Source organism: Deinococcus piscis (genome assembly GCF_014653275.1).
Lineage (GTDB): Bacteria > Deinococcota > Deinococci > Deinococcales > Deinococcaceae > Deinococcus > Deinococcus piscis.
The window spans coordinates 1-53,250 of the sequence record NZ_BNAL01000007.1 but is presented as its reverse complement, the minus strand read 5'-3'; the positions used below and the strand labels follow the sequence as shown (position 1 = coordinate 53,250).

65 protein-coding genes and 1 CRISPR repeat array (1 of these 66 only partly in view) are annotated in these 53,250 nt (G+C 61.7%); of the genes, 15 read left to right on the top strand and 50 right to left on the bottom strand.

Features of this window, described 5'->3' with window-relative positions; all coding sequences use genetic code 11:
• On the top strand, nt 1–1,362 hold the 3' portion of the coding sequence (ftsH, locus tag IE158_RS04325) for an ATP-dependent zinc metalloprotease FtsH (protein WP_229838889.1). It extends 591 nt beyond the left edge of the window; the window shows 1,362 of its 1,953 coding nt (coding positions 592–1,953); the start codon falls outside the window, past its left edge; its stop codon occupies nt 1,360–1,362.
• A 140-nt stretch (nt 1,363–1,502) separates the two neighbouring features.
• On the opposite strand, the gene plsX is transcribed toward ftsH, so the two are convergent.
• From plsX to IE158_RS04310, 3 genes are read right to left on the bottom strand one after another with little or no spacing between them, the layout of a single operon-like run.
• Nucleotides 1,503–2,534, bottom strand: a complete 1,032-nt coding sequence (plsX, locus tag IE158_RS04320) for a phosphate acyltransferase PlsX (RefSeq protein WP_189642438.1) — start codon at nt 2,532–2,534, stop codon at nt 1,503–1,505.
• The gene (locus IE158_RS04315) at nt 2,524–3,168 is read right to left on the bottom strand and encodes a LabA-like NYN domain-containing protein (protein WP_189642437.1); all 645 of its coding nucleotides are present in this window, start codon (nt 3,166–3,168) and stop codon (nt 2,524–2,526) included. Before IE158_RS04315 ends, plsX begins: the two co-directional genes overlap by 11 nt.
• 36 nt (nt 3,169–3,204) lie before the next feature.
• A complete protein-coding gene (locus IE158_RS04310; protein WP_189642436.1) occupies nt 3,205–3,600 on the bottom strand; it encodes a DUF309 domain-containing protein in 396 nt (131 codons plus the stop codon).
• 118 nt (nt 3,601–3,718) lie between these two features.
• Between IE158_RS04310 and trxA the strand changes: the two genes are divergently transcribed.
• Nucleotides 3,719–4,048, top strand: coding sequence for a thioredoxin (gene trxA, locus IE158_RS04305; protein ID WP_189642435.1), 330 nt, complete (start codon nt 3,719–3,721; stop codon nt 4,046–4,048).
• Between the two features lie 130 nt (nt 4,049–4,178).
• On the opposite strand, the gene rplQ is transcribed toward trxA, so the two are convergent.
• From rplQ to IE158_RS04145, 32 genes are all read right to left on the bottom strand, one after another.
• A complete protein-coding gene (rplQ, locus tag IE158_RS04300) occupies nt 4,179–4,529 on the bottom strand; it encodes a 50S ribosomal protein L17 (protein ID WP_013614202.1) in 351 nt (116 codons plus the stop codon).
• Nucleotides 4,530–4,600: 71 nt separating this feature from the next.
• A complete protein-coding gene (locus tag IE158_RS04295; protein ID WP_189642434.1) occupies nt 4,601–5,584 on the bottom strand; it encodes a DNA-directed RNA polymerase subunit alpha in 984 nt (327 codons plus the stop codon).
• A 13-nt stretch (nt 5,585–5,597) separates the two neighbouring features.
• Entirely contained in the window at nt 5,598–6,218 is a 621-nt protein-coding gene (gene rpsD, locus IE158_RS04290) for a 30S ribosomal protein S4 (protein WP_189642433.1), read from the bottom strand.
• A 174-nt stretch (nt 6,219–6,392) separates the two neighbouring features.
• On the bottom strand, nt 6,393–6,788 hold the full coding sequence (rpsK, locus tag IE158_RS04285) for a 30S ribosomal protein S11 (RefSeq protein WP_126353197.1): 396 nt from the start codon (nt 6,786–6,788) through the stop codon (nt 6,393–6,395).
• A gap of 3 nt (nt 6,789–6,791) precedes the next feature.
• Nucleotides 6,792–7,169, bottom strand: coding sequence for a 30S ribosomal protein S13 (gene rpsM, locus IE158_RS04280; protein ID WP_189642432.1), 378 nt, complete (start codon nt 7,167–7,169; stop codon nt 6,792–6,794).
• Nucleotides 7,170–7,171: 2 nt separating this feature from the next.
• Nucleotides 7,172–7,285 carry a 50S ribosomal protein L36 gene (gene rpmJ, locus IE158_RS04275; protein WP_013614197.1) on the bottom strand — a complete coding sequence of 38 codons (114 nt, stop codon included), beginning with the start codon at nt 7,283–7,285 and terminating at the stop codon, nt 7,172–7,174.
• Between the two features lie 163 nt (nt 7,286–7,448).
• Nucleotides 7,449–7,691, bottom strand: a complete 243-nt coding sequence (gene infA, locus IE158_RS04270) for a translation initiation factor IF-1 (RefSeq protein ID WP_041221897.1) — start codon at nt 7,689–7,691, stop codon at nt 7,449–7,451.
• A gap of 113 nt (nt 7,692–7,804) precedes the next feature.
• Entirely contained in the window at nt 7,805–8,407 is a 603-nt protein-coding gene (locus tag IE158_RS04265; RefSeq protein WP_189642431.1) for an adenylate kinase, read from the bottom strand.
• A gap of 265 nt (nt 8,408–8,672) precedes the next feature.
• Entirely contained in the window at nt 8,673–9,989 is a 1,317-nt protein-coding gene (gene secY / locus IE158_RS04260) for a preprotein translocase subunit SecY (RefSeq protein ID WP_189642430.1), read from the bottom strand.
• Between the two features lies 1 nt (nt 9,990).
• Nucleotides 9,991–10,455, bottom strand: coding sequence for a 50S ribosomal protein L15 (gene rplO / locus IE158_RS04255; protein ID WP_189642429.1), 465 nt, complete (start codon nt 10,453–10,455; stop codon nt 9,991–9,993).
• An 8-nt stretch (nt 10,456–10,463) separates the two neighbouring features.
• Nucleotides 10,464–10,631: a 50S ribosomal protein L30 gene (rpmD, locus tag IE158_RS04250; RefSeq protein ID WP_013614191.1), complete on the bottom strand. Its 168-nt coding sequence runs from the start codon at nt 10,629–10,631 to the stop codon at nt 10,464–10,466.
• Complete coding sequence (rpsE, locus tag IE158_RS04245; protein WP_308430670.1) at nt 10,628–11,149, bottom strand: 30S ribosomal protein S5; 522 nt, start codon at nt 11,147–11,149, stop codon at nt 10,628–10,630. Before rpsE ends, rpmD begins: the two co-directional genes overlap by 4 nt.
• Nucleotides 11,139–11,486, bottom strand: coding sequence for a 50S ribosomal protein L18 (gene rplR / locus IE158_RS04240; protein ID WP_189642427.1), 348 nt, complete (start codon nt 11,484–11,486; stop codon nt 11,139–11,141). Before rplR ends, rpsE begins: the two co-directional genes overlap by 11 nt.
• Complete coding sequence (gene rplF, locus IE158_RS04235) at nt 11,486–12,025, bottom strand: 50S ribosomal protein L6 (protein ID WP_189642426.1); 540 nt, start codon at nt 12,023–12,025, stop codon at nt 11,486–11,488. Before rplF ends, rplR begins: the two co-directional genes overlap by 1 nt.
• A gap of 44 nt (nt 12,026–12,069) precedes the next feature.
• A complete protein-coding gene (gene rpsH / locus IE158_RS04230) occupies nt 12,070–12,471 on the bottom strand; it encodes a 30S ribosomal protein S8 (RefSeq protein WP_189642425.1) in 402 nt (133 codons plus the stop codon).
• A gap of 182 nt (nt 12,472–12,653) precedes the next feature.
• A complete protein-coding gene (rpsN, locus tag IE158_RS04225; RefSeq protein ID WP_189642424.1) occupies nt 12,654–12,923 on the bottom strand; it encodes a 30S ribosomal protein S14 in 270 nt (89 codons plus the stop codon).
• A 168-nt stretch (nt 12,924–13,091) separates the two neighbouring features.
• Nucleotides 13,092–13,634 (bottom strand): 50S ribosomal protein L5, encoded by a 543-nt coding sequence (gene rplE, locus IE158_RS04220; protein ID WP_189642423.1) that lies wholly within the window; start codon nt 13,632–13,634, stop codon nt 13,092–13,094.
• Nucleotides 13,635–13,698: 64 nt separating this feature from the next.
• A complete protein-coding gene (gene rplX, locus IE158_RS04215; RefSeq protein ID WP_373295824.1) occupies nt 13,699–14,046 on the bottom strand; it encodes a 50S ribosomal protein L24 in 348 nt (115 codons plus the stop codon).
• Complete coding sequence (gene rplN / locus IE158_RS04210; RefSeq protein ID WP_013614183.1) at nt 14,046–14,450, bottom strand: 50S ribosomal protein L14; 405 nt, start codon at nt 14,448–14,450, stop codon at nt 14,046–14,048. The genes rplX and rplN overlap by 1 nt, the downstream gene beginning before the upstream one ends.
• Entirely contained in the window at nt 14,447–14,746 is a 300-nt protein-coding gene (gene rpsQ, locus IE158_RS04205; protein WP_308430671.1) for a 30S ribosomal protein S17, read from the bottom strand. Before rpsQ ends, rplN begins: the two co-directional genes overlap by 4 nt.
• 20 nt (nt 14,747–14,766) lie before the next feature.
• Complete coding sequence (gene rpmC, locus IE158_RS04200) at nt 14,767–14,970, bottom strand: 50S ribosomal protein L29 (protein ID WP_189642421.1); 204 nt, start codon at nt 14,968–14,970, stop codon at nt 14,767–14,769.
• Entirely contained in the window at nt 14,957–15,382 is a 426-nt protein-coding gene (gene rplP, locus IE158_RS04195) for a 50S ribosomal protein L16 (RefSeq protein ID WP_189642420.1), read from the bottom strand. Before rplP ends, rpmC begins: the two co-directional genes overlap by 14 nt.
• Entirely contained in the window at nt 15,369–16,148 is a 780-nt protein-coding gene (gene rpsC, locus IE158_RS04190) for a 30S ribosomal protein S3 (RefSeq protein ID WP_189642419.1), read from the bottom strand. The genes rplP and rpsC overlap by 14 nt, the downstream gene beginning before the upstream one ends.
• Nucleotides 16,148–16,555, bottom strand: a complete 408-nt coding sequence (gene rplV, locus IE158_RS04185) for a 50S ribosomal protein L22 (protein ID WP_013614178.1) — start codon at nt 16,553–16,555, stop codon at nt 16,148–16,150. Before rplV ends, rpsC begins: the two co-directional genes overlap by 1 nt.
• Entirely contained in the window at nt 16,552–16,839 is a 288-nt protein-coding gene (gene rpsS, locus IE158_RS04180) for a 30S ribosomal protein S19 (RefSeq protein ID WP_013614177.1), read from the bottom strand. Before rpsS ends, rplV begins: the two co-directional genes overlap by 4 nt.
• Before the next feature lie 13 nt (nt 16,840–16,852).
• Nucleotides 16,853–17,689, bottom strand: coding sequence for a 50S ribosomal protein L2 (gene rplB, locus IE158_RS04175; RefSeq protein ID WP_189642418.1), 837 nt, complete (start codon nt 17,687–17,689; stop codon nt 16,853–16,855).
• 11 nt (nt 17,690–17,700) lie between these two features.
• Nucleotides 17,701–17,988, bottom strand: coding sequence for a 50S ribosomal protein L23 (locus IE158_RS04170; protein ID WP_013614175.1), 288 nt, complete (start codon nt 17,986–17,988; stop codon nt 17,701–17,703).
• Nucleotides 17,985–18,599 carry a 50S ribosomal protein L4 gene (rplD, locus tag IE158_RS04165; protein ID WP_189642417.1) on the bottom strand — a complete coding sequence of 205 codons (615 nt, stop codon included), beginning with the start codon at nt 18,597–18,599 and terminating at the stop codon, nt 17,985–17,987. The genes IE158_RS04170 and rplD overlap by 4 nt, the downstream gene beginning before the upstream one ends.
• Nucleotides 18,599–19,219 carry a 50S ribosomal protein L3 gene (gene rplC, locus IE158_RS04160; RefSeq protein ID WP_189642416.1) on the bottom strand — a complete coding sequence of 207 codons (621 nt, stop codon included), beginning with the start codon at nt 19,217–19,219 and terminating at the stop codon, nt 18,599–18,601. The genes rplD and rplC overlap by 1 nt, the downstream gene beginning before the upstream one ends.
• A complete protein-coding gene (rpsJ, locus tag IE158_RS04155) occupies nt 19,216–19,539 on the bottom strand; it encodes a 30S ribosomal protein S10 (protein WP_189642415.1) in 324 nt (107 codons plus the stop codon). Before rpsJ ends, rplC begins: the two co-directional genes overlap by 4 nt.
• A gap of 16 nt (nt 19,540–19,555) precedes the next feature.
• A complete protein-coding gene (tuf, locus tag IE158_RS04150) occupies nt 19,556–20,773 on the bottom strand; it encodes an elongation factor Tu (RefSeq protein WP_189642168.1) in 1,218 nt (405 codons plus the stop codon).
• A 444-nt stretch (nt 20,774–21,217) separates the two neighbouring features.
• On the bottom strand, nt 21,218–21,484 hold the full coding sequence (locus IE158_RS04145) for a hypothetical protein (RefSeq protein WP_189642414.1): 267 nt from the start codon (nt 21,482–21,484) through the stop codon (nt 21,218–21,220).
• A gap of 40 nt (nt 21,485–21,524) precedes the next feature.
• Here IE158_RS04145 and IE158_RS04140 point away from each other — a divergent pair, with 40 nt between their 5' ends.
• Nucleotides 21,525–22,814, top strand: a complete 1,290-nt coding sequence (locus IE158_RS04140; protein WP_189642413.1) for a replication-associated recombination protein A — start codon at nt 21,525–21,527, stop codon at nt 22,812–22,814.
• 254 nt (nt 22,815–23,068) lie between these two features.
• Here the strand turns inward: IE158_RS04140 and IE158_RS04135 are convergent, their stop codons facing one another.
• Entirely contained in the window at nt 23,069–23,530 is a 462-nt protein-coding gene (locus IE158_RS04135) for a DIP1984 family protein (protein ID WP_189642412.1), read from the bottom strand.
• A 39-nt stretch (nt 23,531–23,569) separates the two neighbouring features.
• Entirely contained in the window at nt 23,570–26,131 is a 2,562-nt protein-coding gene (locus tag IE158_RS04130) for a phosphoenolpyruvate carboxylase (protein WP_189642411.1), read from the bottom strand.
• Nucleotides 26,132–26,314: 183 nt separating this feature from the next.
• On the opposite strand from IE158_RS04130, the gene IE158_RS04125 reads away from it, so the two are divergent.
• Both IE158_RS04125 and IE158_RS04120 read left to right on the top strand, forming a co-directional pair.
• Nucleotides 26,315–27,724 carry a TrkH family potassium uptake protein gene (locus tag IE158_RS04125; RefSeq protein ID WP_308430669.1) on the top strand — a complete coding sequence of 470 codons (1,410 nt, stop codon included), beginning with the start codon at nt 26,315–26,317 and terminating at the stop codon, nt 27,722–27,724.
• 343 nt (nt 27,725–28,067) lie between these two features.
• Nucleotides 28,068–28,982, top strand: a complete 915-nt coding sequence (locus IE158_RS04120) for a hypothetical protein (protein ID WP_189642410.1) — start codon at nt 28,068–28,070, stop codon at nt 28,980–28,982.
• 77 nt (nt 28,983–29,059) lie between these two features.
• On the opposite strand, the gene rplI is transcribed toward IE158_RS04120, so the two are convergent.
• The 4 genes from rplI to rpsF all read right to left on the bottom strand — a co-directional run bounded on the left by rplI (nt 29,060) and on the right by rpsF (nt 31,287).
• Complete coding sequence (rplI, locus tag IE158_RS04115) at nt 29,060–29,500, bottom strand: 50S ribosomal protein L9 (RefSeq protein ID WP_189642409.1); 441 nt, start codon at nt 29,498–29,500, stop codon at nt 29,060–29,062.
• 11 nt (nt 29,501–29,511) lie between these two features.
• Entirely contained in the window at nt 29,512–29,778 is a 267-nt protein-coding gene (gene rpsR, locus IE158_RS04110; RefSeq protein WP_013614161.1) for a 30S ribosomal protein S18, read from the bottom strand.
• A 121-nt stretch (nt 29,779–29,899) separates the two neighbouring features.
• Entirely contained in the window at nt 29,900–30,775 is an 876-nt protein-coding gene (ssb, locus tag IE158_RS04105) for a single-stranded DNA-binding protein (RefSeq protein WP_189642408.1), read from the bottom strand.
• Nucleotides 30,776–30,975: 200 nt separating this feature from the next.
• The gene (gene rpsF / locus IE158_RS04100) at nt 30,976–31,287 is read right to left on the bottom strand and encodes a 30S ribosomal protein S6 (RefSeq protein WP_189642407.1); all 312 of its coding nucleotides are present in this window, start codon (nt 31,285–31,287) and stop codon (nt 30,976–30,978) included.
• A 142-nt stretch (nt 31,288–31,429) separates the two neighbouring features.
• Between rpsF and IE158_RS04095 the strand changes: the two genes are divergently transcribed.
• Nucleotides 31,430–31,666: a hypothetical protein gene (locus IE158_RS04095; protein ID WP_189642406.1), complete on the top strand. Its 237-nt coding sequence runs from the start codon at nt 31,430–31,432 to the stop codon at nt 31,664–31,666.
• Between the two features lie 257 nt (nt 31,667–31,923).
• Here the strand turns inward: IE158_RS04095 and IE158_RS04090 are convergent, their stop codons facing one another.
• From IE158_RS04090 to IE158_RS04075, 4 genes are all read right to left on the bottom strand, one after another.
• Nucleotides 31,924–33,777: a menaquinone biosynthesis decarboxylase gene (locus tag IE158_RS04090; RefSeq protein ID WP_189642405.1), complete on the bottom strand. Its 1,854-nt coding sequence runs from the start codon at nt 33,775–33,777 to the stop codon at nt 31,924–31,926.
• Nucleotides 33,778–33,867: 90 nt separating this feature from the next.
• Nucleotides 33,868–34,332, bottom strand: coding sequence for a response regulator (locus IE158_RS04085; protein ID WP_229838888.1), 465 nt, complete (start codon nt 34,330–34,332; stop codon nt 33,868–33,870).
• Between the two features lie 168 nt (nt 34,333–34,500).
• Nucleotides 34,501–35,001 (bottom strand): pantetheine-phosphate adenylyltransferase, encoded by a 501-nt coding sequence (gene coaD, locus IE158_RS04080; RefSeq protein WP_189642404.1) that lies wholly within the window; start codon nt 34,999–35,001, stop codon nt 34,501–34,503.
• Complete coding sequence (locus tag IE158_RS04075) at nt 34,998–35,564, bottom strand: RsmD family RNA methyltransferase (protein ID WP_189642403.1); 567 nt, start codon at nt 35,562–35,564, stop codon at nt 34,998–35,000. Before IE158_RS04075 ends, coaD begins: the two co-directional genes overlap by 4 nt.
• A gap of 283 nt (nt 35,565–35,847) precedes the next feature.
• Here IE158_RS04075 and rpsB point away from each other — a divergent pair, with 283 nt between their 5' ends.
• The 5 genes from rpsB (at nt 35,848) to IE158_RS04050 (ending at nt 40,269) form a co-directional block, all read left to right on the top strand.
• The gene (rpsB, locus tag IE158_RS04070) at nt 35,848–36,660 is read left to right on the top strand and encodes a 30S ribosomal protein S2 (RefSeq protein ID WP_189642402.1); all 813 of its coding nucleotides are present in this window, start codon (nt 35,848–35,850) and stop codon (nt 36,658–36,660) included.
• A gap of 194 nt (nt 36,661–36,854) precedes the next feature.
• The gene (tsf, locus tag IE158_RS04065) at nt 36,855–37,655 is read left to right on the top strand and encodes a translation elongation factor Ts (protein WP_189642401.1); all 801 of its coding nucleotides are present in this window, start codon (nt 36,855–36,857) and stop codon (nt 37,653–37,655) included.
• Nucleotides 37,656–37,869: 214 nt separating this feature from the next.
• Nucleotides 37,870–38,589 (top strand): UMP kinase, encoded by a 720-nt coding sequence (pyrH, locus tag IE158_RS04060; RefSeq protein WP_189642400.1) that lies wholly within the window; start codon nt 37,870–37,872, stop codon nt 38,587–38,589.
• Between the two features lie 55 nt (nt 38,590–38,644).
• A complete protein-coding gene (frr, locus tag IE158_RS04055) occupies nt 38,645–39,196 on the top strand; it encodes a ribosome recycling factor (RefSeq protein ID WP_189642399.1) in 552 nt (183 codons plus the stop codon).
• Between the two features lie 239 nt (nt 39,197–39,435).
• The gene (locus tag IE158_RS04050; protein ID WP_189642482.1) at nt 39,436–40,269 is read left to right on the top strand and encodes a phosphatidate cytidylyltransferase; all 834 of its coding nucleotides are present in this window, start codon (nt 39,436–39,438) and stop codon (nt 40,267–40,269) included.
• A gap of 16 nt (nt 40,270–40,285) precedes the next feature.
• On the opposite strand, the gene ilvA is transcribed toward IE158_RS04050, so the two are convergent.
• The 4 genes from ilvA to ilvB form a co-directional block, all read right to left on the bottom strand.
• Nucleotides 40,286–41,827, bottom strand: coding sequence for a threonine ammonia-lyase, biosynthetic (ilvA, locus tag IE158_RS04045; RefSeq protein WP_189642398.1), 1,542 nt, complete (start codon nt 41,825–41,827; stop codon nt 40,286–40,288).
• Between the two features lie 99 nt (nt 41,828–41,926).
• Nucleotides 41,927–42,937, bottom strand: a complete 1,011-nt coding sequence (ilvC, locus tag IE158_RS04040; protein WP_189642397.1) for a ketol-acid reductoisomerase — start codon at nt 42,935–42,937, stop codon at nt 41,927–41,929.
• 67 nt (nt 42,938–43,004) lie between these two features.
• Nucleotides 43,005–43,607, bottom strand: coding sequence for an acetolactate synthase small subunit (gene ilvN, locus IE158_RS04035; protein WP_189642396.1), 603 nt, complete (start codon nt 43,605–43,607; stop codon nt 43,005–43,007).
• Nucleotides 43,604–45,418: a biosynthetic-type acetolactate synthase large subunit gene (gene ilvB, locus IE158_RS04030; RefSeq protein WP_189642395.1), complete on the bottom strand. Its 1,815-nt coding sequence runs from the start codon at nt 45,416–45,418 to the stop codon at nt 43,604–43,606. The genes ilvN and ilvB overlap by 4 nt, the downstream gene beginning before the upstream one ends.
• A gap of 247 nt (nt 45,419–45,665) precedes the next feature.
• Here ilvB and ilvD point away from each other — a divergent pair, with 247 nt between their 5' ends.
• The 4 genes from ilvD to IE158_RS04010 all read left to right on the top strand — a co-directional run bounded on the left by ilvD (nt 45,666) and on the right by IE158_RS04010 (nt 52,755).
• Nucleotides 45,666–47,405 carry a dihydroxy-acid dehydratase gene (gene ilvD / locus IE158_RS04025; RefSeq protein ID WP_229838887.1) on the top strand — a complete coding sequence of 580 codons (1,740 nt, stop codon included), beginning with the start codon at nt 45,666–45,668 and terminating at the stop codon, nt 47,403–47,405.
• 89 nt (nt 47,406–47,494) lie between these two features.
• Nucleotides 47,495–49,841: direct repeats of the CRISPR family, unit length 29 nt; unit sequence GTTTTCCCCGTGCAGGCGGGGATGTTCCG.
• A gap of 44 nt (nt 49,842–49,885) precedes the next feature.
• Nucleotides 49,886–51,067, top strand: coding sequence for a 1-deoxy-D-xylulose-5-phosphate reductoisomerase (gene dxr / locus IE158_RS04020; RefSeq protein WP_189642394.1), 1,182 nt, complete (start codon nt 49,886–49,888; stop codon nt 51,065–51,067).
• Nucleotides 51,064–52,194: a M50 family metallopeptidase gene (locus IE158_RS04015; protein ID WP_189642393.1), complete on the top strand. Its 1,131-nt coding sequence runs from the start codon at nt 51,064–51,066 to the stop codon at nt 52,192–52,194. Before dxr ends, IE158_RS04015 begins: the two co-directional genes overlap by 4 nt.
• Before the next feature lie 45 nt (nt 52,195–52,239).
• Complete coding sequence (locus IE158_RS04010; protein ID WP_189642392.1) at nt 52,240–52,755, top strand: ASCH domain-containing protein; 516 nt, start codon at nt 52,240–52,242, stop codon at nt 52,753–52,755.
• Here IE158_RS04010 and IE158_RS04005 read toward each other — a convergent pair.
• Complete coding sequence (locus IE158_RS04005; protein ID WP_189642391.1) at nt 52,718–53,098, bottom strand: hypothetical protein; 381 nt, start codon at nt 53,096–53,098, stop codon at nt 52,718–52,720. The genes IE158_RS04010 and IE158_RS04005 overlap by 38 nt on opposite strands.
• Between the last annotated feature and the right edge of the window lie 152 nt (nt 53,099–53,250).

Here is a 53,250-nt window from a genome sequence, read left to right as displayed (position 1 = left end):
AAAGCCGACCTGCAAGAAGTCGTGGATTTCCTCCGCCAGCCCGACAAATACCGCGCTCTGGGCGCACGCATCCCTCACGGTCTGCTGCTTGTCGGCCCGCCTGGCTCCGGCAAGACCCTGCTTGCCAAAGCCGTCGCCGGCGAAGCCGGCGTTCCCTACTTCGCCATCTCCGGCTCCGACTTTGTGGAGATGTTCGTCGGGGTCGGCGCGGCCCGTGTCCGTGACCTGTTCGAGCAGGCCCGCAAAGCAGCCCCCTGCATCATCTTCATGGACGAGATTGATGCCGTGGGCCGCAAGCGGGGCACCGGCATGCAGGGTGGCAACGACGAACGCGAGCAGACGCTCAACCAGCTGCTGGTGGAAATGGACGGCTTCCGGGGCGAGGCAGCGGCAGAAGGACAGGACATCATCATTCTGGCGGCAACCAACCGCCCGGATGTGCTGGACGCAGCGCTGCTGCGTCCGGGACGCTTTGACCGGCAAGTCGTAGTGGACGCGCCCGACGCGGCAGGGCGGGAGAGAATCCTGCGGATTCACTCCCGCACCAAACCGCTGGACCCCGGTGTGGACCTGGCGCTGATTGCCCGGCGCACCGCGGGGATGGTGGGGGCGGACCTGGAGAACCTGCTGAATGAAGCGGCCTTGCTGGCGGCGCGGTCAGAACGCCACCGGATTCTGATGTCGGATATTGATGAGGCGCGGGACCGGGTGCTGATGGGTCCAGAGCGGCGCAGCCTGGTGATTGCGGAAGCAGACCGCCGGATTACGGCCTACCATGAGGTGGGCCATGCCCTTGCCGCCCAGTTGCTGCCCCACGCGCACCGGGTCGCCAAACTGACCATCGTGCCACGTGGCCGCGCCGCTGGCTACATGCTGCCCGACAGCAAAGACACCCTCCACGTCACCCGCGCCGCCCTGCAGGACATGCTAACTGTGGCGCTGGCGGGCCGCGCCGCCGAAGAAGTGGTGATAGGCGAAGTCACAGCTGGAGCGCAGAACGACTTTCAGCAAGCCACCGGTCTGGCCCGGCGCATGGTCACCGAGTGGGGCATGGGCCAGAAAACCGGCAAAGTGGCCTGGGCCGGTGAAGCGTCCAGTTATCTGGGCGGCGGCTCTCAGCCGTTTTCCATGAGCCAGGCCACCGCCCGCACCATTGACGAGGAAGTGCGGGACTTGGTGACCCAGGCGCATGAGCAGGCCGTGCAGCTGGTCCGCGACCAGCTGCCGCAGGTTCACCGGGTGACCGAAGTGTTGCTGCGGCGCGAAACCCTAAGCGGCGAGGAATTCTCCTCCCTGCTGGCTGGTGGTTCACTGGATGACCTGCCCGCAGAGACATCGGCCCACCGCCCCTCCCCCGCCTAGAACCGTTCTCAGAATGGTGTGACCCCTAGGAAAGCAGGGGACACCACTCCATTCTTCATCCTATCCCCATTCTTACTGGCTCTGTTCACCAAAAAGACAGGACGGCTTGTGAGCCAACGTTTGAGCAATAGGGCCTGGGCTCAGTCCTGTCGGGCCGACATGGCCGCTGTGAGCAGGCCCATCAAGTCCGATTCGTGGGCACGGGCAGCCCGCAGGAGCGAGTTCTTGACTGCTTGCTCGTCCGACGACCCGTGACCGATAAAGGTCAGGCCGCCGACCCCCAGGAGCAAACTGGCTCCATAAGTGCTGGGGTTCAGCCGCTCGGCCAGTCCCTTCAGCGCGCCGCGAGCCAGCAGCCCGCCAGCTTTGGCTTTGAGGCTGCTGCCGAGCGCTTCTTTGACCCAGCCCAGCAACACCTTGGCTTCGCCCTCAGCCAGCTTGAGAACCACGTTGCCAGTAAAGCCATCGGTCACAACAATATCGGTGGTGCCCTGGAAGATATCCCGGCCTTCTACATTGCCGTAGAAGTTCACACCCTTGCCCTGAAGTTCCCGCAGCAGGGCGTGGGCGTCAAGCACCAACTGACTGCCCTTGTGGTCCTCTTCCCCAATACTCAGCAGACCCACAGTAGGGTCACGGCGGTCTTCGACCACTTGCAGATACACCGTCGCCAACAGCGCCCACTGGGCCAGATAGACCGGCTTCACATCGGCGTTGGCCCCGACATCCAACAACGTCACGAAGCCGTTCTTGGCTGGCAGGTGGGTCAACATGGCTGGCCGCTCGACCCCACCCAGCCGTCCCAGGGTCAGCAGCGCCGAGGCCATTGCCGCGCCACTGTGTCCCATCGTGACTGCCGCCGCTGCCCGGCCTTCTTTGACCAGGCGGGTGCAGACATTGATACTTGCCTCGCGGCGCGAGCGCACATCCCTTGCATGTTCGTCCATGCCGATCACGTCAGGCGTGTCCACCACACGCAGCGGCAGACTGCTGCTCCCAGCATGCTTGGCAAGCTCGGCGTGAATGTGTGGTTCCCGTCCAACCAGCAACACCGGCACGCCAGCGCGGGCCGCCGCCACAGCTCCAGCCACGTTGGGCTCTACGCCGTAGTCGCCGCCCATCGCATCCAGCGCCATCGGCAGGGGGTAAGGAGCCGGAGCCTCAGCGCTCATGGTCCACCCCTGCACTCGTGTAAGACAGCCGCTCCAGAGCGTCACCACTCCGGGAAGATGGCGAGCGCTGAGGCCAGCCCCCACGGTCTTCGGCTCCCGTGTCTGCACGCCCGTCACTGGGCAGGCGGTAACCAGGTCGCTCAAAGTTCTGGCGGAGGTCACGCAAGTCCAGATATTCGTCGGCCGCATTGCGCAGCTCGTAGCTGGTCATTTCGGGAATGCTGACCACCACAGTACGCTTGCCCCGGGCCCGCAGCACTTCCAGTGGGCGCTCGAAGCCGCCATCACCGCTGATCAGCACCGCCGTGTCAAAGTGCTTATCTCCGGTCAGCAAATCGGTAACCAGTTCTACATCCAGGCTGGTGCGCCGATAAAAAGCGCCGCTTTCATCGGTCACTTCACGCAGCGGCTGGGTCCGAACGGTATAGCCCATGTAGGTGAGTGCATCAGTAAAACGCTTTTGTTTGTCGTCGGTCTGCGCCGGAAGTGCCGTGTAATAAAAAGCATTGTGCAGGCTGCCACGCTCCCGGAAATACTCCAGTACCTTGCGGTGATCGAAGTTCCATCCCAGGCGCTTGGCCGCCGAATAAATACTAGCCCCGTCTACATACAGGGCAATTCGCTGTGAATTCATCTCTAAACCTCTTCTCTTCCCTATTGTACCGGGCACTCATTCATCTGAACGCGGCAGTGCTGAAGCGGACGGCCTCCCGTCTAGCCACACTGGCAACAGTGGAAGCCCGAAAGGCACAGGGGCATCGCTCCGCAAGCAGGCTGCCACCTCCTGCTCCAGCCGTGCCCAGTCCACGCCAAACACTCCGGGCGGCAACCCCCGCAAATAGACCTGCGCCTTGGCAAAATTACGCTCAGTCAGGCTCCCCATTCGCCAGCGCTTGTGCAGGGCCGCAGCAAGCAGAATTAGGGCTTGTAGGGCGCAGCGACGCTCTCCAGTCGCCGCCAACCACTCCGGTTCCCAAGCCTCGTGGGCTTCCCACCAGTGCCCAGCGGCAAACAGCTGCGCTCCAGCCTGCCAGCTCGCGGGAAAAGCAGCTTCACTCGGATTCATACTTCTGTCATATCAGATGCCCTGCCCCAGGCGACTGGCCATTAGCCAAGCTTTCAGGTTCGCTCAGAAGGCAAGCAGGCTCCCGGTCAGCAGGCACATAGGACCTATACTGACGGGCATGAAACCTGTTGAACTGACAGACGGCAACTTCAAGGATGAACTGGGCAGCGGGCTGACGCTGGTGGATTTCTGGGCCCCCTGGTGTGGCCCCTGCCGCATTATCGGACCTGTTCTCGAAGAACTGGCGGGCGACTATGACGGCAAGGTCAAAATTGGCAAGGTCAATGTGGACGAAAACCCCACCACGGCTGGCCAGTTCCGCGTGATGAGCATCCCCACCTTGATTCTGTTCAAGGACGGCGAGCCCATCGAGCAAATGGTCGGGGCTGCACCCAAGCGGGCTTTTGAAAACCTGCTGAACAAGCACCTTGAATCCGCTGCCAACTAAGCGACTTTTCCCTGGGCCTGCCATACCGCGCAGGCCTTTTTTTGTGCCTGATATAGAGGCAGGCGAGAGGAGTGGCGATAGCAACAAAAAAGCCGACCCGAAGGTCAGCTTCCTTGCTTGGGATTCAGGCTCAGACCAGTTCGATCAGGGCCATGGTGGTGGCGTCGCCGCGGCGAACGCCAGTCTTCAGGATGCGGGTGTAACCACCGCTGCGCTCAGCATAGCGAGGAGCGATTTCTTCCATGACCTTGCTCACGACTTCTTTGTCGTGAATGTCCTGGGCCACCAGACGGCGGGCGTGCAGATCGCCGCCCTTGGCAGTGGTAATCAGCTTCTCGACGTAAGGGCGCAGTTCTTTGGCCTTGGTCAGGGTGGTTTGAATGCGGCCTTCACGCAGCAGCGCAGTCGCCTGGGCACGGGCCAAGGCGGTGCGGGCGCTGCTGTTGCGGTTCAGCTTGCGGCCAGCTCTTCCGTGACGCATAGCAGTTCTCCTTTATAGGTGAGGGGTTTCGGGAAAAGGCGCAAGCACCTTATCTCCCAGGGAGCGGAATTTTAGTCACGCAGGGCTTTGCCGAACTGGGCCAGCTGCTGCTTGATTTCGTCTAGGCTGCGTTCACCGATACCGGGCACCTTTTTCAGGTCACGGTCACTCAGTGCACACAGGGCATCAACACTGTCAATGCCTTCTTCTTTCAGCGAGTGCAGCACGCGGGTGGTCAGACCCAGCCCTTCCAGGCTGACACTGGGCTCACCGCTGCTGGCACTTTCCTCGGCAGGAGCGGCACTGTCCAGCGCCACTTCAGCTTCAGGTTCCACTGACTCGGCGGTCATGTAGTCCACGGTGCCGCCTTCACTGTCTTCCAGTTCCTCGACAGAACCGAAGACCAGCAGCTCTTCACGCAGAATATCAATGGCCTGATCCAACACATCCTGGGGGCTAGCGCTGCCATCTGTCCAGATGCGCAGAATCAGCTTATCCAGGTCGGTCTGGCGACCTACACGGGTATTCTCCACATGGTAGGCCACGCGGCGAACCGGGTTGAACATCGCGTCCACCGGAATGGAGTTGATCCGGTCTTTGGTGGCGTGCTTGTCGGCAGGCACGTAGCCTTCGCCTTCTTCCACGCGCACTTCCATTACCAGCTGACCGCCATCGGCCAGGTTAGCAATTTCCAGATCGGGGTTGACGATTTCGGCGTCACTGGGCACTTCGAAATCCGAGGCCCGAATAACTCCTTGGCCCTGAGCACGGAGCGTCAGGGTTTTAGGGCCGGGGGCATGAAACTTCACCACCAGTTCCTTGAGGTTCAAAATCAGACGGATCACGTCTTCTTTGACGCCAGGAATGGTTGAGAACTCGTGCAGCACGTCCTCAATGTAAACACTGGTGACGGCTGTACCCTGAATCGAGGACATCAGAATGCGCCGAATAGGGTTGCCGATGGTGACCCCGTAACCACGCTTGAGTGGTTCGAGCACGAACTCGCCATAGTTTCCTTCGACGCGGGCTTTGAGTTGAGGGCGCTTCTGATCCATGGGACCTCCAGGGTTAGCGCGAGTAGTACTCGATGATGAAGTTTTCGTTGATCGGCAGGGCCAAGTCTTCGCGGGCGGGCAGACGGTTGAAGGTGCCCGTGAACGTCTCAGCGTTCACTTCCAGCCAGGGGCTGGGGCGGCGGCGCTTCATGGCTTCCATGTTCTCCTGAACAAAGCCCATCGAGCGGCTCTTGTCAGCCACGGTGATCTCGTCACCGATCTTGACGCGGTAGGAGGCAATGTCCACTTTTTTACCGTTGACCAGAATATGGCCGTGTCCCACGAACTGACGGGCTTGACGGCGGGTGCTGGCAAAGCCCATACGGAACACGACATTGTCCAAGCGGCGCTCCAGCAGTTGCAGAAACACGGTACCCAGCACGCCAGGTTGACGGGTGGCTTCCTCGAACAGGTTACGGAACTGCTTCTCGTTCATGCCGTACAGACGTGACAGCTTCTGCTTTTCACGCAGACGCACCGAGTAGTCGCTCGGACGGCCACGGCCACGGCGCTGACCGTGCTGGCCAGGCGCGTAAGGCCGGCGGTCCAGATACTTCTGAACCTTTTCGGTTTCCGCCAGGTTGATGCCTTCACGGCGGCTTTGTTTAACGATAGAACCACTAAAACGACCCATATTTCTCCTTGGTATCGGACACGTGCAGAGGCAGTGTCCTGGTCAATGCGACCCTCTGCTGCTGAAGGCTTTTTCTGAAGCCGCCAGCGCCGCTTCCTCAGCCTGTGGTGGGCCTAACTGCGCTACAAAGGCGTACGCAGCGGGAAGCGGAGCAGGTGGGTGCGCGCGTAGCGCTTAGGCGCGGAACTTCTTCTTGGGGCGGCAGCCGTTGTGAGGCACAGGAGTGTCGTCCATGATGGAGCGCACTTCGATGCCGCTGGCCTGAATGGCGCGGATGGCCTGCTCGCGGCCGGAGCCGGAGCCACGCACAATCACGTCAACCGAGTTCATGCCAAAAGACTGCTGGGCTTTTTTCACCGCGTCAGCAGCGGCCAGCTGAGCAGCGTAGGGCGTACCCTTCTTGCTGCCTTTATAGCCGATGGTGCCGCCACTTGACCAAGCCACGGAGTTGCCGTCTTGATCGGTGATGGTGACGATGGTGTTGTTGTAGCTGGCATGCACATAAGCGCGGCCAGCTGCAATGTTGCGGCGGCTGCGGCGGGGTGCTCTGCCTTTGGTGGTCTTCGCCATGGCTTACCTCGCTGCCTTTTTCTTGCCAGCAACGGTCTTCTTGGGACCTTTGCGGGTACGGGCGTTGGTCTTGGTCTTCTGACCACGGACAGGGAGGCCACGGCGGTGACGCAGACCGCGGTAAGCACCGATGTCCATCAGACGCTTGATGTTCTGGCCCACTTCGCTGCGCAGGTCACCTTCGACCTTATAGGTCTTTTCGATGGCTTCACGCAGGGTGGACTGTTCGGCTTCGCTCAGATCCTTGACGCGGGTATCGGCACTCACGCCGGTACGCTCCAGAATCTCGCGGCTGCGGGTCAGGCCAATACCGTAAATGTAGGTCAGGCCAATTTCAACACGCTTTTCGCGTGGCAGGTCTACACCAGCAATACGCGCCATACTCAGCCCTGCCTTTGCTTATGCTTGACGTTGGTGCAAATGACGAACACCCGGCCATGACGGCGGATGACTCGGCAGTTGTCACACATTTTTTTGACACTACTGCGCACTTTCATATACTTCCTCCTCGCGCCGCCTTTGCTTCATGCTGAGCAGCGCTCGACCCCCTGACCTGACCACTGCTGGCCCTGGTCTTCTGGGAATCTGCGGGTACTTCCCGTTGGTGTGGCTCACGTAGGAATGTGGAGACACAGCCCCACTACTTCCCAAGCTCCCCGGTTACTTGCGGTAGACGATGCGTCCGCGCGTCGTATCGTAGGGGCTGATTTCCAGAACAACCCGGTCGCCGGGCAAGATCCGAATATAGTGAATCCGCATCTTGCCACTGATGTAAGCCAGGATTTCATGGCCGGTGTCAAGCTTCACCTTGAACGTGGTGTTGGGCAGCGCCTCTTCAACCACGCCCTCGGCGCGCACGACATCCGAGTCTTCCTTCTTACGCTTCTCGTTTTGTTCCGGCATTTTTCGTCTCGCCACATAACCTCCAAGCTAAGTACAAGCCAAAGAATAAGGTATCACGCCCCCCTAAGCCCCGCAAGCCCTAGAATTGGCGACGAGGCGAGGGGGAATAAACTTCACTGGGCGCTGGAAATGGCCTGCTCAATGCGGGCGTAGACTTCGTCCATGGTGCCGGTGCCGTCGATCTCGGCCAAGCGGCCCGCACTCTGGTAATGCTCAATCAGAGGAGCCGTTTCCTGACGGTAGACCTCTTGGCGGCGGCGAGCCACTTCTTCGGTATCGTCACTGCGGACCGTCTGGCCAGCAGCTGCCGCCTGTCGCCCGCGCTCCACGATGCGGCCAATCAGTTCCTCATCGGGCACTTCCAGCAGGATCGCCGCGCTGACAGGGGCACCCAATTCCTCTAACAGCAGGTCTAGTGCATTGGCCTGAGCCTGGGTCCGGGGGAAGCCATCAAAAATGATGCGCAGGGGCTCCATACTGCAAATGCGGTCCCGGATCAGTGCCACCAGAATCTCATCGGGCACCAGTTGGCCCGCGGCCAGGATTGGAGCTACCTGCTGGCCCAACTCTGTCTCGCGGGCCACATGGTCACGCAGGATATCACCCGTGCTGATTTTGGTCAGTCTGTGTGCGGCGGCCAGACGCTCGGCCTGTGTGCCTTTACCCGCTCCAGGAGGGCCTAGAAAAATAACAACCTGATTCGTTGCTTGAGTCATTGCGTACACTCCTTCGTTTGGCTTGTTTGTGGCTGACCTTGAGGCAGCCGTCAAGTTCATCATAAGGCGCAAACGCCTGCGGCTGATCGGGCCGCCCCGACTTTGCGATCTACCCGCTGCCTTTCACTACGTCCCAGACAACTTCAAGCCTGAAGATGATGGGGTGCCACCGTCACAGGAACAACGGCAAGCAAATGCAGGAGGCCCATAAAAAAACCGTCCCCGAAAGGAACGGTCTTGTCAGACTGCCAGAGCAAGCGATGGCTCAAGTGGTGCGGTCACGCAGACGGCCCTTGCGGATAAATCCGTCATAGCGGCGCACCGTAAGTTGGGCTTCCAATTGTTTGAGGGTTTCGAGGGCTACACCAGCAATAATCAGCAGACCTGTGCCACTGAACATAAATGTGGTAATGCCCGTCAGGCTTTGGACCAACTGCGGCATCAAAGTAAGCACCACCAAGAAGGCCGCACCCCAAAGGCTGAGACGCGAGCTGATGCTGCCCAGGAACTGAGCTGTAGGAACCCCAGGACGAACGCCAGGGATAAAGGCTCCCGATTCGCGCAGCTGCTCACTGATCCGCTTGGGATCAAACTGCACGGAGTTGTACAGGAAGGTAAAGCCGAAAATCAGCAAGCCTTCTAGAAGCATGTACCAAGGGCTCCCAAAGGTCAGATAAGTCTGGATAAACTCATTGACCTGTGGTGCTCGCTCTACAGTAGCCGAGGCGATCAAGTTGGGAATGATCAGCATCGCAGAAGCGAAAATCACCGGAATGACACCCGCTTGGTTCACCTTGATAGGCAGCCAAGTGGCCTGTCCTGCACGGCGACCCGTCCCAGCGGCACCGCCACGCGCACGGGCGTAAGTGATGGGAACGCGGCGCTCTGCCTGGTATACATACACAATGCCGACGATGGTAAGGACAATGATACCGATGAAGGCCAGCAGGGGCAGTAGCGTGAGCTGACCACTACGGAACAACTCAACTGTCGCAGCGATTTCACTGGGGTAGACCCCAATGATCCCGCTCACGATGATCAAGCTGATTCCGTTGCCGATGCCCACATCAGTGATGCGTTCGCCAATCCACATGGTGAGTGCCACCCCAGCAATCTGGGTCAGCACCATAACCAGGACAGTAAACAGGCCCGGGTCCCAACCCACCGCCACAAAGGCAGGATTACTGGTGATAAACAGAGAAAAGAAAAGTGCCTGAAACGCCCCCAAGGCCACAGCCGCGTAGCGGGTGAGCTGGTTGATACGCTTGCGCCCTTCTTCGCCTTCCTTGCTGAGCTTTTCCAGCTGGGGAACCGTTTTGGTCAGCAGCTGAATCACGATGCTGGCCGTGATATAAGGCAGCACCCCCAACGCAAAAATCGAGAACTGCGTGAGGTTGCCGCCCGAAATAAAGCTCAGCAGGCCAAAGAGGTCATTGTTGGTGGCATTTTGCAGTGCCGCCACATTGACCCCCGGCGTAGGAATGGCGCTCCCCAGGCGGTAGACCGCCAGGAGGAGCAGCGTAAAGACAATCTTCCGCAGCAGCTCCGGAGTCTGGAAGGCTTCGCGGAAGGCCCGGAGCATGTTACTCGGCCTTCTCCGTCTCGCCGGCCTGGGCCTGGTTCAGTTCAACTCGGCCCCCAGCCGCTTCCACGGCGCGGATAGCTGAGGCGCTGGCAGCGTCCACACGGACGGTCACAGCACGGCTCAACTCACCGCTGCCCAGCAGCTTGACAGGGCGGTTCTTGCGGCGCACCAGACCAGCTTGCTCCAGTGCAGCGCGGTCAAAGCTGTCGCCTTCCAGAGCGCTCAACTGGCTGAGGTTCACCACTTCGTAGGTGGTGCCCACGTTGTTAAACCCGCGCTTGGGCAGACGGCTGATCAGGGTGCTGCGGCCACCTTCAAAGAACAGGCCCTTGCCAGCGCCACTGCGGCTCTTTTGACCTTTGTGACCACGGCCAGCAGTCTTGTCGGTGCCGCCGGGACCACGGCCCACGCGCTTGCGGTTGCGGCGTGAACCGGGAGCGGGCTGCAGGTCATGCAGTTTCATGACTTTGCTCATTGCTGAACCTCCAGCAGATGTTCGACCTTGCGAATCATGCCGCGAATGGCAGGGGTGTCCTGCACTTCACGGGACTGACCAATCTTGCTCAGGCCCAGCGCTTTGACCGTATCCCGCTGTTCTTGCGGGCGGCCAATCACGCTGCGCTTCAGGGTAATTTTCACAGCGAGCCTCCAGTCAGGGGCGACACGCCTTCACCTTCCAGCAATTCACGGACCTGCTGCGGCGTGCGGAGCTTCTTCAAACCATCGAACACGGCATAAGCCACGTTGATCTGGTTGCGGCTGCCCAGTTCTTTGCTCAGCATGTCGGTGATGCCAGCCAGTTCAGCGATTGAGCGGGGTACAGTGCCTGCAATAACGCCGGTACCAGGAGCGGCACGCTTGAGCAGCACGCGGCTGGTGGTTCCTTCGCCCACGATATCGTGAGGAATGGTACCGCCGTCCACAGGAACAGTGATCATGTTCTTGCGGGCCACGGTCTTGGCTTTTTCAATAGCCACAGGCACTTCTTTGGCTTTACCGATACCCATACCCACGCGACCATTGCGGTCACCCAGGATCACCAGTGCGGCGAAGCGAAAGCGGCGGCCACCCTGGTAGGTTTTCGAGGTCCGGTTAACGAACAGCATCTTCTCTTCGAATTCGCTGTCCTGACGGTCATTGCGACGATTAAAAGTCAAGGCCACCCTCCCGCGCGGCATCAGCCAGCGCTTTGACGCGTCCGTGGTAGCGGTACTGACCACGGTCAAATGCGACTTGTTTGACGCCCTTGGCAGCGGCAGCCTCGGCCAGTGCCTTGCCAACAGCAGCGGCACGGTCAGTCTTGCTGCCCGCTGCGCTTTCTTTCAGGGCACCAGTCGAAGCAGCAGCCAGCGTGGTGCCACTTTTGTCGTCGATGATCTGGGCGTAGATGTGCTTGCTTGAGCGGTAGATGCTCAGGCGGGGACGTTCGCCCATAGCGATGCGCACCTTGCGGCGTGCGCGCAGCTTGCGGCGGGTTGCAGAAGTGTTGCTCATTATTTCGCTCCAGCCTTACCAGGTTTGAGGGGAATGTGTTCACCGAGGAAACGCACACCCTTGCCGTGATAAGCATCGGGCTTGCGGACGCGGCGCACGTTGGCGGCCACCTGACCGACCAGCTGCTTGTCAATGCCACTCACGTCAATCTTGGTGGGCTCAGGGACGGTAAAGGTCACGCCTTCAGGGGGATCAATCACAACCGGGTGGCTGTAGCCGATGGTCAGCTCCAGAGCCTTACCAGCCAGCTTGGCGCGGAAACCTACACCACGCAGCTCCAGGTTAATGGTGTAGCCTTCGCTTACACCCTGCACTGCGTTGGCGATCAGGCTGCGTGCCAGACCATGCTGGGCACGCTGTTCAGGCTTGTCATTGCTGCGCTCAATCAGCAGCTGCTCGCCTTCTTGCTTGACGGTCAGGCCCTGATGATAGGGAACCGTCAGTTCGCCCTTGGGACCCTTGGCTTTAAATACGCCGTTCTCGGCGCTCACCGTGACGCCATTGGGCACGGTAATGGGTTGTTTACCAATACGGGACATGCTGTCTCCTTCTGTTCAGTCCGGGATAAATCGTGAAGCGCTGCTTACCAGATCACGCAGATGACTTCGCCACCCACGCCTGCTTTGCGGGCTTCGCGGTCAGGCAGCAGACCTTTGCTGGTCGAAACCACAGCCAGACCCATGCCGTTACGAACACGGGGCAGACGGTCTGCACTGAGGTAAGCACGGCGACCAGGACGGCTTACGCGCTCAATATGCTTAATGACTTGTTCGCGGCGCTCACCATACTTCAGGCGCAGGCGCAGCACATCAAACTGCTGGCCTTCGGGGCGCATACGCTCCACCGAGGCGATATAGCCTTCTTTGACCAGCAGTTTTGCCAGCTGTTCTTTGAACTTGGACGCCGGCACATCTACGCTCTCTTTGTATCCGCGGGTTGCGTTGCGGATGCGCGTCAGCATGTCAGCAATAGGATCACTAACCATTATTCCTCCAGGGGCACCTCGCCCCAGGACAGAGGGAGCCAGGGAAGGCTCCCAGATTTTCCCAGGAAAAACGGCTCAAGATATCTGGCCGAAGTTTCTCTTGTTAGGGACATTTCCCAGAATCGGACGATCACCAGGCAATGCGCCTTGGTTCGTATCCGCCGGGACGGACACCAGCAGGATTACCAGCTGGCTTTGCGCACGCCGGGCAGTTCGCCGCGGTGGGCCATTTCACGCATCACGATGCGGCTGACGCCGAAGTGACGGATGTAGCCACGGGGGCGGCCAGTAAACTCGCAGCGGTTATGCAGGCGGGTTGGGCTGGCGTCACGGGGCAGCTGGCTCAGACCATAGTAGTCACCAGCGGCTTTCAGTTCAGCGCGCTTGGCGGCGTACTTGGCCACTTTCTGCTCGCGCTGCTTCTGCTTGGCAATTTTGCTCTTTTTAGCCATGTTTCTCTCTTCCTTTCTTCGGGTCTCTCAGGGCGGTTCTGGGCGGTGGCGGCTTAAGCAAACAGCACAGCCTCGGAACGGCAATAAGGAGTGCAGCCACGGAAGCTGCAACTCCTCACTCTACCCTACTCAGCAGAACTTGAAAAGATGCGGCAGACTTCCCTGGCCTTAGCGGCGGAAAGGCAGGCCCAGACCCTGAAGCAGAGCGCGGGCTTCTTCGTCGGTCTTGGCCGTCGTCACGATGGTGATGTCCATACCACGAGTACGGTCCACCATGTCATACGTGATCTCGGGGAAGATCAGCTGCTCTTTGATGCCCAGGTTGTAGTTCCCGCGGCCGTCAAAGGCGTTGGGGTTAATTCCCCGGAAATCGCGGATACGGGGCAGACCCACGTTAATCAGCTTGTCCAGGAACACCCACATGCGGTCACCGCGCAGCGTCACCTTGACACCGATGGGCATGCCCTGGCGCAGCTTGAAGTTCGAGATGCTCTTCTTGGCCTTGGTGATCACAGGCTTTTGCAGAGTGATCAGGGCCAATTCTTTGGCCGCTTTGTCAATGGCCTTGGAGTCATCGCGCGCAGCCGAACCCAGACCCTCATTGATCACAATCTTCTCAATGCGGGGTGCAGCCATCACGCTGGAGTAGCTGAACTGCTCAACCAGTGCAGGACGCACCTGGCTCTGGTACTTTTCTTTGAGTTGCAACATAGTTCCTCGTTTCGGGCGGACGGGTCGCCCAGGCCGCTCCTTCTAGGAGAGCGGCCCCATAGGTTTAGTCGATCACTTTGCCGCTGGCAGCTGCGACGCGGACCTTGCGGCCATCAACAATCTGCTTGCGGACACGGGTGGCTTTGCCGGTCTCGGGATCAACCAGCGCCACCTTGGAAGCATGCAGCGCGATTTCTTTTTCGACGCGGCCACCTTCAGGGTTGGCGAAGCTGGGCTTGACATGCTTGATGACGGTGTTTACACCTTCAACCAGCACTTTGTGATCGCGGGGCGAGGTCTCCAGCACTTTGCCGGTTGCACCCTTATGCTTGCCGCTCAGCACCACCACAGTGTCGCCCTTACGGACGTGCAGTTTGTTGTTGTGGTGCTCACCTGCTGCTTTGCGGGCCATTACAGCACCTCCGGAGCCAGGGAAACAATCTTCATAAAGCGGCGGTCACGGAGTTCACGGGCCACCGGGCCAAAGACGCGGGTGCCACGGGGTTCGCCGTTTTGGTTGATCACCACAGCGGCATTGCGGTCAAAGCGAATGGTGCTGCCATCGGCACGCTTGATGGCGTGGCTGGTGCGCACAACCACAGCCTTGACCACATCGCCGGCTTTTACGGCACCACGGGGAGCAGCGTCTTTCACGCTGGCCACGATGATGTCGCCCACCTGAGCGTAACGCTTGTTGCCACCACCACCGGTGGTCAGACCTTTGCCGCCGATCCCGGAGTTCAGCACACGGATGCACATCAGCTCACGGGCACCACTGTTGTCGGCCACGTCAAGACGGGTTTGAACCTGAATCATGCTTCGCCTCCCTGCTCAGCGGCGACTTCGGTTTCGGCCACGGTGGTTTCCATGCCACGGGGACGCTCGATCAAGCGAGTGACCTTCCAGGTCTTGCTCTTGCTGATCGGACGCACCGCGATGATCTCCACGCGGTCACCAATACGGTATTCGTTTTGCTCGTCGTGGGCAGCGTACTTCTTGCTGCGGGTCACCACTTTGCCGTACAGAGGGTGAGCGAAGCGGCGCTCCACTTTCACGCTCACCGTCTTGTCAGCCTTGTCACTGACCACGGTGCCCTGGAAGGTCTTTCTCAGGGCGATTTTCTTCTGTTCACTCATTGCTGACCTTCCTTGCGCTGACGCTCACCACGAATGGTGTTCAGCTGGGCCACTTCACGGCGCAGCTGGCTCACACGGTGAGGCTGGGGCAGGTTGCCCATCGAAGCCTGGAAGCGCAGTTCCATCAGCTCCTTCTTGCGGTTCTCGATTTCCTGATCGAAGTCGGTCAGCGCCAATTCACGCATATCACTGGGCTTCATCGTATACCTCGCGCTTGACCATCTTGGTCTTGATGGGCAGCTTGTGACCAGCCAGGCGGAAAGCTTCCTTGGCCTGAACTTCGGTCACGCCAGCCACTTCAAACATCACGCGGCCAGGCTTGACCACAGCCACCCAGAATTCCACGGCACCCTTACCTTTACCCATTCGGACTTCCAGGGGCTTTTTGGTGACGGGCTTATCGGGGAAAATTCGGATGTAGATCTTACCGCCACGGCGGAAGTGACGGCTCATCACGATACGGCAGGCTTCAATGTGGTTGGAGCGGATCCAACCGGGTTCCATGGCCACCAAGCCATAGTCCCCGAAGGCCACATAATCGCCGCCTTTGGCTTCACCGCGCATGCGGCCACGGAACTGCTTACGGTACTTGGTGCGCTTAGGAAGCAGCATTGGGTCCTCCTTGACGGCGGCGGGCAGTGGGACGGCGGCGACCACCAGCGGGACGCTCACCACGGCTGCGGCGTTCGCCACCTTCTTCGGTGTTTGCTGGACGGGCAGAGCGGCTCTGAGTTCCCTCAGTGCGGCCACCAATCACTTCACCATTGAACACCAGAACCTTGATGCCCAGCTGTCCATACGTTGTGCTGGCGGTTGCGGTGCCATAGTCAATGTCGGCGCGGAGGGTGTGCAGGGGCACGCGGCCTTCCAGCACCTTCTCAGTACGGGCCTGCTCGGCACCGCCCAGACGGCCAGACAGAATCACTTTGCAGCCACGGGCACCCGACTCCATCACACGCTGAGCGGCCTGTTTCATAGCGCGGCGAAAGGCAAAGCGGCGTTCGATCTGCTCAGCGATACGCAGGGCCACCAGAGGAGCACTGGTGTTGGGATTGGGAATTTCAGCGACGTTTACAGCCACGGTTCCAGCTTCCACCATGTTTTCGATCTGCTGGCGGATGGCCTTGATGCTCTCGCCGCCCTTACCGATCACGATACCGGGCTTGGCCGCGCTAATGATCACATTGATCTGCTGACCAGCACGCTCAATTTCGATGCGGGCAATACCGGCAGCCTGCAACTCTTTGTGCACCAGCTGACGAATCTTTTCGTCTTCGCGCAGCATCTGGCTGTAGTTCTTTTTGCCGGCATACCAGCGGCTGTTCCAGCCACGGGTCACGCCGAGGCGGAAGCCGTTGGGGTTGATTTTATTACCCATTAGTTGGCTCCTTTTTCGCCGACCACGATGGTGATGTGGCTGGTGCGCTTGCGGATGATGTTGGCGGCGCCGCGGGCCCGGGGAATCAGACGCTTCAGGGTCGGGCCAGCGTCCACGTACGCTTCTTTGATGAACAGCTGGTCTTCCAGCATGTCGTCATTGTGCAGGGCGTTGGCCTTGGCCGAGTTCAGCACCTTGCTGATGGGCTCACTGGCGATATGGGGCAAGAAGCGCAGGATGTCTTCGGCGTCACGGACGGACTTGCCACGAATCAGGTCTACGACCAGGCGCACTTTGCGGGGGCTCATGCGCACATACTTGGCGCGGGCAAAGCCGGGCTTACGCAGCTTGTGCTCCTGCTTGCGCTGCTTCTTGTTGCGGAATTCTGCGGTCTGGGTAGCGGTCATTTCCTCTTGCTCCCTTTGGCATTCTTATCGGCACCGTGACCACGGTAGTTACGGGTCGGAGCGAACTCGCCCAGCTTGTGACCGATCATTTGCTCGTTCACAAACACCGGGGTGTGCTGTTTGCCGTTGTGTACCGCAATGGTGTGACCGATCATTTCGGGCACAATGGTCGAGCGGCGGCTCCAGGTCTTGATGACTTTCTTGTCCTTGCGCTCGTTCTGGGCGTCCACCTTTTTCAGGAGGTGATCATCCACGAACGGGCCTTTTTTGAGGCTACGGGGCATTCTCTACCCTCCTTTACTTGCGGCCCTTACGGCGGCTGATGATGAAACGGTCGCTGTTCTTGCGCTTGCGGCGGGTCTTCAGACCCTTGGCAGGCTGGCCCCAGGGGCTGACAGGCACGCGGCCTGCGCTGGTGCGGCCTTCACCACCACCGTGAGGGTGGTCCACCGGGTTCATGGCGCTACCGCGTTGGTGGGGCTTGCGGCCCAGCCAACGGCTGCGTCCAGCTTTACCCAGAACGATGTTCTTGTGCTCGGCATTGCCCACAGCACCGATGGTGGCGTAGCACTCCGAGTGAACGCGGCGCAGTTCGCCGCTAGGCAGACGCAGGATGACGTAATCGCCTTCCTTGCCCTGAACCTGCACGCTGGTACCAGCGCTGCGGGCCATCTGTGCACCTTTGCCAGGTACCAGTTCCACAGCGTGAACCACAGCACCCACAGGCACAAAGCGCAGGGGCAGGGCATTGCCCAGCTTGGGTTCGGCTTCGGGGCCAGCGTTGACCTTCTGGCCGACCTTCATGCCTTCGGGAGCCAGGATGTAACGCTTAACGCCATCGGCGTAGTGCAGCAGAGCAATACGGGCACTGCGGTTGGGATCGTACTCAATCGCAGCCACACTGGCGCTCACGCCTGCTTTGTCACGGCGCTTGAAGTCAATAATGCGGTACAGACGCTTGTGTCCACCACCGATAAAACGGCTGGTGATCCGGCCACGGTTGTTGCGGCCACCGGTCTTGTGCAGGGGCTCGGTCAGGGCCTTTTCGGGACGCTTCTTGGTCAGACCCGAAAAGTCAGCCGTGGTCATCTGACGGCGACTGGGGGTATAGGGACGGTACTTCTTAATAGCCATGCTAAATCTCCTTAGACCAGTCCTTCGAGGGCTTCGATCTTCTGGCCATCGGCGAGACGAACCACGGCCTTCTTACGGTCATTGCGCTGGCCCATAAAGCGGCCCACACGCTTGCGCTTGCCGCGCACGTTCATGGTGCTGATTCCAGTCACCTGCACACCGAACGCCTTTTGGATGGCGTCACGGATTTCGGGCTTGGTGGCCTTGGGGGACACCCAGAACGAATACACGCCCTTTTCCATGCCAGCAAAAGCCTTTTCACTGACCACAGGGGCCTGAATAATGTCGTAGTGGCTCACTGCTGGGCCTCCTCTTGCAGTTCCTGAGCAGGCTCCAGAGCGACAGCGTCAATCACCAGGCGGTCATGACGCAGGATGTCGTAGGTGTTCAGTCCAGCCACCGGCAGGGCAGTCACCCAGGACACGTTGCGGGCACTGCGCAGGACATTCTCGTCATCGGTGACGATCAGCACTTTTTCGGTGCCGTCCATGCCATTGTCCTTGGCCCACTTCACAAAGCTCTTGGTTTTGCCGTCCAGGTCATAGCCATCCACAGCGGTCAGCATGCCAGCGGCCTGACGGTCTGCCAGGGCCATAGCCAGACCCAGCTGACGCACCTTGCGGGGCAGGGTGTAGCTGTAGTCACGGGGCTTGGGTCCAAAGGCCACGCCACCACCTACGAAGGTCGGCACAGTCCGGTCACCGTGACGCGCGTTACCAGTACCCTTTTGGGAGTACATCTTGCGGCCAGTGCGGGCCACTTGGGCGCGGGTCTTGGTGCTGGCGGTGCCGCGGCGGCGGCCAGCCAGCTGCCAGGTCACGACTTCGTGCAGCACATGAGGGTTTACTTCTGGCAGTTCCAGCTCGATAGAGCGGCCACCATTTTTACCAACAACTTGAATCTGAGCCATTACTGGCCTCCCTTAACGGCACCGCGCAGGATCACCAGGCCGCCATTGGCTCCAGGCACTGCGCCCTTGACCAGGATCAGGTTCTCGTCGGGGCGCACTTCCACCACTTCCAGGTTCTGGACAGTGACGCGCTCGTCACCCATGTGGCCGGCCATCTTCTTGCCTTTATACACGCGGCCAGGGGTCTTACGCTGACCGATCGAACCGGGACGGCGGTGCCATTTCTTAGCACCGTGGCTGGCAGGACCACCGGCAAAGTTCCAGCGCTTCATCACGCCTTGGAAGCCTTTACCCTTGCTGGTGCCAGTCACGTCAATCTTCTCGCCTTCACCAAACACATCCACGCGCACTTCGTCGCCCTCGGGGCTGAAGTCACGGAACTCGCGCAGGTAACGCACGGGGCTGATGTCACCTTTTTTCAGGTGACCCAGCTGAGGCTTGTTCAGGCCTTTTTCCTTGCGGTCGCCGAAGCCGATCTGCACGGCTTCATAGCCGTCCACTTCGTTGGTCTTGCGCTGCACAACAGGGCAAGGACCAGCCAGAATCACAGTTACGGGCACAGCGCGGTCATCTTTCCAGATTTGCGTCATGCCAATCTTGGTGCCGAGGATGCCTTTCATGCGCCGCCTCCAACAGTCTTGATTTCAATGTCCACGCCGGTGGGCAGGTCCAAAGTCATCAGGCTATCAATGGTCTTTTTGGTGGGGTTCTTGATGTCCACCAGGCGGTTGTGGGTGCGGATTTCGAAGTGCTCGCGGGAGTCTTTGTACTTAAAAGGACTACGCAGCACAGTGAAACGGCGGATACGGGTGGGCAGGGGCACAGGGCCACTGACGTCTGCGCCGGTGCGGCGAACCGTGTCCACGATCTTGCTGGCGGACTGGTCCAGCGCACGGTGGTCAAAGCCGCGCAGTTTGATACGAATCTTGGGAGCTACCATTCTCTACACCGCTTCCTTACTTGATGACCTTGGTGACAACGCCAGCGCCGACGGTACGGCCACCTTCGCGGATCGCGAAGCGCAGGCCTTCTTCCATGGCGATGGGTTTGATCAGCTCCACGGTGAATTCGACGTTATCGCCGGGCATCACCATTTCCACGCCTTCTTTCAGTTCCACCACGCCGGTCACGTCCGTGGTCCGGAAGTAGAACTGGGGACGGTATCCACCGAAGAAAGCGCTGTGACGGCCACCTTCGTCCTTGCTCAGCACGTACACGCTGGCTTCGAACTGGGTGTGGGGGGTGATGCTACCGGGCTTGGCCAGCACCTGACCACGTTCCACGTCTTCACGGCTCACGCCACGCAGCAGCACGCCCACGTTGTCGCCGGCCATACCGCTGTCCAGCAGCTTGCGGTGCATTTCCACGCCGGTCACAGTGGTCTTCTTGGTATCGGTCAGACCCACGATTTCCACTTCGTCACCGACCTTCACGATGCCGCGTTCCACGCGGCCCGTCGCCACAGTGCCACGACCCGTGATGGTGAACACGTCTTCGACGGGCATCAGGAAGGCTTTGTCGGTGTCACGCTCAGGGGTGGGGATGTAGGAGTCAACGGCGTCCAGCAGTTCCCAGATACGGTCAACCCACTCGTCTTCGCCGCGGGCGGTCTTGGGGTTGGCCTGCAAGGCTTCGAGGGCCTTGAGGGCGCTGCCCTTGACGATGGGCAGATCGTCGCCGGGGAATTCGTAGTTGCTGAGCAGCTCGCGAACTTCCATTTCGACCAGCTCGAGCAGTTCTTCGTCGTCGACCATGTCCACTTTGTTCATGAAGACAACGATGTAGGGCACACCGACCTGACGGGCGAGCAGGATGTGCTCACGGGTCTGGGGCATGGGGCCGTCAGCGGAGCTGACGACCAGGATCGCGCCGTCCATCTGGGCAGCACCGGTGATCATGTTTTTGACGTAGTCAGCGTGACCGGGGCAGTCCACGTGGGAGTAGTGACGGCCTTCGGTGTTGTATTCAACGTGGCTGGTGTTGATGGTGATGCCACGGGCCTTTTCTTCGGGGGCCTTGTCGATCTGGTCGTAGGCCAGGGTTTCGACGGTGTCATCCATCGCAGCAGCGGTGAAAGTGATGGCCGCGGTCAGGGTGGTCTTGCCGTGGTCAACGTGTCCGATGGTGCCCACGTTCACGTGGGGCTTGGTGCGTTCAAACGTACCTTTTGCCATGATTACTCTCCTCCAAGCGGTGGCACACACAAAAATGACCCTTTGATCGGGTTTGCCAGAAAAGGCAGCTGCCTTCTAGGTTTTGTGGCCCACATTGGGTTGATTCTCGCCGAGCGGCAGTGTCCCGCCTGCTGGCAACGCTACGCAGCAATGTGCGTACCGACGTAAAAGTCTAGCCGATCTGCCTGCTTCCGGCAAGGCATGTCAGTGGTGGCAATGCCCCAGAGCTCGCTCAGGGCAAAACATTAAAGGTTCGGTTAAGAAAACGTGACTTTATCCGACGTAAGCAAACGGTACGCGGGAGACAGAGAGCTGTTTTCGGCAGCGCAGCTTTGCAAGGTCGGGGGTGAAACAGCCAGAAGCACCCAGCATCACGCCCTCCTCCAGGTGCTCACCGTGCCACATTCAGTGCGCCTGCGGAAAGGTAGGCATCTTTCAAATGTTCTAGAAGTCAGCCAGTTCTTCACGGTGCCAGCTGCCGCCTTCGCTGACTGGCAATCCTTCGCCGCTGATGAGCTGACGGAGGCGGTCTAGCGCCACGTTGATGCTGGGGCCTTCGCCGTACATCTTGCAAGCGGAAGGAGTAATAAGAATTTCCGCGCCACGCTCGCCCTGTGAGGCGCGAATCAGGATGCCGCTGGGCGTTTCCTCGCGTTCAACCGTGACTGACGCGGGCAGACCTTCACGCTGGGCCATTTCTTTCAGATTCATGCTTGCTACTATGCCGCGCCCCTTGCCGTAGCGTAAGAGGATGACGCTGTTTGACCCACCGGCTCCCCTGGCTGAACGCCTGCGCCCCCATACCGTGGCCGAGGTGGTCGGGCAAACCCACCTGCTGGGAGGCGGCAAACCGCTCACCCGCTTGCTGGCGTCGGGCCGCTTGCCGTCCCTGATCTTGTGGGGGCCACCAGGGGTGGGCAAAACGACGCTGGCCCGGCTGGTGGCCGGAGAGGTGGGCGCGCACTTTATTCAGCTCTCAGCAGTGAGCGCAGGTGTCAAGGACGTGCGTGAAGCAGTGGTCGAAGCCCAGGCCCGGCGCGCACGCGGTCAAAAGACCGTGCTGTTTCTGGATGAAATTCACCGCTTCAACAAAGCCCAGCAAGACGCGCTGCTGCCGCACGTGGAGTCGGGTCTGCTCACCCTGATCGGGGCAACCACCGAAAATCCCAGCTTTGAAGTGAACCCGGCGCTACGTTCACGGGCGCGGACACTGGTACTGGAGCCGCTCAGTCGGGATGACATCCAGGCGCTGATAACGCGGGCCCTAACCGACCCGCGTGGGCTGGAAGGCGTGAGTATAGAACCCGCAGCCCTGGAGCTGCTGGCCCGCTTGGCCGACGGGGACGGACGGCGGGCGCTGGGCACCCTGGAAGCGGCGGCAGTCCTCGCCAACCCTGTGACCGAAGAGGCCGTGACCGAGGCCTTCGGCAAACACCTGCCTGCCATGGACAAGGGCGGCGAGGACTTCTACAACCTGATTTCAGCGCTGCACAAATCGGTGCGGGGCAGCCATGTGGACGCTTCGCTGTACTGGCTGGCGCGGATGTTGGAAGGTGGAGCCGACCCGCTGTACGTGGCGCGGCGCATCGTGCGGATTGCGGCTGAGGACGTGGGTCTGGCCGATCCCCAGGCCCTGCGGCTGGCTGTCGCCGCCCGTGATACGGCCGAATTCCTGGGCCGCCCGGAAGGTGATCTGGCCCTGGCTCAGGCGGTGGTCTACCTGGCTCTGGCTCCCAAGAGCAACAGCGTCTATACCGCCTGGAAACGGGTTGTCCGCGCCGTGCAGGAGGGCGAAACGCTTCCCGTCCCGCTACATCTGCGTAACGCTCCCACCGAACTGATGAAAGGCCAGGGCTACGGCAAAGGCTACGCTTACTACTTCGACGACCCGGCAGGCTCATTTGCACAGGGTTATCTGCCAGAGGGCGCCAGCCTGGACCTGTACCGCCCCGGCAGCGAAGGCTGGGAAGGCCGCGTGCAGGAGCGCTGGCGCAAGCTGCGCGAAGCACACGGAGAAGGCGAAGAGGATATGGGGAACTGAGCGGCACTGGCCCCAGATGGAAGCGGCCCTGGGCACAGCAAAACCCCCACCGGATGGCAGGGGCTGTGGGCCAGCGTCAGCGTCAGGGCTATGGAAGTGAATGTGAGAGAAAAAGGTGCTGATGTGCGCCGTGCTGGGAAAAACGGTAAAAGGATGACTGTCCCCCCAGTCGCATGAGTGCGGCTTGACCTCCGCCAGGCTTAGCCCTCGCCCGCTGGGGCGCTGGCCCACAGGGGCAGTATAGGGCGCAGCCCCTAGCCTTCTTGCAGGTCGGTCAGCCAGTTGGCCTGCTGCAAGGCGGTGTCCAGCTCGCGGCGGACCTTGGCAAGAGCGTCAATCTGGCGCTGCAACTCGGGGATATTCACAGCAGACACCCAGCGGATTTCACTGCCGCCGAAACGCTGCTGCTGCACCGAAGCACTTTCGGCAGTCTGGCGCAGCAGGTTGAGGCGTCCATCCAGCAGGTCACGCTCGGTAAGTGCCTGGGTGAGCGTGCGGCCATCGGCCAGCCGGGTCGTGAGGTTGGTCAGGTGAATGGCGGGAATCAGTCGCCCCAGCTGCGCGGTCAGCTCGGCATGTTCGGCCAGCAGCGCTGACGGGTCTTCGGCGGGAGCGTCACCTTCTTGCACCAGCACATTCTGGCCCAGGCGGGCGGCCACCTGAGCCAGGCGCTTTTGCAAGTCTGTGCGGAGAATCAGGGCTTCGGCCAGTTTCATGGTGGGCAGTCTACCGCCTGACTCCTGCCCCGTAGGATGTCAGCCGGTGTTGCGCACTCCCGCCGAAATCCCCTGCAAGGTCAGCATCAGCGCATGCTCGTAGCGGTCCAGGCCACCTTCCTCGGTGCGGGCGCGGCGCAGCAGTTCAATCTGGATGCGGTGAATAGGGTCCACATAGGGGTTACGCAGCAGGATGCTCTGGGCCAGCCGGGGCTCCTGCGAGAGCAGCTCGCCGCCCACCACCTCACTGACCAGGGCAGCGGTATCGCAGTAAGCCTCCTCAATCACTGCGGCCAGCGCCTGTGCGCCAGCCAGGATTTCGGACGTATCGGTCCCGGCCAGCGCGGCATACTCGCGGAAGATGCTGGGGTCAGTCTTGGCGAGGCTCATCTGGGCGTTGTCTAGCACAGCGCGGAAAAAAGGCCACTCGGCGTACATCTGCCGCGCTTGCTCGGTCCCGATTTCACGTAGGCCAATGCTCAGTCCATACCAACCGGGCAAATTGGCGCGGGTTTGGGTCCAACTCATCACCCAGGGAATGGCCCGCAGATTGCTCAGGGTGGGGCTACCGGGCCGGCGCACCGGGCGGCTGGCGATGTTCAGGCGGCTGATCTCATGGATGGGCGTGACATGCTCAAAAAAGGGCAAAAAGGCCGGGTCGTGGACAAAGGCGCGGTAGGCCGTCGCTGCGGCGTGGGCTGCCCGGTCCAGGGCGTCCATCCAGGCGGCGGGCGGGTCCTGGGGCGGGCGAGCTGCGGCCACAATCATGCCGTACAGCGCTTGCTCCAGGTTGCGGTGGGCCAGCACCGGGTGGCTGTACTTGTCGGCCAGGGCTTCTCCCTGCTCAGTGATGCGTAGTCCGGCGTCAATGGTCCCTGCGGGCTGGCCCAGAATGGCGCGGCTGGCCGGACCGCCCCCACGCCCGATAGAGGTGCCGCGCCCGTGAAAAAAGCGCCAGCGCACGCCCGCTTCCCGGCACACCGCACTGATTCGGCGCTGGGCCTCGTGCAGCGCCCAGTTGGCCGCCAGGAACCCTGCGTCCTTGTTGGAATCCGAGTAGCCCAGCATGATCTCCTGCACATCCCCGCCCAGGTGGGTGCGGTACTCCGGCAGCGCCAGCAGCCGCGCCACGATGTCTGGGGCGCGCTCCAGGTCATCCAGCGTTTCAAACAGCGGGACCGGCAGGACGCGGAACCCCACCTCGCGGGCCAGCAGCAATGGCTCAAGCACGTCACTCACACTTTCGGACATGGAAATCACGTAATGGCCGAAGGATGCTGGGCCAACCTCACGTGCTGCCGCCTGCACCTCACGGATGGGCCCGATGGCCGTTTCGAGCGTCTCGGTCAGAGGCTCCCCTGCTGGCCACAGCGGGCGGCGCGAACGCAACTCGCTGCTGAGCAGCGTCAGCTTGGCGTCCTCGTCCAGGGCCAGATAATCATCCACCACTCCGGCTGCCTGGAGCAGCTCGGCCACAGCCTTGCCCGTCTGGCCGGAATGCTCACGGATGTCCAAGCTGACCAGGTGCTGCCCGAAAATGCGGGCCAGGGTCAGCGGGGGAAGCAGCAGTTGCTCGGCAGTGCGCCGCTGACCATCTCTTAGCAGCTGGCCGTACAGCTCACTGAGACGGGCGTAGAGGTCCACTGCCTCGCCGCGCTGCACCGCCTGGAACAGCGCCAGCACCTCACGGCGGTAAGTAGGCTGGTCTGCACCGGCCTTCAAATTCCCCTTGGCCTCCACATCGTCACTGATCTCCAAGTCCTCTTGGCTTACGTCTGCATAGGCGCGGCGTAGGGCCGCCGCCACCAACTCGCGCGCCCGATCACGGTGCAGCGTCAGCGCCGCGCGGGTGGCCTGCGGCGTCACGAAGGGGTTGCCGTCGCGGTCACCCCCCATCCACGAACTGAAGCGCAGGGGCAGCTGGGTCGAGACACCAGCGGCTCCATCACCGCCGTACACCGTCTCAAAAGCGCGGGCCAGATCACGCTCCAGCACCGGCAAGGCCAGAGCAATAGACGAGATATAGGTCAGGCCAGCTTTGACCTCATCGGCCACCGTGGGCTTGATCCGGCGCAGCTCTGGCGTGCCCCACAGGGCTTCAATATGGGCCAATACCCGCTCCTGAGCTTCCGTCTCTTCCAGCTGGGGTATCTGCGCCGCCACCTCTACCAGATGCTGGCGGACGGTGCGCCGGCGCATCTCGGTGGGGTGGGCGGTAAAGGTCAGTTCCAGCTGTAGAGAAAAGAGGAGGTCACGGGCTTCATCCGCACTGAGGCCCTGGCGGCGCAGCTCCTCAACCGCCTGCAACAAACTCTGCGGACGGACACCCTGACGCTCACGCAATGCGCGGACCCGCTCATACTCTTCGGCCAGATTGACCAGCTGAAAGTACCAGCTGAACGCCCGGGCCAGGTTGGAGGCGTCTGCTTGGCTCAGGCCGCGCAGCAGCTGATTCAGTTCGGCAGGGTCGCCTCCTGAACGCACGCCGCGCACCAGGGCGCGGGTCCGCTCAACCAGCTCAAAGAAAGCTTCGCCCTCCTGCTCACGCAGCACCTGGCCCAGCAAGCGGCCCAGCGTACTCACATCACGGTTCAGTGCCATGTCTTCTCCCCTTCGCTTCCGGTATTCCGGCTTTGGCCCCGGCAGCCCTTTCCAGCGGCTGACCGGCTGGCTTCCCTTCTTCTGTTATCACATCCGGCTTCTGTTATCACTGGCTGGGTACGGCAGCGTTACAAGCCCGCTGCGTTCAGCTAGAGGGTCCAGCACAGTACAATAGGCCAGCTTGTGCTGAGCCTGACCGGCGCTGGCCCTATCCTCCCTATGAACAGCGCCTTTTTTCTTCGCTTCCGCAAGCTGAGGCTTGGCCGCTTCAGCCCAGCCCAGTTGATTGCCCTGACCTTTGGTGGGGCAATTTTGGCCGGCACCTTGCTGCTGTGGTCACCCCTGAGTCATGAAGCGGGGCAGACTGTCAGCTTCTTGCAGGCGTTCTTTATGGCGACCAGTGCCGTGTGCGTGACTGGCCTGGCCGTGGTGGACCCCGGCAGCACCTTTTCGCCGTTCGGTGAAGCGGTCTTGCTGCTGCTGGTGCAGTTCGGTGGACTGGGGCTGATTACGGTGGGCACCATGACCGCGCTGCTGCTGCGCCGCCGGGTGGGGGTCCGCAGCCGCCTGAACGCCGCCCAGCAGGTCAACGCTTCCCGCCTGGGCGAAGCGCCCGCGCTGGTCCGCACGGTGGTGCTGAGTGCCCTGGCCATCGAGCTGGCCGGCGCTCTGTTGTTGGCTCCCGACTTCATCCCCCGTGAAGGACTGGAGCGGGGGCTGTATTTCGCGCTGTTTCACTCGGTCAGCGCCTTCAACAATGCCGGATTTAGCCTCTATCCCACTGGCCTGCTCGGCTTGGTAGGCGACCCCTGGATCAACCTGGTCATTCCGCTGCTGATCATCCTGGGGGGTATGGGCTTTTTGGTGCAGATGAATGTGATTGCCTGGCTGCGTGACCGCCGCAATCAGCTGAGCACCAACACCCGCATTTCACTCACGATGATGTTTTTCCTGCTGCTGAGCGCCCCGGTGCTGTTTGGGATGATGGAGTGGAACAATCCGGCCACACTGGGCAACCTCCCACTGCACGAAAAGCTGCTGGCGTCCTGGTTCCAGGGAGTCACGCCACGCACCGCCGGATTCAATACTCTGGATTACGCGCAAATGACCTTCGCTGGCCTTTTTTATTCCATGCTGCTGATGCTGATCGGGGGCAATTCCGGCTCGACTGCTGGGGGCATCAAGACCAACACCGTCTTTGTGATGGTGGTCAGCGCGTGGTCGCTGATTCGGGGGCGCAAGGACGCCGTGGTTTTTGACCGGCGGCTGGGCACCGATATTATTCTGCGGGCCATGAGCGTGGGCCTGCTCAGCCTGATGATGCTGGCCGCAGGTATTTTGCTGCTGCTGCTGTTCAACACGGGCAGCGAACTGAAATTTATTCAGCTGGTTTTTGAGGCGGTCAGTGCATTTGCAACCGTAGGTCTAAGCATGAATGCCACTGCTCTGCTGAACCCCGCTCAGGAAATGGTGATCATCGCCCTGATGTTCCTGGGACGCATCGGGCCGCTGACCCTGGCGGTGGCCTTTGCCCAGCGCGAATTGCCGCCACCTGTGCGCTACCCCGAAACCAGCGATGTGCTGATCGGCTAAGCCACTTGCTGTTCAGGGGTTGATGGCGAGGCGGTGCCGACCAGCCTCGCCTAATTTTTTTGCTTGATATGGGGAGAGTCCGAAACAGACGCTTCAGCGCTGCCCTGAAGCCACTCTCCTTATTTCCTGTCCTACCCAACATTTTGCCCTCTCTCCAAGCATGACGGCCCACTTTACTCGCCCTTGTCAAGCGCGCGAGAAGCAACCTACTCTCAGCATTCTTTTAACGGTGCGTGTCCCCTGAACCCGCTAGAGTGGCACACTGGTCTGGAGACCATCTGGAAGGTGAGAGGCGAGACTTAGCAACGTCACTCTCTACCTCAGCGGGAAGAAAGAGAACACCTTGAACGAACTGGCACAGCGGGCTGAAAAGACAGCCGAAAAACTCATTGCTGACCGCCGCGTGCGGGCAGTGGCGGCGGCTGGCAGCTTTGATACTGACGATGCCTGGGCCGGAAGCGTGCCGACGTATCTGGTCTTTGAGCGCGGTGTGCAGACCACGCAGGATGATCTGCGGAGCGGTATCCGGGTGGTGCGCTTTCCGTACGAGCAACTGGAGCGCTGGCGCGAATGGGAAGCTGCTCGCGCCGAGGCCCCGCTCGGTTTGCTCGCTGCGGGCCGGGCTCTGTACGACCCCACCGGCCATTTTGCCCGGATTCAGCGCCAACTGTGGACCCTCAGCGAGGAGCGGCGAGCCGACTGGCGCGAAGAAACCCTGCGCACTGTCAGCGAGGAGCTGGCCGCCGTCAAGCAGACTTTCCGCACAGCCGGAGCTGGGCCCGCCGAGCAGATCACAGCGCTGGGCGAGGCCCGCCGTTGGGCCACCGAAGCCCTCTATCCAGCGTTGCTGACCCACGCTGGGCTCTGGCCCGAGTTTGAGCTGCGGCTGCCTCACGCCTGGCGCGCCGCTGCCGGGCTGAAGTTTCCCAAATCGGTGTATTTGCTTGAGCAGTTGTACGGCTTTGGCGGACGCGACGAAGCCCGCGCCGCGCTGCTCGCCACCCGTGGCCTCAAGATGCTGCCACAGGAAAAACTGGCCCACGCCGCCTTCAATGCAGGGTATTACGACGGGGCCGTACGCTACCTGCGTGACGAGACCTACGCCCTGCACCGCACCGATATTGCCCGCTGGTCTCACCTGTCAGGCATGCGGCAAAACAAGCTCAGCACCCTGCTGGGCATCACCCGCTCACCGCTGGGGCCAGCTGCCCTCAAAGTGGCCGAGGAACTGCTGAGCACTGTGCGCGAAGGCGAGTAGGCCAGGTTGTAGACCACAAAGTTGCAAGTCACAAAAAAGCCGCCCCGAAGGGCGGTTTTCTTATTCAATGCTAGAGCTTACTTCTCAGCGTGAACGACCAGCTTCAGGGGAATGCTCACTTCAGGGTGAGCCTTGTAGCTGATGTCGTACTCGCCAATTTCCTTGACGGCCTTGGGCATTTCGATCTTGCGGCGGTCCACATCGAAGCCCAGACGGTCCAGGGCGTCGGCCACGTCACCGGAAGTCACAGCACCGTACACTTTGCCTTCGCCGGCGCGTACGCTCAGCTCAATGGCAACGTTTTCCAGGCGGCTGGCGAGGTCTTCGGCAGTGGCCTTCTCCTCGGCCAGGACTTTCTGGCGGCTGCGGATACGGGCTTCCAGCGACTTCATGTTGGCCGTGTTGGCCGGAACAGCCATACCACGGGGAATCAGGAAGTTGCGGGCATAGCCGGGCTTCACGGTCACGATCTCGCCGGTCTGTCCCAGCTTGCCGGGTTCAAGAAGAATCACTTGCATAGCAGGGCTCCTTACTTCCGGACCAGCTTCTCGGTGTAAGGCAGCAGGGCCATCTGACGCGCGACCTTGATGGTCTGCGAGATACGGCGCTGGTGCTTGGCCGAGAGGCCCGTGCGGCGGCGGGGAAGGATTTTGCCAGTGTCGCTCACGAAGCGGCGCAGCATCTTCACGTCTTTATAGTCGGTAATTTCCAGTTCGCCGATGGAGAACGGATCCACCTTCGGCTTGCGGGGGCGCTTGGGGCCCTTGCCGCGCGGTTTACGGTCAGGCTTGGTCATGTTGGTCCTTTAAATGTGTCCGGTCTAACGGCAGCAGAGCGTAAAGAGGCTCAGGGACGGCCCTTCGCCAGAGCGGATACTCGCTCTCGCTCGTGCCTGGGTTTAAGGCCCAGGCTTACCGTTAAAACGGCATATCGTCTTCTTCTGGCGGAATGTCATTGAGGCCTTGATCAATATCTAAGCCCCCCGAACGGTTCCCCGTGCCGGCTCCACCTGCAAAGGGGGCCGAGTACGCTGCACTGCCCGTGGCCTGACGGGGTGCTGCGGGGGTGGCTGCGGCGCTGCCAGTGGCCGCACCTCGGGAAAGGGCTTCGACTCGCGTCGCCTCTACTTTGGTACTGCTGCGCTTGTTGCCATCTTTGTCGGTCCACGACTCGTTCATCAGGCGGCCTTTGACCAGTACAGGATCACCTTTTTTGAGGTTCTGCATGGCTTCGGCCAGTTCGCGCCACAGGGTCACGTCAATCCAGTGCACCTTCTCCTGCTTTTCGCCGGAGCGGTCGGTCCAGTTTTCGTTCACGGCCAGACCTAGGCTGAGCACAGCGTCGCCGCCAGGGGTGTAACGCAGTTCGGGTTCGCGGGTCAGGTTACCCACCACCAGCACTTCGTTCATACCGCCGGCCATTCGCACGCCACCGCCCGCATCTTCGCTCAGTGGGGCCTGGGCCGCCAGCTGCTCGATTCGTAGCGCCTTGACGCGCACGATACTGCGTTTGCCGCCTTCGGGAGAATCCCAGGCGTTGTATTCCAAGCTGCCTTCGACCAGCACCGGGTCACCGGCGCGGTAGCCGCGCTCGCCTTGCCACTCGGCAGGCTTGCCCAGCATGGAAATGCGGTGGTAATACGGCAGTCGCCGCTCTTTGCCGTCGTTGCCCACGATGTGGTCTTCACCGGCCACGGTGGCTTCAAAGACAGCCAGTCCGCTTTGGGTGTAGCGCAGTTCGGGGTCACGGGCCAGCGCACCAATCAGAAAAACGTGATTCATTCCTCGGGCCATAATCATCTCTCCTTATACGTCGCTAGCGATCTTTCAAGTACTCGTCTGTTGTAGGCTAGCGGCCCTGAATTTGCCCCTGTGTCTTTCGCCTGCGCGCCCGGAACCGGGCTGCGGCGAGGGGGTGAATGAAGCATAGTGTGGACAAGCAATTATGTCAATGACATAACGATGTCAACCTGCTGAATGGACCTTGAAGGGGCTCAGGCGCTCTTCTTGGTCTTCCACTCGGGACGGTCCTTGACCACCAACACGCGGTACACGTTGTCGCGTAGACGCAAGTTGCTGGCGATGTCCTTTTCAGGGTTGCCGGCCATCGTGATGGTGTACATCAGGTAGTAGCCTTCGCGGGTCTTGTTGATCGCGTAGGCCAGGCGGCGGTTGCCGAGTTCGTCCAGGTTGGTGATCTCGCCACCCGCGTTGGTCACGGCGCGCTGGATGAATTCCTTTTCGGTTTCCACCTGCTCAGCGCTGATGTTGGGGTTCAGGATTAGGTTCAGGTCGTACTGTGCCATTGTTCATTCACCTCACTTTCAGCCGGCGGTCGGGCAGGTCAGAACAGATGTCAGCCTCGCCCACGCGGCGCAAGTGGGGATTATAGCAGAATCTAAGTGCCGCCTCAGCCAAACCCTGGCGCGACCCGCTATCACTAGAAGCATGGCCCGATTCAAGAATGTTTCCCGTACCAGCCGCTCCAGCAAACTCCGCGCCCTGATGGTGATCGCTCCTATTGCCCTGGAACTGCTGAGTCAGTACCGCAACAGCCAGAAAGCCAAGCGCGGACGCCTGTACCGCCCCAGCAAACGCGAACAGATGTTCGACTCCATCTTGGACCAGGCCAACCGCCGCTTTGGCCGCCAGAGCAAGAGTGGCAAGCGGGGCGGCTTCTTCTAAGCTCAACTTCTTTTCTCTCAGCGTATTCACAACCCCCAGCACCACCAAAGGCTCCGCACCATAAAGGCCCTGTGCCCTGTGGTGCTTCTTTCTGTCTTGTCGTGACGCTTTACCTCTCCTCTCTCCTTGCAGCCTGCCTATGTTTTGGGGCTATGGACTCATCTGAACGCCAGGGCATATTGTCTGTCCTCACGTGGCTTATCACCTGGGAGCCATTCAGCAAATGATCAAACAGCTGTGAGTGCTGTGCCCTGGCCCTAGCGCCAGCGTTCCGGCAGGCCGTATACATTCCACAGGCGCTCTACCCGCGCCTGCACTTTAGGGTCCATCACGATTTTGGGCGGCCACTCACGCACGAAACCTTCTTCGGGCAATTTACGGGCCCCGTCCCAGGCGAGCACCTTGCCGCCGCCAAGCGTATCCAGCACCCAGACATCCCGCTCGGCGTCAATGTTGTTGAGCACCGTCCACCACGCGTCGCCGGGGTCCCGCACGTCCGTCTGTTCGTCACAAATCAGCAGGTGACGTATGCCGGACACTGCGGGATGAGCGGCGAACGCTTCGGCCAGGGCGCGGGCCTGCCCAGCCTGGGTCTTGTCGAGGGCCACGTACCAGTAGCCGTCCGTGGTTTGCCACTGCCCCCTCACGCCTGGAAAGCTGGGCAAATCGGCGGCGGCGTGGGGCTGGAAGGTTTCGGCCACCACATCGTCCGCCTGATCCTCGCGGCTGCTGACGCCAGAGCCGATTTCTTCGGGACGCTTGGTGGTCGCGTCGATAATCAGCTTGCCGCCGTAGCCCCAGCCCCGGCTGGAGTGGTCCAGCACGTCAATCGGGCCACGGGTGGTCAGGGTGTCGCGGCCCGGCTGTGCCTTTTGGGCCACCTCGCGCCACACGGCGTCCATATCGTTGACCTGCACGCCCGCGTCAACCACCACGATCACCTTGGCATTCATCATCTGCCCCAGGCCAAACAGGCCGTTGGCGACCTTGTACGCCTGACCGGGGAACTCCTTATGAATGCTGACCACGACCAGGTTGTGCGCTACACCCGCCGGGGGCATGTGATAATCGGCAATCTCAGGAATAATCAGCTGCGCGGCGGGGAGGAACAGCCGCTCGGAGGCCTCAATCAGATAAGCGTCTTCCATCGGCGGGCGGCCCACGATGGTGGCCGGATACACCGGTTGACGGCGCATGGTCACGGCGGTCACATGGAACAGCGGGTATAGGTCAGGCAGCGTATAAAAGCCGGTGTGGTCGCCAAACGGTCCTTCGACCACCCACTCCTCCTGTGGGTCCACGTAGCCCTCAAGAATAAATTCAGCGTTGGCGGGCACGTCCAGGTCCACCGTGACGCCCCTGACCACTGGATAGCGCTGGCCGCGCAGATAACCCGCCAGCGCAAACTCGTCCAGGCCAGGAATCGGCGGCAGTGGAGCCGTCGCGGCATAGATCAGGGCAGGGTCGCCGCCCAGCGCCACAGCGACAGGCAGCCGCTCCCCGCGTGCCTTGGCTTTCTCAAGGTGGCGGGTGCCGGTCTTGTGGCGCTGCCAGTGCATCCCCGTCGTGTTGCAGCTCATCACCTGCATGCGGTACATGCCCATATTGCGCTCGCCGGTTTCCGGGTCGCGGGTGATCACCAGCGGCAGGGTGACAAAAGGGCCGCCGTCCTCGGGCCAGCACTTCAGCACCGGGATGCGCGAAAGGTCCACCTCATCGCCGCGCCAGACCACTTCCTGCGCCGGGGCCGAGCGCACGCGCCGGGGCGGCAGGTTCATGGCGTCGCCCAGCTTGGGAATGTTGCCCAGCAGCCCCCGCACTCCGCCTTGCCCCTTGAGGTCAATCAGGTGATTGACTTTGGCGGCTAGGTCATCCAGGTCAGCTACCCCCAACGCCAGCGCCACCCGCTCACGCGTACCCAGTGCGCCAATCAACAGCGGGAAATCACTGCCGATGACGTTCTCGAACAGCACTGCGGGGCCACCTTTTTTGACCAGGCGGTCGGCAATCTCGGTAATTTCCAGGTCACGCGATACCGGAGCAGACACCCGCAGCAGCTCGCCGCGGCTATCCAGCAGCCTCATAAAAGTCTGAAGGTCAGGGAAGGCCATACGCTACAGAATACGGGCCAGGGCCGGGCCTTTCTGGCAACAGCGGCCCCAAAGCAACCCCTACGTCACAGCTCAGCGCACAGGTGCGCGTCAGCTGCTGCGGGGCAAGCGCATGACCTGTCCCCAGTAGGAGGTCATCAGGCGCAGCATTTCGGTGTACTCCTGAAACGAAGTCGGCTTGACGAGGTAGCCGCTGGCATGGGCCTGATAAGCACGCTGCACATCATCAGCGTGGTCGGACGTACTCAGCACCAGCACCGGAATATCACTCAGGCGCTCATCCTTTTTGGCATGCTCAAGAAAGGCGTGGCCGTTCATGACAGGCATATTCAGGTCCAGCACAATCAGGTTGGGGCGCAGGCGAGGCTGCTCACCAGGCAGTTCTTCGCCCAGCTGCTGGAGGTAATCCAGCGCCTCTTGCCCATTGGCCATATGAATCACTTTGGTATGCGCCGCCACCTCACCGAGCAGTTCTTGAAACAGCTCAGCGTCGGCTTGCTCGTCTTCCACCAGCAGCAGAAAAAAGGGCTTGGTGGTGGCGTCTGACATCGACATGAAGAGAAGTATAATGGAAAGATCGGCCTGAAGGATCCAGTGTCCTCAACAGGCCTGATTCACCTTTCACTTCCTGCCTCTTTTGGTGCGCTCTGCTGTCACAGTGAACCGCAGCAGCTGGGCACCATTTACCAATGCAGCCACAACCTAGCCGCCTAGACCCGCTGGTTAGGACGCAGGCTGCCGGCCCTGCTCGGCAAACTTCGCTTTCAGGGCACGGGCACTGGCTGGGGGGACCATGGCGTCAATCGGTCCGCCGTAGCTGGCAACTTCCTTGACCATGCTGGAACTGACATAGCTCCAGTGGGTTGCCGCCATGATAAACACGGTTTCCACACCACCGATTTCACGGTTGAGGTGGGCAATCTGCAGCTCATACTCATAGTCGCTGACCGCCCGCAGCCCACGCACGATAATGCCGTGGTCGCTCTTTTTCATGTAGTCCACCAGCAGGCCGTCAAAGCTGTCCACACTGACATTGGGAAGGTGCGCCGTCGCCTCACGCAGAATCGCCAAGCGCTCCTGCAGATCAAACAGATGCCGGCCACTTTTGCGGGCGTTGTGCATCACCGTCACGGTGACTTGGTCAAAAATACGGCTGGCCCTTTCCAGTACGTCCAAATGGCCGTTGGTGATGGGATCAAAGGAACCGGAAAAGACGGCGTTCATTCGGAGTCCAGACTATCAGCGGATGCCCGCCAGTAGATGCTGAGGCTGTTGCTGCCGTAGTGCCGCGTTTCACGCTCAAAGCCGGACACGTCGGGCGGCGTCACCACTTTGTCATGCTGCGCGATCAACAGGCCCTCAGGAGCCAGAATGCTGCTGGCCAGAATCTGCTGGATCAGCAGCGGAATGTCCTGCTTGTAGGGTGGATCGCTGAACACGATGTCGGCCTGTTCTAAGCGGCCCAGCAGGGCCACGGCGTCCCCTTTGAGAATGCGGACCTCGCGCCACAGGTCCAGGTCACGGGCGTTTTGCTCCAGCGCCTTGACACTGCGTCCGTCCTTTTCGACCAGCGTGACGCGGTAGCCACGGCTGGCTGCTTCCAGTCCCACCGCACCGCTGCCCCCGTGCAGGTCCACGAACACCACCGGACGGCTGCCCTCCGGGGGGCGGCGACTTTGCAGCAGATCAAACAGGCTTTTACGAATGCGGGCCCCGCTGGGCCGGGCCGACTCAGGAACTCTCAGTGGACGGCCCTTGGCGCTGCCGCCCAGAATACGCAGGCTCATGCGCAGCAGCGTAGCAGAGGGACAATGGGGCTGGGCGCGGCGCTGGCCCTAGCAAGGGAGCAGCTGGAAGGACACACAGAGCGAAAGCTTCCAGCGTTCCGTCTTCTGCTCCCCCGGGCTGCTATACTTCTCGGCTGGGTGCCTCCCGTGACCCCTGCTTCACGCTGCTCAAGCGTCAGCTGAAGAACTGGCCCCTAAATCACTGCGTCCCCAGGCGGGCCCCGCAGTGGGAGCTGGCACGGGCAACGGCAAAATTTTTCCCATGAACGCTTAAGGAGACTCCATGTCCTACATCAGCATGAAGCAACTGCTGGAAGCCGGCGTGCACTTCGGCCACGAAACCAAGCGCTGGAACCCCAAATTTGGCCGGTTCATCTTTGGTGAGCGCAACGGCATCTTTATCATTGACCTGCAAAAGACCCTCAAGCAGGTGGACCGCTCCTTTGACTACATCAAGGACCTGGCTGAAAAGGGCGGCACCATCCTGTTCGTGGGCACCAAGAAGCAGGCCCAGGAAATCGTGGAACTGGAAGCTCGCCGCACCGGCATGCCCTTCGTGACCAGCCGCTGGCTGGGCGGCATGCTCACCAACTACCGCACCATCCGCACCCGTGTGGAGCGCCTGGATGAGCTGGACGAGCTGTTCGAGTCGGGCCGTATCAATGACCGTCCCAAGGCTGAGCGCGTGCAGCTGGGCGCTGAGCGCGACCGCCTCCAACGCTTTGTGGGCGGCATCCGCAAGATGAACCGTCTGCCCGACGCCATCTTCGTGATTGACCCCACCAAAGAAGTCATCGCAGTCAAGGAAGCCAACAAGCTGGGCATCCCTGTGATTGCCCTGGCCGACACCGACTCCGACCCCGATGTCATTGACTACATCGTGCCTGGCAACGACGACGCCATCCGCTCGATTCAGCTGATCACCCACCGCGTGGGCGACCTGCTGGTGGAAGCCCGTGGCGCTGATGAAGACGTGGAGCAGGGCGAAGGCGAAGAAGGCGAGCGCGTGGAAGACAGCAACGCCGACATTGAAGCCGCTGAAGCCGGTGAGAGCGTGGAGAACGCTCAGGTCACCAGCACCCAGGGCCGTTCCTAAACAGCCCGCTTGGGAGGGGAGTGGCCGCTGGACGCGCCTCTCCCCTTTTTTGGGAGCCGCTGCCTTTGAGTGCCCCTCAGAGCAGCGCCTCTAAGAGCAAGGCAAACCTTTGGCCTAAGGCCCACAGCAGCCGCAGCGGCTAAACTTGTGCAGGTCCTTTTGGCCTTTACTTCAGACCTCAGGAGGTCACGACTATGATGGAATCAATCAAGAAACTGCGTGAAATGACCGGCGCTGGCATGATGGATGTCAAAAAGGCGCTGAGCGACGCCGAAGGCAACGAAGAAAAAGCCGTCGCGCTGCTGCGTGAACGCGGCATCGTGAAAGCAGCCAAGAAAGCTGACCGTGAAGCCAAAGAGGGCCTGGTCCGCTTTGTGGTAGACGGTGGCAAGGCCGCCATGGTCGAAGTGAACAGCGAAACCGACTTCGTGGCCCGCAACGCTGACTTCCAAGCCACTGTGGAGGGACTGGCTCAGGCGGCCCTCAAGGCTGGCACCAGCGACCTGGACACCTTCCGCGAGTTCCAGATGGACAGCGGCGAGAAGGTGGGCGACGCTGTGGCGGCCCTGTCCGGCAAGATCGGCGAGAACATTGTGCTGAACCGTGTGGCCTACATGGAAGGCGACAACCTGGCCGGTTATGTCCACTCCAACGGCAAAATCGGCGTGCTGGCCGATGTTCAGGGCGGCACTCCCGAGCAGGCCAAGGACGTGGCGCTGCACATCGCCGCTGAGAAGCCCGAGTACCTGACCCGCGAAGAAGTCAACGCCGAAGACATCGAAAAAGAGCGTGAAGTGCTGACCAACAAGGCCATTGCCGAAGGCAAGCCTGAGAACATGGTCGAGAAAATCGTGGGCGGCCAGATCGGCAAGTTCTACGAAGAGCGCGTGCTGCCTGAGCAGAAGTTCGTCAAGGACAACTCGCTGACCGTGGCGAAGTACCTGGGTGAAGCCAGCGTTTCCAAGTTCGTCCGCTTCGAGGTCGGCAGCAAGTAAGCCTGGAAGGGGGCTGGCATCCCGCCACCCCTGACCTGTACGGCAGGCGAGCATCCGACGCCCCACCCGGTCAGCCTGCGCTGCCGGGCCTTTTTTTTGACGGCCATAGGTTGTTGATGGGCTACCGCAGCGGTGTGCCTACTCACTTGTCCGGGTTCTTCGGTCCTCACCACTTCACGCCCCCTTCTCCTACGTTTTTACGCGAGGTACACCCATGTTCAAACGAGTTTTGCTGAAACTCTCCGGCGAGTTCCTGTCGGATGACAGCGGCTTTGGCATCAACCCTGACACCACCCGGCAGCTGGCCCAGCTGATTATCAGCGCCCTGGAAGGCACACAGGTCGAGCTGGCTGTGGTAATTGGCGGCGGCAACCTATGGCGCGGTGCCCGCAACGGCAAAGGCATGGACCCGGCCACCGCCGACTACATCGGCATGCTGGGCACCGTGATGAACGCGATGGCCCTGCAAGACGCAATGGAAGCCGCTGGCAAGCCCACCCGTGTGATGAGCGCCATCCAGATGCAGGCGGTGGCCGAGCCGTATATTCGCCGCCGGGCCATTCGCCACCTCGAGAAAGACCGCGTGGTTATTTTTGGCGGGGGCAACGGGGCACCCTTTTTCACCACCGATACCACCTCTACCCTGCGCGCCCTGGAAGTCGGCGCAGATGTGGTGCTGATGGCCAAAAACAAAGTGGACGGCGTATACGACAAAGACCCGCAGAAGTTCACGGACGCCGTGCGCTTTGACACGCTCACCCACATGGACGTGGTGGAGCAGCGCCTGGCCGTGATGGACGCCACCGCCCTGACCCTGTGCATGGACAAGGGGCTGCCCATCGTGGTGTTCGACATTTTCCAGGAAGGCAATCTGCGCCGCCTGTTTGAAGGCGAGCGGGTCGGCACGCTGATCCGTACGCCCGCTGGGAACTGAGACTGGGAGTCACCGCGCTACACTGAAGCCTACTTCGATCCGAGGAGGAGCACTTATGAGCGACATCAACAGCATTTATAAGGACGCCCGCGAACGCATGGGCAAGAGCATTGAAGCGCTGGAAAGCAACCTGAGCGTGCTGCGGACTGGCCGCGCCAACCCCGGCATCCTGAAAAAAGTCATGGTGGAATATTTCGGCTCCACCATGCCGATTGACCAGGTGGCCAGCATCAACGCGCCCGACGCCCGCACCCTGACTGTGACCCCCTGGGACCGGGGCGCGCTGAACCCCATCGAGAAAGCCATCCGCGACTCGGACCTGGGCCTGAACCCCAACAACAAGGGGGACATGATCTTCATTTCGATTCCTGCCCTGACCGAAGAGCGCCGCAAGGAAATGGTCAAGAACGCCAAGGGCTACGCCGAAGAAGCCCGCATCAGCATCCGCAACGTGCGCAAATCCGCGCTGGATGAGGTCAAAAAGCTCGACGACATGGGCGAGGATGAGGTCAAGCGCGCCGAAGCCGAAGTGCAGAAAATCACCGACGAGTACGTAAAAAAGGTGGATGAGGTCTTTGACCGCAAGGAAGCTGAGATTCTGGGCTGAGTCTGACGCTACGGCCTTGCCGCAAGCCAACCTGCTGCCAACCAAAAGGAGCGCTTCCCGGTCACGCTGGGGCGCTCCTTTTGACTGGTGGTCCCTTTCAATTGGCGCTCCGTTTAAGGCGGTGCGCCTTGCGTGCTCGGTGCAGCCCGGTGACCACCTCCTGGGACCGACCCGCTATAGTGACCAAGATTGCCAGCTTGCCCCGCGCCGCCGGCAGAATTTCTCCCCGGAGGCCCCTGTTGGAAACCCTAAGCAGCCGCGTCAGCACCGCCGTCATCGGCTTTTTGGTGGTCAGCGCCGTCGTGTACCTGGGATGGTGGGCCATGCTGCCCGCCCTGCTGCTGGTGTCAGTGATGGGCTTGTTCGAGTACGTGCGAATGCTCGACTACAACGATATTGACGTGCGGCGCGGCACCCTGGCCGTGTTCGGCAGCGCCCTCCTGATCGCCAGCTTGCCGATGCTGCCGGGTCCACCCTGGGAAGGCGGCTCGTGGCGCGAAGTCGTGCTGACCATGGCGGTGGGCTCCCTGCTGGTGCTTGAGGTCATCAAACCTGGCGAGCGGCCACTGGAGCGCATCGTCTACTCGCTGTTCGGGCTGCTGTATATCCCCTGGCTGCTGGGCTACTTCCTGATGCTGCGCTACACCCCCGACGCCGAGCTGGGCCTGCTGTACTTCGCGCTGCCGCTGCTGGCCACCTTCGCGGCAGACATCGGCGGCTTTTTTGGGGGGTACGCGTTTGGGCGGCGCAAGCTGGCTCCTGAAATCAGCCCTGCCAAGACAGTAGAAGGTGCCATCAGCGGGCTGCTGTTTAGCTTTGTGGTGATTGCCGTGCTGACCGAGTTCATTTACCCCATCTGGACCCCGGCAGAAGCCTTTTTGTATGCCGTACTGGTGGCCAGTGCCTCGCAGCTGGGCGACCTGGCCGAAAGCCTGCTCAAGCGTGCCCTCAAGACCAAGGACAGCGGCACCAGCCTGCCCGGCCACGGCGGCTTTTTGGACCGCCTGGACAGCCTGCTGTTTGCGGTGCCGGCCACCTACCTTTATCTGCATATCAGCTTGCTGGGCGGCTAAAGGCGGGACCAAAACACTACTGCAAAAAGGTCTGGTAGGCCGGGTTGGCGGTCTGCTCGGTGAAATCGTAGCCCACTTGCACCAGCGACTCATGGAAGCGCGGCAGGTCCTGGGGCGGCACCTGAATCCCGGCCAGCACACGCCCGTAGTCCGAGCCGTGGTTGCGGTAGTGAAACAGGCTGATGTTCCACTCCTGTCCCAGCCGCAGCAGAAAGTCCAGCAGGGCACCGGGCCGCTCGGGAAAGTTGAAGGAATAAAGCCGCTCGTGAAGGGCTTCGGGGGCGCGGCCACCCACCATATGACGCACATGCACTTTGGCGACCTCATCGTCGGTGAGGTCCAGGACCGGATACCCTGCCTCCTCTAGCTGCTGCACAATGGCGGCGCGGTCTGTGGGCTGCCGCAGCTGCACCCCCACAAAGATGCGGGCATGCTGGCGCGGCGCGTAGCGGTAATTGAACTCGGTCACGGCCAGCGGCCCCAGCACCTCGCAAAACCGTACAAACGCGCCGGGCTGCTCAGGAATGGTCACGGCCAGCACAGCTTCTTTTTGTTCGCCGACCTCGGCCCGCTCGGCCACATGGCGCAGACGGTCAAAGTTCATGTTGGCTCCGCAGGTGAGCGCCACCAGCGTCTGGCCTTTGCCCTCCAGCTGCCGGGCGTAACGCTTGAGGCCAGCCACCGCCAGCGCGCCCGCCGGTTCCATGATGGAGCGGGTGTCGTCGAACACGTCTTTGATGGCCGCGCACACCTCATCGGTGGTTACGGTCAGCCACTCGTCCACATATTCACGGCACAGGGCAAAGGTATGTTCGCCCACCTGCTTGACGGCCACACCGTCCACGAAGAGGCCCACCTGTTCCAGCCAGACCCGCTCGCCAGCGCAGACGCTTAGGCCCATCGCGGCGCTGTCTTCAGGCTCCACACCTACGATGCGCACCGCCGGGTTGAGCGTCTTGAGAAAGGCGGCCACGCCTGCAATCAGGCCGCCGCCGCCCACCGGGACAAAGACCGTGTAAGCCCCGTCCTGCACCTGTGAGAGCAGTTCCAACCCCACCGTGCCCTGACCCGCAATCACCGCAGGATCATCAAAGGGGTGAATGAAGGTCAGTCCGCGCTGCACCTGCACCTCAAAGGCGTGGGCAGCGGCGTCACTAAACGAGTCGCCATAGAGAATCACTTCGGCTCCCCGGTCACGGCAGGCCCGCACCTTGATGTCGGGGGTGGTCACCGGCATCACAATGACCGCCCGCACACCGAGCTGCTGCGCGGAGTAGGCCACGCCCTGCGCGTGGTTGCCTGCCGAAGCGCAAATGACGCCTGCAGCCCGCTCGGCCTCGGAAAGCTGCGACATGCGGTTGTAAGCACCGCGCAGCTTGAACGAAAAGACCGGCTGCTGGTCTTCGCGCTTGAAGTACACCTGATGGCCCAGGCGCTCGGAGAGACGGGGGGCATGTTGCAGCGGCGTCCGCACGGCCACGTCGTACACACGGCTGTTGAGCACGTCACGGACCAGGTCCATGCCAAAAGGGGTGGGAGTTGAAGGTAGAACAGTCATAGGCGTCCTTAGAGAGCTAGGGATGGTGGGCAAAGTAAAAGACACAGAAAAGCGGAAGGCTGCGCCAGCTGCGCGGCGCCTTCCGCCCGGAAGAATCGCTCAGACTTCCAGCTCTTCTTGATTGATAAACGGCATCTTGCGGCGCAGCTCTTTGCCCACCGTCTCCAGCTGGTGCTCGCGCATTTTGCCGCGCTGCTCGTTCATGTGGCTAAAGCCGCCCTGATAGTCGGCGGTAAAGCGGTCCGCGAACGCTCCGCTCTGAATGTCGGCCAGAACTTGCTTCATTTCCTCTTTGGTGCGGGCATTCACGATGCGGGGGCCAGTCACGTAATCACCGAATTCAGCCGTGTTGGAAATGGAGTGGCGCATGCCTTCAAAGCCTTTTTCGTAGATCAGGTCCACAATCAGCTTGACCTCGTGCAGCGTCTCGAAATAGGCGATTTCAGGCTGATACCCGGCTTCCACCAATGTTTCAAAGCCGCTTTGAATCAGGCCGGTCACGCCGCCACACAGCACGGCCTGCTCACCGAACAGGTCCGTTTCGGTCTCTTCCTTGAACGTGGTTTCAAGCACTCCGGCGCGGGTGCAGCCGATGGCGCGGGCGTAGGCCAGCGCCGTGGCCTGGGCGTGGCCCGAAGCGTCCTGACCCACCGCGAAGATGCCGGGCATGCCCGCGCCTTCCTTGTACACCCGGCGCAGCATGTGGCCGGGGCCCTTGGGGGCCACCAGAATCACATCCACATCGGCAGGCGGGGTGATGCGGCTAAAGTGGACATTGAAGCCGTGACCGAATAGCAGGGTCTTGCCCGCGCTCAGGTGCGGGGCAATCTGCTCCTCGTACACTTTGGCCTGCTCCTCATCGGGAATCAGCAGGGCAATCACGTCGGCGGCTTTGGTGGCCTCCGCAATAGACATGACGCTGAGGCCCGCCTGCTCGGCTTTGGCGCGGCTACCGGAACCTTCGCGCAGGCCAATCACCACGTTCACACCACTGCTGTGCATGTTCTGGGCGTGGGCATGGGCCTGGCTGCCGTAGCCGATGACGGCCACCGTTTTGCCTTCGAGGGGCTGCATGGAAACGTCGGCGTCGTAGTACATTTTTGCGGTCATGGTGGGTCTCCTTAAAGGGAACGAAGGGTGAAAACGGGGGCAGAAAGGGGCAAGTGGGACTCTGGGGCTACTGCTCACCCCCATCCCGGCTGCTGGCCTCACGGGGCTGCGGCACTGGGCTCAGGCCCGAAGCCAACGCCGCCAGCGCCTGCGACTCACCGCCATAGACGTGGCTGGCGATATCGGCATTGGAACCACGAATCAGCGCGGCCCGGCCAGTGCGCATGGTTTCCAGAATCCCGAAGGGCCGCATCTGCTCAATAAAAGCCGTGATTTTGCCTTCGTCGCCAGTGACCTCAAACATCAGCGCCTGACGCCCAGCGTCCACAATGCGGGCGCGGAAATCTTCGGCCATCTGGCGGACCTCCAGCCGGGTGTCCTTGTCCACACGCACTTTGAGCAGTACCAGCTCGCGATCCACGTACTTTTCCTGGCTGTGGTCAATGATTTGCAGGACATCGTGCAGCTTTTGCAGCTGGCGCATGGCCTGCTCCACCACGCCGCGCTCCCCGCCCACCACAAACGTCATGCGTGAGATACCGGGAGTTTCGGTGGCCCCCACGCTGAGGCTCTTGATGTTGTAGCCACGCCGCCCAAACAGCGCCGTGATGCGGGTCAGCACGCGGGGTTCATCGCGCACCAGGGCCGAAACAAGATGTTCGCCGCTCACCGCTCACCTCCACGTTGGGCGTCCAGCGCCATGATGGGCACGGCTTCCATGTCATCGCCGGGGGCTTCCACACCATCCGGGCTGTCCTGTACCGTTCCAGTCTGCATCACCCCAGCCCGCACCGGCTCCGTTTCCAGCATCTCGGAGAGCGAGGCCCCAGCAGGCACCATCGGAAACACATGGTGCTGACTGGGCACCACCACTTCCAGCAGCGCCGACCCCGGATGGTTCAGCCAGCCCTCCAGAGCTTCATCCAAACTGGCGCTGTCCTCGGCCCGCCAGCCCGGCACCCCGTAGGCGTCGGCCAGCTTGAGAAAATCAGGGTTGGAGTGGCCCAGCTCCACTTCTGAGTAGCGCTCACCGTGAAACAGCTCCTGCCACTGGCGCACCATTCCCAGATACGAGTTGTTGATGATACAGATTTTGACGTTGCGGATGTCCGCGTGCTTCAGGGTTGCCAGCTCCTGCGCGGTCATCTGAAAGCCGCCGTCACCGGCAATCACCATGCTCACCACATCCGGCTCGGCCAGCGCGGCCCCGATGGCTGCCGGAAAGCCAAAGCCCATCGTGCCCAGGCCGCCGGAGTTCAGCCAGCGGCGCGGACGCTCAAAGCGGGCCAGCTGCGCGGCCAGCATCTGGTGCTGCCCCACATCCGAGCTAAGAATGTCATCCGGGCCGAGCCGGGCCACGACCTGCCGCACCGCCTGCGCGGCTCCCCAGACTTCGGGGTGGTGGCCCCGGCCCTTCCACTCTTCCAGCTGAGCCAGCCAGTCGGGACGCTCCGGAATCTGTGACGGTGCCTGCTCTTTCAGGGCGCGGGCCACCTGCGCGGCGTCTGCACGGACCGGGCAGTGGGTGGACACGATTTTGCCCAGCTCGGCAGCGTCCAGGTCCACATGGATGATGCTGGCCCGTGGAGCAAAGTCGCGCACCCGCCCAGTCACGCGGTCATCAAAGCGCAGGCCGATGCCCAGCAGCACGTCCGCCTCGCTGATGGCGCGGTTGGCCGCCACACTCCCGTGCATGCCTGGCATCCCCAGCCAGAGCGGGTCAGAGGCCGGAAACGCCCCCAGGCCCATCAGGGTGGTGATGACCGGAATGTTCCAGGCGTGGGCCAGCGCCGTGACCTCCGCAGCAGCGTCCAGCGCCCCGCCGCCCACCATCATTACCGGGCGCTCGGCCTGAGTCAGCAACTCCAGCGCCGCCGCCAAAGCAGCTGGCTCCGGCTCACGCGGGGGCAGTGGCGGGTGGGGCCGCAGGTCCGCTGGGCGGTACTCGCAGGCAGCCAGCTGCACATCTTTGGGGATGTCCACCAGCACCGGACCGGGCCGCCCACTGCGGGCAATATGGATGGCCTCGGCAATCACTCGGGGCACATCTTCGGCGCTGCGGACGATGTAGTTGTGCTTGGTGACCGGCAGGGTAATGCCGGTGATGTCGGCTTCCTGAAAAGCGTCGGTGCCGATGAGATGACTGGCCACATTGCCAGTAATCGCCAGCAGCGGCACGCTGTCCAGCATGGCGTCGGCCAGGCCAGTGACCAGATTGGTCGCGCCGGGGCCGGAGGTGGCCAGCACCACGCCCAGTTGGCCGGTGGCCTTGGCCCAGCCCTCGGCGGCGTGGATAGAGCCCTGCTCGTGGCGGCCCAGGATGTGGCGAATCTGCGGAAAAAAGGTCAGGGCGTCGTACACCGGCATGATGGCCCCGCCGGGATAGCCGAATACGGTGTGGACGCCGTGGGCTTCCAGACTGGCCCACAGGGCACCGGCACCGCTCCAGCGAATATCGGGAGAATCTTGGGTTGGGGTCATGGCAGGCTCTCCAGAAAAAGGGTGAGGCGAAAGGGGGCAGGGCGAAGAACTATGGCTCAGGGAAACTAAAAACCCCCACCGGGAGGGGTGGGGGAAGAAACGACGCCAGGATTTCTGGTCTAGTTTTCCCCTGGACCAGAAATTAGTACGATGACAGCCGTAAGCAACATAGTTGGAGCAACTTTACGCTCATCATTGCCGGGCGTCAACCCCTTGCCACATGTGCGGAAATCCCTATGCTGGGAAGATGGATAAGGACCAAGCGAACGCCACACAAGGTCAGGAGACCGAAACCCCTGGGACACCCGCAACCCGCAGACTGAACTGGAACTCATATCAGGTCACTGAAGGCGACGAAAAGGCTCCCAACCGCGCCATGCTGCGTGCCGTCGGCTTCGGCGATGATGATTTCGGCAAGCCAATTGTGGGGGTAGCACACGCCCAGAGCAACATCACCCCGTGCAACAACGGCCTGGGCGAGCTGGCCGGAGCCATCACCGGGGCCATCCAGGCGGCGGGCGGAATGCCTCAGGTGTACGGCACCATTACCGTCAGCGACGGCATCAGCATGGGCAGCGAGGGCATGAAGTGCAGCCTGGTCAGCCGCGAAGTGATTGCCGACTCAATTGAAGCCGTGTCACGGGCGCAGTCGCACGACGGGGTGATTGTGGTGGGTGGCTGCGACAAGAACATGCCCGGTGCCATGATCGGCATTGCGCGGCTGAATATCCCGGCCATCTTTGTGTATGGCGGCACCATCAAGCCGGGGCACCACGGCGGTCAGGACCTGACCATCGTGAGCGTGTTCGAGGCGGTAGGGGCTTACGGCGCAGGCAAGATGAGCCGCGAGGATTTCGAGGCAATTGAGCGCAAAGCCTGCCCCGGCAACGGCTCATGCGGCGGCATGTACACCGCCAACACCATGAGCAGCGCCTTTGAAGCGATGGGCATGAGCCTGCCTTACTCGAGCACCATGAGCGCTGTGGACGCCGAAAAAGCCGACTCGGCAGCGGAGTCGGGCCGCACCTTGATTCAGCTGATTGAGCAGAATTTGCGCCCCCGCGACATCCTGACCAAAGAAGCCTTCGAGAACGCGATTACCGTGATCATGGCGGTGGGCGGCAGCACCAACGCCGTGCTGCACCTGATGGCGATTGCCCACGCCATGCAGGTGGAACTGACGCTGGAAGATTTTGAGCGTATCCGGGAGCGCACCCCGGTGTTCTGCGACCTGAAGCCCAGCGGGCAGTACGTGGCCACCGACCTGCACGCCGTGGGCGGCATTCCCCGCGTGATGAAGATGCTGCTCAGGGCCGGGCTGCTGCACGGCGACTGCCTGACCGTGACTGGGCGCACCGTGGCCGAGAATCTGGCGGACGTGCCCGACGAGCCGGACGCAGGCCAGGACGTGATTCGGCCCTTTGACCAGCCGGTCTATGCCGATGGGCACCTGGCCATCCTGAAGGGTAACCTGGCCCCCAGCGGCAGCGTCGCCAAAATCAGCGGCCTCAAGAGCATCAAGATCACTGGCCCGGCCCGCGTGTTTGACAGCGAGGAAGCGTGCATGGCCGCCATCATGGAAGACCGCATTCAGCCCGGCGATGTGATTGTGATTCGCTACGAAGGCCCCAAAGGCGGCCCAGGCATGCGCGAAATGCTCTCGCCCACCTCCGCCATCATCGGCAAGGGCCTGGGCGACAGCGTGGGCCTGATCACCGACGGGCGCTTTTCGGGCGGCACCTTCGGGCTGGTGGTAGGTCACGTGGCCCCGGAAGCCTACGTGGGCGGCCCGATTGCGCTGGTCCACGAAGGCGACACGATTGAGCTGGACGCCGAGAAGCTGGAACTGAACCTGCATGTGGACGACGCCGAATTGCAGCGCCGCCGCAGCGAATGGGTGCAACCTGCCCCCAACTACACGCGGGGCGTACTGGCGAAATACGCCCGGCTGGTCAGCGGTGCCGAGCGCGGCGCAGTCACCGACTAAGCGAGAGGGTGCAGAGATTGTGATCTGTATCTAGGCTGTGCAAAGATACCAAACAGCCCCTCAAGGCTGAGAAGCATGACAGGAGAAGTGTTTTCCCCGTGCAGGCGGGGATGTTCCGGAGCGTGACCTATGACAATGCCTGAGAATCTCGTTTTCCCCGTGCAGGCGGGGATGTTCCGTCACGGGTTTGTAACTACACTCCACCGCAGTCGTTTTCCCCGTGCAGGCGGGGATGTTCCGCCCGTCATGCCCAGGGCGCTGATGATTTGCGTGTTTTCCCCGTGCAGGCGGGGATGTTCCGAACTCCAGACTGTCGCGCGGACTACTCGCATTGTTTTCCCCGTGCAGGCGGGGATGTTCCGCACGCGCCGGGCAGCCCCCGCGCCGAGTTCTGGTTTTCCCCGTGCAGGCGGGGATGTTCCGCTTACATCAGGGAACATTACCGCGACCCAGAGGTTTTCCCCGTGCAGGCGGGGATGTTCCGCTGCGCCCGCAGGGGGAGGCGGCTGGATGGTGGTTTTCCCCGTGCAGGCGGGGATGTTCCGCGGTGCTGCTGCTGACCCGCTGCACCCGCCTGGTTTTCCCCGTGCAGGCGGGGATGTTCCGGCGGCGCGGGAAGGGCGCATCGCTGACGCCCGGTTTTCCCCGTGCAGGCGGGGATGTTCCGTCGGTGATGGAGTTTATGACCTGCCAGATGGGGTTTTCCCCGTGCAGGCGGGGATGTTCCGAAGCCTGGGAAATCCTGGGCATTTCCGGCGAGGTTTTCCCCGTGCAGGCGGGGATGTTCCGTTTTCCACGCCATCGCCCTCTACCGTCACATGGTTTTCCCCGTGCAGGCGGGGATGTTCCGCGGGGCCGTGAGTACCAGCAGGCGGGCGCGGCGTTTTCCCCGTGCAGGCGGGGATGTTCCGCGGCAGCCCAGGTGTTGAGAGTAGCTATGGCGGTTTTCCCCGTGCAGGCGGGGATGTTCCGCGCCTTCACCCTGGTGCAGACGCTCTGGCAGAGTTTTCCCCGTGCAGGCGGGGATGTTCCGCGCAGTTCTCGCCTGAGCGGGGAACGTCGGCCGTTTTCCCCGTGCAGGCGGGGATGTTCCGAGGCGGATGCAATCTGCGCCCTGATTCCCGAAGTTTTCCCCGTGCAGGCGGGGATGTTCCCCCATCGCGTTTATTGCGACGGGGCCAGCAAACGTTTTCCCCGTGCAGGCGGGGATGTTCCGGGTGCGCTAAAGGCCCAGCGTCGGATGCAGGGGTTTTCCCCGTGCAGGCGGGGATGTTCCGCGTGAAACCGGCCCCAATCGTGAACGGCGCGCGTTTTCCCCGTGCAGGCGGGGATGTTCCGACTTCACTGACCGCACTCCCAATTATGGCGATGTTTTCCCCGTGCAGGCGGGGATGTTCCGAAAATGGCCGTGGACGTGAAACCGGCCCCAATGTTTTCCCCGTGCAGGCGGGGATGTTCCGCTCGTAACCTGCAAAGGTCTTGCCGTTGGTCAGTTTTCCCCGTGCAGGCGGGGATGTTCCGCTCGTAACCTGCAAAGGTCTTGCCGTTGGTCAGGTTTCCCCGTGCAGGCGGGGATGTTCCGCCCCCCGAACCTGAACGGAACGGGGGCTGGGTGTTTTCCCCGTGCAGGCGGGGATGTTCCGTGCAACTCCTGAATCCTGAGCGCATCCGGTTGGTTTTCCCCGTGCAGGCGGGGATGTTCCGCTCCTCTACTGGACCGGCTACGTCCTGGGCACGTTTTCCCCGTGCAGGCGGGGATGTTCCGGTGGGCACCTCCACGCCGTCCACTGTCATGTGGTTTTCCCCGTGCAGGCGGGGATGTTCCGCACCTGGAGGCGTACCGCACTGCCGCTGAGGCGTTTTCCCCGTGCAGGCGGGGATGTTCCGTTTGGCGGCGCAGTGGCCGCACTTCCGGCAATGTTTTCCCCGTGCAGGCGGGGATGTTCCGACTTGTACTCCGTGGTTTGCCAGAACAGGAAAGTTTTCCCCGTGCAGGCGGGGATGTTCCGTTTGGTCAGCAACCGGATGCGCTCAGGATTCAGTTTTCCCCGTGCAGGCGGGGATGTTCCGGCATCGCTGGTTTGCCACCCCTTGACCACGTTGTTTTCCCCGTGCAGGCGGGGATGTTCCGGCATCGCTGGTTTGCCACCCCTTGACCACGTTGTTTTCCCCGTGCAGGCGGGGATGTTCCGGTCTCTTCATCCCCGGCAATGGCGCGGCATTCGTTTTCCCCGTGCAGGCGGGGATGTTCCGAACTCTCTTCTCAGCCAATGGAGAGCTTTTTGGTTTTCCCCGTGCAGGCGGGGATGTTCCGCCGAAATGGGCCACCAGGGCGCATAGCGCCCGGTTTTCCCCGTGCAGGCGGGGATGTTCCGTGGAACCGGAGCCGGAGCCGACGCCGGAACCGGTTTTCCCCGTGCAGGCGGGGATGTTCCATCTTTTTCCCACCCTCCCGCGCCCCCTCACCCGCATGCGGCATCATGGGCCCTGTGAAGCTCACGGTTCTTGGCAGTACAGGCAGCATCGGCACACAGACGCTCGACGTGGCGCGGCAGCGCGGCTGGCGGGTGGAAGCACTGGCAGGCGGACGCAACCTGGACCTGCTGGAAGCCCAGGTGCGTGAGTGGCAGCCCGCCGCCGTGGCGGTGGCCGAGGCGAGCTACGCCCAGGCCAAAGCCCGCTTCGGTCAGACCGAAGTGGTGCCGCTGGAGGAGCTGGCCGTCCGTGAAGCCGACGTGGTGGTCAACGCCATCGGGGGCCTGCCAGGCCTCTCCCCTACCCGCGCTGCACTGGAAGCGGGCCGGGCCGTAGCGCTGGCGACCAAGGAAGCGATGGTTACCGCCGCGCCCCTGATCTGGGCAGCGGCAGCGCAGGGTGGCGGCAGTCTGGTGCCGATTGACTCGGAGCACACCGGCATCTACCAGTGCTTGGTGGGCGAACGCCTCAGCGACGTGGCCGAGCTGATCCTGACCGCGTCGGGGGGGCCGTTCCGTCTCGGCCCTGTTGACCTGAGCGGGGTGACACCTGAGCAGGCACTGAACCACCCCAGCTGGAGCATGGGCCAGAAAATCACGGTGGACAGCGCCACGCTGCTCAACAAGGGCCTGGAAGTGATGGAGTGCGCGGCACTCTATGGTCTGCCACTCTCGCAGGTGCGGGTGGTGGTGCATCCACAGAGCATCATGCACGCGGCAGTGCGCTGGCGCGACGGCAACCTCAGTGCCAACTTTGGCCCCACCGACATGCGGCTGTCCATTGCCTACGCCACCGAGGCAGCGGCGGCGGGCGGCATGACCCGGCCAGGCGAAGTGGTAGGAGCGCAGCGCGGTGAAGGCGCAGCCGAACATCTGGCCTGGCCGCTGGAAGGACAGTGGGAATTCCACGCGCCCGACCTGGCACGCTTCCCCGCACTGGCACTGGCCTACCGTGCGGGTGAGGCTGGGGGCCTGCTGCCCGCCGCCCTCAACGCTGCTGATGAGGTCGCCGTGCCTGCCTTCCTGGCCGGAAACATCGGGTTTCTGGATATTCCCCGCGTCATCGAGCAGGTGCTGGACGAGTGCCCCCAGGAGTCGCTGAATTGGGACACTCTGGAGGGTGTGCAGGACTGGGCCACCCGCCGGGCGCAGGAACTGTGCAGCACTTCGGATAGGGTGCAGCCATGAACCCCATGCAGGCCATTGCGGCGGCCCTCAGCCCGCAGGGCATCCTCTGGACGCTGCTGCTGCTGAGCGTGATCACAGCGCTGCACGAGCTGGGCCACTACTGGGCAGCCCGCAAGCAGGGCGTAAAGGTGGACTCGTTCAGCGTGGGCATGGGGCCAGTGCTCCTGCGCAAACAGTGGCGCGGCACCGAGTGGCGCATCTCGCTGCTGCCGATTGGCGGATACGTGCAGATAGACGGCATGGCCCCAGAAGAAGCCTCCGACGGCACACTGAGGCATGCCAGTACCGGCTTTGCGGCGCTGCCCCCGCTGGGCCGTATTGGGGTGTTGTTGGCCGGGCCACTGGTCAACCTGCTGCTGGCCATTGGCCTGATGACCGTCACCTTCAGCGCCCTGGGCGTGGCTGCCAATGACCGCATCCGGGTGGGCGAGGTGATCGCAGGGTCACACGCCGAGCGCCTGGGCCTGCGCGTGGGCGACGACATTGTGGCGCTCGACGGTCAGGACATTCCCGACCAGGCTGAGATTGCTGGCAAGACTGGCCCCGGCTACCTGCTGCTGGGCGAACTGCTTAACGAGGCCGGGCCGCATACCCTGACTGTGCAGCGCACCGGCGAGGCTGAGCAGCGCCAGCTGGCCTTCGACTGGACGCCAACGCTCAATGGTGAGCGGCAACTGCTGGGCATTCGCTACGGCCCGGGCAGCCAGCCGGTAAGCGTGCTGCAGGCCCTGGGCCGCTCACTGCAAACCACCGCCGAGGCCGTGCCGCTGGTCGTGAATTCCTTTGCGGGGCTGCTGGGCGAGATGCTCAGTCTGAACCTCAAGGGCGAGCAGACCGACGATGTGGGCGGCCCCATCCGCATCACCGAGACGGTCAGTCAGGCAGCGGCACTGAACGGCTGGGCCCTGGTCCAGATTGCCACCCTGCTCAACCTGTCGCTGGCCGTCTTCAACCTGCTGCCTATTCCGGGCCTGGACGGTGGCCGCATCGCCCTGGTCCTGATCGAGATGCTGCGGGGCCGCCCGCTCACCTTTCAGCAGGAGCAGAGCGTCACCGCCGCCGGGTTCTTGTTCGTCATGCTGCTGATGGCGTTCGTGCTGGTGCGGGATGTGACGCGGTTCTTCTGAATCTGGGCCAGCGGGCGGGCGGGCGGGCGCTGTTAAACTTCCAGCATGTCAAGCCCCGAAACAGTCACAGAGCAGGCAATCTGGGACTTTGTTCACGCCTATGACGCCACCATAGAGACGCTGCCTGACGCCTTCCAGTTTGGTGACTCGCCCGATATGGCAGACCGGCTGCTGGCGCTGGTCCTGTCGGGTCAGAAAGTCGCCACCACCGGCTGGCCTGCCGACCCCAGCATTTACCCTGGGATGCTGTCCATTGTATTGGACGGCCAGGGTCAACCGGGTGCCCTCATCCGAACGGTCAAGGTGGAGCAGGTCCCATTTTTGCAAGTGACCGCCGAATTCGCCGCTGCAGAGGGCGAAGGCGACCTGACGCTGGACTGGTGGCGCGACGCCCACCGCACATTTTTTGGCCGTCAGCAGACAGACCGGCCTTTTGGCGACGCCGAGCGGGTGCAGTGCGAAACGTTTGAAGTGGTGTGGCCTGAGCCTGCTGCCCCGGCAGTCCCGAACGCTGACTCGCCGGTCAGCCGGAACTTCCCGCCCAGGGACCGCACCGAATAAGGCGGTATTCCCGGCCCAGAGCGCGTTCCAGCGCATCCAGAAACCTACTGACCTCGCCGTGAAAGTGCGCCTCTTCCCCTTCATTCCAGGGCATAGGCGGTCCATACCACCCCACAGCGTCGTCCCAACGTTCCATCAGGGCTTCTCCCCAGAGGGTCAGGTCACGCGGCAACATCAAGTCGCGCAGGGATACTGGATAGTCGAAACACTGCCGGGCGTTCTCATTGGCACTCCACAGGCAGATATGGGTACCAGACTCGAAGAAAAACCGGAACTCATAGACCGGTTCGCGCAGGTCATCAGCTGAAATGGACCGCACGGCAGGCATGCCCAAGGTTTGCATGACAGGGTTAAAGGTTAACCGTTCGGGTTCAGCTTCCAAAGGATTGCGCTGGGATGTTCGGTCCCGAGGTGCTGTGGGCAGACTTTAGAGCATTTGACATAAGAATATTCCAGGATAGGCGTGGGTCATCCAGGCGGAAATGTCTTGTGTGG

What these genes read in the sequence shown, in the direction of transcription:
- IE158_RS04265 (WP_189642431.1), bottom strand. Translation starts at nt 8,407, where the DNA reads ATGACTCAAGCAACGAATCAGGTTGTTATTTTTCTAGGCCCTCCTGGA.
- IE158_RS04095 (WP_189642406.1), top strand. Translation starts at nt 31,430, where the DNA reads ATGGCCCGATTCAAGAATGTTTCCCGTACCAGCCGCTCCAGCAAACTC.
- IE158_RS04085 (WP_229838888.1), bottom strand. Translation starts at nt 34,332, where the DNA reads ATGTCGATGTCAGACGCCACCACCAAGCCCTTTTTTCTGCTGCTGGTG.
- rplE (WP_189642423.1), bottom strand. Translation starts at nt 13,634, where the DNA reads ATGTTGCAACTCAAAGAAAAGTACCAGAGCCAGGTGCGTCCTGCACTG.
- IE158_RS04315 (WP_189642437.1), bottom strand. Translation starts at nt 3,168, where the DNA reads ATGAATTCACAGCGAATTGCCCTGTATGTAGACGGGGCTAGTATTTAT.
- tuf (WP_189642168.1), bottom strand. Translation starts at nt 20,773, where the DNA reads ATGGCAAAAGGTACGTTTGAACGCACCAAGCCCCACGTGAACGTGGGC.
- rplX (WP_373295824.1), bottom strand. Translation starts at nt 14,046, where the DNA reads ATGGCCCGCAAAGCAGCAGGTGAGCACCACAACAACAAACTGCACGTC.
- rplD (WP_189642417.1), bottom strand. Translation starts at nt 18,599, where the DNA reads ATGGCTCAGATTCAAGTTGTTGGTAAAAATGGTGGCCGCTCTATCGAG.
- rplN (WP_013614183.1), bottom strand. Translation starts at nt 14,450, where the DNA reads ATGATTCAGGTTCAAACCCGTCTTGACGTGGCCGACAACAGTGGTGCC.
- rplV (WP_013614178.1), bottom strand. Translation starts at nt 16,555, where the DNA reads ATGACCGCTACCCAGACCGCAGAATTCCGCAACAAGAAGCAGCGCAAG.
- IE158_RS04005 (WP_189642391.1), bottom strand. Translation starts at nt 53,098, where the DNA reads ATGCAAACCTTGGGCATGCCTGCCGTGCGGTCCATTTCAGCTGATGAC.
- rplB (WP_189642418.1), bottom strand. Translation starts at nt 17,689, where the DNA reads ATGGCTATTAAGAAGTACCGTCCCTATACCCCCAGTCGCCGTCAGATG.
- rpsD (WP_189642433.1), bottom strand. Translation starts at nt 6,218, where the DNA reads ATGGGTCGTTTTAGTGGTTCTATCGTTAAACAAAGCCGCCGTGAAGGC.
- IE158_RS04135 (WP_189642412.1), bottom strand. Translation starts at nt 23,530, where the DNA reads ATGAAACTGGCCGAAGCCCTGATTCTCCGCACAGACTTGCAAAAGCGC.
- rpsJ (WP_189642415.1), bottom strand. Translation starts at nt 19,539, where the DNA reads ATGGTAGCTCCCAAGATTCGTATCAAACTGCGCGGCTTTGACCACCGT.
- infA (WP_041221897.1), bottom strand. Translation starts at nt 7,691, where the DNA reads ATGCCGGAACAAAACGAGAAGCGTAAGAAGGAAGACTCGGATGTCGTG.
- rpsM (WP_189642432.1), bottom strand. Translation starts at nt 7,169, where the DNA reads ATGGCGCGTATTGCTGGTGTAGACCTGCCACGCGAAAAGCGTGTTGAA.
- rplI (WP_189642409.1), bottom strand. Translation starts at nt 29,500, where the DNA reads ATGCAAGTGATTCTTCTTGAACCCGGCAAGCTGGGACAGACCGGCGAG.
- ilvA (WP_189642398.1), bottom strand. Translation starts at nt 41,827, where the DNA reads ATGACTGTTCTACCTTCAACTCCCACCCCTTTTGGCATGGACCTGGTC.
- IE158_RS04140 (WP_189642413.1), top strand. Translation starts at nt 21,525, where the DNA reads ATGACGCTGTTTGACCCACCGGCTCCCCTGGCTGAACGCCTGCGCCCC.
- rplF (WP_189642426.1), bottom strand. Translation starts at nt 12,025, where the DNA reads ATGTCCCGTATTGGTAAACAACCCATTACCGTGCCCAATGGCGTCACG.
- IE158_RS04310 (WP_189642436.1), bottom strand. Translation starts at nt 3,600, where the DNA reads ATGAATCCGAGTGAAGCTGCTTTTCCCGCGAGCTGGCAGGCTGGAGCG.
- rpmC (WP_189642421.1), bottom strand. Translation starts at nt 14,970, where the DNA reads ATGAAGCCCAGTGATATGCGTGAATTGGCGCTGACCGACTTCGATCAG.
- ssb (WP_189642408.1), bottom strand. Translation starts at nt 30,775, where the DNA reads ATGGCCCGAGGAATGAATCACGTTTTTCTGATTGGTGCGCTGGCCCGT.
- rplR (WP_189642427.1), bottom strand. Translation starts at nt 11,486, where the DNA reads ATGAGCAACACTTCTGCAACCCGCCGCAAGCTGCGCGCACGCCGCAAG.
- rpsH (WP_189642425.1), bottom strand. Translation starts at nt 12,471, where the DNA reads ATGGTTAGTGATCCTATTGCTGACATGCTGACGCGCATCCGCAACGCA.
- rpmJ (WP_013614197.1), bottom strand. Translation starts at nt 7,285, where the DNA reads ATGAAAGTGCGCAGTAGTGTCAAAAAAATGTGTGACAACTGCCGAGTC.
- ilvB (WP_189642395.1), bottom strand. Translation starts at nt 45,418, where the DNA reads ATGACCCCAACCCAAGATTCTCCCGATATTCGCTGGAGCGGTGCCGGT.
- rpsB (WP_189642402.1), top strand. Translation starts at nt 35,848, where the DNA reads ATGTCCTACATCAGCATGAAGCAACTGCTGGAAGCCGGCGTGCACTTC.
- IE158_RS04010 (WP_189642392.1), top strand. Translation starts at nt 52,240, where the DNA reads ATGTCAAGCCCCGAAACAGTCACAGAGCAGGCAATCTGGGACTTTGTT.
- rpsK (WP_126353197.1), bottom strand. Translation starts at nt 6,788, where the DNA reads ATGGCGAAGACCACCAAAGGCAGAGCACCCCGCCGCAGCCGCCGCAAC.
- IE158_RS04075 (WP_189642403.1), bottom strand. Translation starts at nt 35,564, where the DNA reads ATGAGCCTGCGTATTCTGGGCGGCAGCGCCAAGGGCCGTCCACTGAGA.
- secY (WP_189642430.1), bottom strand. Translation starts at nt 9,989, where the DNA reads ATGCTCCGGGCCTTCCGCGAAGCCTTCCAGACTCCGGAGCTGCTGCGG.
- rpsN (WP_189642424.1), bottom strand. Translation starts at nt 12,923, where the DNA reads ATGGCTAAAAAGAGCAAAATTGCCAAGCAGAAGCAGCGCGAGCAGAAA.
- pyrH (WP_189642400.1), top strand. Translation starts at nt 37,870, where the DNA reads ATGTTCAAACGAGTTTTGCTGAAACTCTCCGGCGAGTTCCTGTCGGAT.
- ilvC (WP_189642397.1), bottom strand. Translation starts at nt 42,937, where the DNA reads ATGACCGCAAAAATGTACTACGACGCCGACGTTTCCATGCAGCCCCTC.
- frr (WP_189642399.1), top strand. Translation starts at nt 38,645, where the DNA reads ATGAGCGACATCAACAGCATTTATAAGGACGCCCGCGAACGCATGGGC.
- coaD (WP_189642404.1), bottom strand. Translation starts at nt 35,001, where the DNA reads ATGAACGCCGTCTTTTCCGGTTCCTTTGATCCCATCACCAACGGCCAT.
- rpsC (WP_189642419.1), bottom strand. Translation starts at nt 16,148, where the DNA reads ATGGGTAATAAAATCAACCCCAACGGCTTCCGCCTCGGCGTGACCCGT.
- rplC (WP_189642416.1), bottom strand. Translation starts at nt 19,219, where the DNA reads ATGAAAGGCATCCTCGGCACCAAGATTGGCATGACGCAAATCTGGAAA.
- IE158_RS04295 (WP_189642434.1), bottom strand. Translation starts at nt 5,584, where the DNA reads ATGGATCAGAAGCGCCCTCAACTCAAAGCCCGCGTCGAAGGAAACTAT.
- rplP (WP_189642420.1), bottom strand. Translation starts at nt 15,382, where the DNA reads ATGCTGCTTCCTAAGCGCACCAAGTACCGTAAGCAGTTCCGTGGCCGC.
- rplQ (WP_013614202.1), bottom strand. Translation starts at nt 4,529, where the DNA reads ATGCGTCACGGAAGAGCTGGCCGCAAGCTGAACCGCAACAGCAGCGCC.
- trxA (WP_189642435.1), top strand. Translation starts at nt 3,719, where the DNA reads ATGAAACCTGTTGAACTGACAGACGGCAACTTCAAGGATGAACTGGGC.
- IE158_RS04145 (WP_189642414.1), bottom strand. Translation starts at nt 21,484, where the DNA reads ATGAATCTGAAAGAAATGGCCCAGCGTGAAGGTCTGCCCGCGTCAGTC.
- tsf (WP_189642401.1), top strand. Translation starts at nt 36,855, where the DNA reads ATGATGGAATCAATCAAGAAACTGCGTGAAATGACCGGCGCTGGCATG.
- IE158_RS04015 (WP_189642393.1), top strand. Translation starts at nt 51,064, where the DNA reads ATGAACCCCATGCAGGCCATTGCGGCGGCCCTCAGCCCGCAGGGCATC.
- rpsR (WP_013614161.1), bottom strand. Translation starts at nt 29,778, where the DNA reads ATGACCAAGCCTGACCGTAAACCGCGCGGCAAGGGCCCCAAGCGCCCC.
- IE158_RS04130 (WP_189642411.1), bottom strand. Translation starts at nt 26,131, where the DNA reads ATGGCACTGAACCGTGATGTGAGTACGCTGGGCCGCTTGCTGGGCCAG.
- rpsS (WP_013614177.1), bottom strand. Translation starts at nt 16,839, where the DNA reads ATGCCCCGTAGCCTCAAAAAAGGCCCGTTCGTGGATGATCACCTCCTG.
- ilvD (WP_229838887.1), top strand. Translation starts at nt 45,666, where the DNA reads ATGGATAAGGACCAAGCGAACGCCACACAAGGTCAGGAGACCGAAACC.
- rpsF (WP_189642407.1), bottom strand. Translation starts at nt 31,287, where the DNA reads ATGGCACAGTACGACCTGAACCTAATCCTGAACCCCAACATCAGCGCT.
- IE158_RS04090 (WP_189642405.1), bottom strand. Translation starts at nt 33,777, where the DNA reads ATGGCCTTCCCTGACCTTCAGACTTTTATGAGGCTGCTGGATAGCCGC.
- dxr (WP_189642394.1), top strand. Translation starts at nt 49,886, where the DNA reads ATGGGCCCTGTGAAGCTCACGGTTCTTGGCAGTACAGGCAGCATCGGC.
- rplO (WP_189642429.1), bottom strand. Translation starts at nt 10,455, where the DNA reads ATGAAACTGCATGACCTGCAGCCCGCTCCCGGTTCACGCCGCAACCGC.
- plsX (WP_189642438.1), bottom strand. Translation starts at nt 2,534, where the DNA reads ATGAGCGCTGAGGCTCCGGCTCCTTACCCCCTGCCGATGGCGCTGGAT.